Genomic DNA, 56205 nt, shown 5'->3' on the forward strand with positions numbered 1-56205 from the left:
GAAGCAACTAAAGTTGGATCATCAATTACCGGAAGCCCTGGTGTGCCTACAGTGTCTCCATTTTCTATAATGATCTTAATGAAGTCGGAACCTTCTTCTACTTGTTTGTCTACGAACTTGATTGCTTCTTCCGGAGTGGAAACGAATGGATAACGATAAAATGTTTTTAAGAACCAGTTACTACTCAGCTGCATATACTGTGTAGGATGTCCTCCAGGAGGAGTGATTCCCATACCTGCAGAACGTATATCGGCAAGATCGGTCCTATTTGCAATTTGCCAACGTTCCCAAAACATCCATTGGCCGGTCATTTCTAATTCCGTAGTCACTCCGAATAAGAGAGCATCATGTAAACCGTCTATATCCGTATGAACATGTGAGTCTATTAGACCCGGCATTAACATTCCGCCGTTTGCATCTACAATTCTGGCGCCTGCAGGAATATCTCCTCCGATAGAATGAATACGATTCCCCTTAATTACCAACGTGCGATCTTTAATCAGATTTTCTCCATCAAAGATATTCGCATTGATGATCGCGATCGTTTGGTCTTCCGAGGTGTCAGATTTTTTGCAGTCAATCAAAAAGAAGGCGGCGGTTATTGATAAGACAGTAATCGTCTTCAGCATATAGTAATGAGAAGTTTTAATTTGTATGTTTGGATTCATGTTCAGTATCACTTCAAGATCAATTCCACAATTTCTTCCGGAGACTTTTTATTTTGGATACTGATCTCTTCTAAAGATTTAGAAGGATCGTCTATGATTACATTATTCTTTTTTAGGATTTCCTCTGCTTGCTGATAGTTTCCATTCAACAGTTTTAAAGAATCTGAAACGGGAGATCTTAATACTTTTTCCAGAATATCCTGTTCCAGGTTTCCGTGCATCTTTCCGCCAACGATAAATGCGATTGAAATGATCAAAATTGCAATACTCGGAAGAAGAAGTTGTTTCTTCTTCGCATAATTTTTAATACTACTCCAATTCATTCGTATATGGAAAATCGCAAACAGTACAAAACTTACACCCAAGAATTCATGAACAACTTTTGTATAATCATCTAAGAGATGAAAGAACATCAAAACACCAGTGGCACCGACAATAAGGAAGATAAAAACTAAATAAGGTGTAACGAATTCTTTTTTGAGTTTCATGGGTGGCTCTCTTGTTCTTTATGAGACCTTGGTTGGTATTAAGGTTCCTTAAATTTATAATTTGGGCGACTCCTTCGCTTTGCTCGGATCGCGCTCTACTCTCCAATCAGCAAAGCACCATAAATGGTGCATTGCCGGATTTCCGCTGCGATCGCTGTCGCGTGTGGAAGATTCGCCGTTACATTTTTCCGCGCCCCATAGGAAGCGGAAAAACCCGTAGGGTTGCTGAACGAAGTGAAGCAAAATCTAAATCGGACACGAAAGACTAGAATAGGGCAGGACGGATTCGCCGTTACGCAGTCAGAATATTAATTGAAATTAGAAAATGCGGATTCGCCTCCCCTTCGCTCGGCACTCCTGCCTCGCTCGCGTAGGCTCGTCGCAATGCTTGCTCGACTTCCTGTCTCGCATCGCTTCCTATGGGGCGCGAACGCATTGCTCAATTCGAATCCTTCCGGATTTTTTAGTATATTAGGATTTTGTTTTAATGGGAAAGGGAGAAACTTTTGGGCAGGGAAGGATTCGAACCTTCGAAGGCTGGGCCAGCAGATTTACAGTCTGCCCTCGTTGACCGCTTGAGTACCTACCCGTTGTTGAGAGCCATTATTTTTGCTCAGGGTGGCTGGTCAATCTTATTCGGAAAATGAACGAGCTGCCTATAGGAATCGAACCCACAACCGTCTGATTACAAATCAGATGCTCTACCAATTGAGCTAAGGCAGCGTTCAAGAGACAGTTTTCGAAATCATTTTGTCGGGTCAATCGATTAAAAAGGATTTTCTCCAGCTTTCAAATATTGTCTTTTGGACAGATGTCTCTTTTTCTGATCAATACCGGAATGACTCTCTCTATCCTTTTTTTTTATACGGGGTATTGGTTTCGTTTTAGAAACAACCGATTGCATAGGATCTTTAATTTGGGAGGGATTCTTTTCAATTTAAGCACCGCGGTTTATCTGCTCGGCTTAAAATATTTAGGACCAGGGATAGAACAGTCAGGGCTTATCGCTACTGTTGATAAACTGTATATAGACATTCACAGAGCAGTCGCGGCTATTACACTTATTATGATGTTACTCATGGGTTGGTCCGGGCTGACGAGAAAAAAAGAATTCCATAGGAAGCTTCATTTTATTTTTCTACCATTATACACACTCGTTTATCTATCGGGACTGTTTTTGTTCCGCTCGAATTAATACCGGAGCTGCTTACGTGGAAGACACCAAAGAAATCAAAATATTCGCTAATAATATCCGCAAAAATGTGATCAAAATGGTCACAGCGGCTAAATCCGGTCACCCGGGTGGTCCTCTCGGACTTGCGGATATTTACGCAGTATTATACAAAAAGGTCCTAAATCATAAACCTACTGATCCGGATTGGGAAGATAGAGACAGACTCATCCTTTCCAACGGTCACGTATGCGCAGTACGTTATGCAGCCATGGCTCAGGCTGGATTTTTTCCCGAGTCCGAACTTCTTACCTTTAGGAACATAAACTCTAAATTACAGGGACATCCTTCTACCCGTTATTTAAAAGGGATCGAAAGTTCTTCCGGATCTCTTGGTCAAGGGCTTTCAGTTGCAGTTGGGATCGCTTTAGGTGCAAGACTTTCTAAAAAAGATTACAAAGTATATGCATGTATCTCTGACGGAGAATGTGGAGAAGGTATGACTTGGGAAGCGGCACAATCCGCTGCTCACTATAAAACCGATAACCTGATCGCGTTTATGGATAAAAACGGGATCCAGATCGACGGATTCACTAAAGACGTGATGAATCTGGAACCTCTAAACAAAAAGTTTGCTGCATTCGGTTGGAATGTATTAGAAGCAGATGGTCATAATATTGAATCCATTATCTCCGCTTTCGAAAAGGCAAAAACTCATAAAGGTTCTCCTACCATTATTCTTTTCGAAACCGTATTAGGAAAAGGTGTATCCTTCATGGAAAATAATCCTGGATGGCATGGAACTCCTCCGAATGCGGAACAAGAAAAGAAAGCATTGGAAGAATTAGAGCAAGTAACCGCTTAATCCTCTTGGGTTAGAGAAAGAAATTTTTCTAACCCGAACATTTCTATTAACATAACAAAAGTCTCATTTCATTTTTCTAATCACTTGAACAAGTGCGTTCGAAAAAGATGGAAGACATAGTTAATTTATACTGCTCATCCTTTTTTATACGATCATTTCAGATCCGAATTGACTTTCGTTTTTGAAATCCGATTTTATAGATATGCAATCCTCCGATTCTTTTTTCGGCACAGTTCCTTTTCCTCCGGACAAGATCGAGGACAAGTTTTATCAGTTAGAGTTTTCTTCTCTTCAAGATAAATCTAGGATCATAAAAGAGATCGCTAGCATGATCCCTTGGCAAGTTAGAGTCCAAGAAATTGCAGATGAACTAAAAGATCCGACTCTTAGAGTTTTTGCACGTTCCGTAAGTGCTGCAATTCATTCTGAAAGGATCAGTTATCGTTATTCTATCTTAGCGGAGAAGGGTCATCCGAATCATTACGACGATCTGGAAGAGGGTGTGTTCCTTCTTTCTTCCGTGATTGATTCGGATCTTTCTTATTTGGAGTTCAGAACATATCTGGATAAGATTGCGATTCGTGTCGAAGAGTTAGTGGATCTAAATGAAGATCTTGCTTCCGACGAAGTTAAGGTGCATTTTTTAACCAGAGTCCTCTCTCAGGAAGAAGGTTTCGGCGGAAATCACGATCAATACGAGGATCCGAACAATTCTTACCTTCATAAGGTATTCTCTTCTAAAAAGGGGATCCCGATCTCTCTTTCCGTTATTTATTTGTTAGTGGCTCATAGATTACAACTCCCCTTATACGGGGTAAATATGCCTCTTCATTTCCTTCTTCATTTCGAATCTTCCGAATTCCAAACCTATATAGATTCCTATCATGGTGGCGTAATGTTGGATCGTTCTACATGCATTCGTTTTCTAAAAGCGAACGGATTTCAGGCGCATGAAAGATATTTCACTCATGCGAGCAGTCTGACAATTCTCAAAAGAATGTTCCGCAACCTGATCCATATCTACCGCAAAAAAGAGGATAGGGATATGGAAAAGATCCTTTCCCGTCATCTTCTCGCCTTAGACAATAAATGGAAACCTTGACCAGAAATAGGTCTCGAACTTCCCTCCTCGTTTCCTTTACTGCTTGAGCCAAAAATTCGTTTCTAAATACTGTCGTAACAGGAAACCCGCGTGAAAGCAAAAGGATTGAAGGATCTCTTAGTCCGTAAGTTCGATAAGAAACTAAAAGATATCATAGACGAAGATCTGCGCATTCTAGCAGAGATCAAAGAATATACGATTCGGTCCGGCGGAAAGAGAATACGTCCTATTCTACATTATTGCCTTTGTAAGATCCTGGGCTATAAGGGAGATAAATACTCCGACGTAGGTGCGATCGCCGAGCTGATCCATGCCGCGAGCCTTCTTCATGACGATGTGGTGGACGAGGCCCAAACTAGAAGAGGAATGCCTAGTGTTCCTTCTAAATTCGGGAACAAAACATCTATTTTGGCCGGAGATTATCTTCTCGCGTGTGGGATTGATCACCTAAACAGTTTGGGTTCTCCCGATCTGATGGATCTATTCACTACAGTGATTAAAGATCTTTCCGTCAGTGAGCTCATTCAGATGGAATGGGAAAAAAATCCCAAAATCACATTAGATATATATAATAAAGTAGTCTATGGAAAAACAGCGTCCTTATTCGGGGCTGTCTCGGAAGCGGCGGGAATATTGGCAGAAGCCCATAAGAAGACCAGAAAAAAACTGCATGAATTCGGGATACGTTTAGGTTCTTTATTCCAGAAACAAGACGATGCGATCGATTATTTCCAAGCGGGAGACCAAACAGGAAAAATCCCCTTAAAGGATTTTCGGAATGGTCTATATACCTATCCGATTTTGAAATTATTGGAAATTGCAGACAAGAACGATAAGAAGTTGGCTCATTCTTTATTCGCTAAAGAAGAAAGAAACTCGGATGATGATCTTGTCATTCTATCCTTATTGAACCGATATAATATTCGTAAAAGTTTGAACGAAGAATTTGTGGCAGATGTAGAAGGTTTATTAAGCTTTTTGAAATCTTATCCTGAGTCTAACGAAGGTAATCTTGTTAAAGAACAATTCCGCAAACTGATGGAAGTCTGATTCCTTTGAATAGTCGAATAGAAGGCGAAAGAATTTCTCTCGCCTTCTCCGTCAAAAAACGATTATTTTTTGCCTGGTGCTTTTACTTGTACTTTAGAAACTTCTTCTAAGAACTTTTTGATATTCGCTCTTGCAGAGTTTTCATTCGCTAATCTCATTCTTTTTACGCCGATCAGCGCATCACCCATAGTAGCTTCACCGGATTCATCTACTAAAAGTTCGGAAATTACCTGAGTTCCTTTGGAAAGAGTGTATTTGATTTTAGTTTTTACAGTGAAAGTGGTTCCGAAAAGAGGGCGATCCACGTCTACAATCTCGATTTTAAGATGCCAGTTGTTTCCGAATTGTTCTTCGAGGGTCTCGAAAAGTCCTGCAGCCGCTACGGATTCTTTTACCGCAGCAGTAAATTCCTCATCGGATATTTTGGACATCCAGAACGGTAAAGTGATACTTCCGCCAACGGATTCGTTGATATAAATTTTATCTCCGACTTTTTTTGGAGCTTTAAAGTCTGTGACTCTCATTCCTTCTCTTGTAGAAGGGAAAGCACAATTGAACATTACTAACGCAGATGCGATTAGGAAAATGGTTTTACGATTCATTTTTATCCTTATTACGGGCAATTTAGAGTAGTATGATTTTCTAAAGCGCGTGACGGTCAAATATTTTAGATAATAAGGGACGAATATCCTTATGAGGATATAAGCAAATCGGATTATCCCATATGGGATAATCAAACAGGAAATGTACATAAAAAAGCCGCGAACAAATCCGCGGCTTTTCTTTTAGCTATTTATGCTAAACTTTGGTTATTGGCCGGTTGTTGAAGAACCGGAAGGAATTGCGTTACTTGTACAGTTAATATCACCTTTAATTGAAACTGTAGGACCGCTTGCGGTATTCGTATTATAACATTTTAAACCGTCTTGGGTATAACACATACTGGACGAAGTAGCGGAAGTACAGTTGATAAAGTCAGTAGTATAACATTGGGTCAAGGCAAGACCTGCGGATCCGGTTGTTACTTTGTTTCCTACTAAGTCCACAGTAACCGTTAAGTAGGAGAGGGCCTGGGTACTAGAAGTTCCCGTGTCCACAGGCACTCCACTTCCTCCCCAGAAAATTTTTCCGTAGTTTGCAACTACCGGAGAAATTCCTAATAAAGGTAGGCCTGAGAAGGAGAATCCTTGTTGGGCATCTACCGTTCCTTGGTTTTGAGTAGCATCATAAACGAATTTCAAGGTTACGAACGCGCCTGTAGTAAAATACATCCTGGAATTGATCGTAAATAAATTCGTAGTGGAACCAGTGCTTGTAGTAGTTCCAGTGGTTGTTCCGGTTCCGGAACTGGAATAAGGAGTTGCAGATCCGCAGTTGGAAGTCTTGTCCTTATCGATTTCTCCCTGGATAGGAAAGGTGGAACCGTCGGTTCCAGTGACAGTAAGATCTACTTTATTAGTATCACCAGTATTACAAGACACGAGCACCGCGACCGTGGCGATTAGGCCGACAAATGCAGGGAATAATTTGGAAATAAATGGTTTGGAGAAGGCCATAATTCTAATATCTATCTTCGGAAAATCATGGTCAAGAATGAAATCTTGGGAACGAAAACTCGACCAGCTGGGCCTTAGACCATGAAAACAGACGGAAAGGTTCCACCATTGAGTTGACTTGCCTCCGATTTTAGTTTCCGATCGTCCTTCTGATGGATGTAAGGGTAGAATCTTATTCAGATTATAAACCGGGTGTTTTGGAAAAATGGGGCATTAAAATTCTCCGGAATTATGTCAATGGAGACAAGGAAGAAGAGAAACTCCTGGGGCCAAGCCCGGACTTTTTCCCTAAAAGTACTAGGATCATACGCTGGGCTTCCTTCTTAGGATTGCAGATCGGATTTTGGACCACTTATTTTATAATCTTAGTCGAGAAACTTTTTCCTGAATCACCTGAAACATTCTCACCTGAGTTTATAGAAAAATGGAGTTATGCAGGAGCAGCATTAGCAATCGGGACCATCTTAGAATTTTATCTACTTTATAAATTAGGATTATGGGCCGCGTATAAACTCACAAAACTTTCAGGAATAGAATTAGAAGAAGATCCCGATCTTGTTACCGGAAATGCAAATCTACTTTCCAGAATGGCTTTGGAAATTCCTGATCCGGATCTAAAATTATTAGGGATAGATCCGTTACGACTCACGGACAAAAGAAGTTTACTCATACGAACATTCTTTTACAAGACCAAGGTTTTACTTTCTAACCTGATCGCTAAAATTGTACTCAGAAAAATTTTAGCAAGAAACTCATTAAGAGTATATGCAGACTATATTGCCGCTCCCATCACTGCGATCTGGGATGGGGTAGTGATGTATTTGATCTTAAAAGAACTTAGGATCAGATTACTTTCCAGGATCATCGCAAAAGAAGTCACGGACGAAATATTAAAAAATAAGGATAAACTCAGCAAAGAGGGGAAGATTGCATTCTTAGCTGCAGTTGGAAACTCAGTAGTATTCACCCAAATATTCCATCCCAATTTGGAATACATGCTAATCAAAATGCATAAAGGATTCGGTTCAAATTCTCAAAATGGATCTTTGGATGATCTGGATACATTCGGAAGTTTGGTCTCCCAATTATCTAAGGAAGAAAAAAAGGCCTGCTTGAGATTATTATGTGTCGCATGTTCCTTCGATGGAAAACTATCAGCGTTCGAAACAAAACATATTAAACGAATTTTGGGAGAAGAAGCGAAAGAGAATTTAGACTCAATTCGAATTCTCTCGGAGTATATCCGAAAAGGAAATTTAGAAGCTTGCAGAGAAAGGAGTCGCTTATTTTCCTAGAAGACGGACTAGGCAAATCGATTTAGCCAAGGGAGAATTCGAGTTTGAAAATATATCACTACGACTCAATTCCAGACGTAAAAGAAATCGGGGACGGAATTTTTAAAACGGAGATCCCTCAGCCGTTTTATGCACCCAATAATATTTATATTCTCCCAGATGGAGAGCCTGCGCTTATAGATTCGGGCTATCTTGCCAATTTAGGAATGCTCCAAAGAGCGCTGCGGAAAATCGGACTTAGCTTAAATAAGATCAAACATATTTTTTATACTCATAACCATTTGGATCATCTTAGTGCGGTTCTTACGATCCGTTATTATACCGATGCAAAATTATACGCAATGAAAGGAATGGCGTCGGGAATCGGAAACTATTTGGAACATGTGGAAATGTTCAATAGAGCTTCTAAACGATTGGTGTATAAGGGCCATAGAGTTCCGGAAGATCGTAAAAGAGAATTATCAAGGATAGAAGAAGGGAATCTAAACTTAAGAAATACATTAAGTAGAGGAACTCGTATCGATCCTATCTTAAAATTCGATATAGAATTGGTAGAAGGAGACGTGATCCACGCCGGTGGAAGAGATATCGGATTTTTACATACACCGGGCCATAATCTTTGGCATCTCACTCCTTATATCTTGGAAGAGAATATATTTTTCACGGGAGATCTTGTCCTACAAAACATTTCTTCTATTTATGCGGAGATCGACGGGAACTTAGAGGATTACTATCGTTCTTTAGAAAGGATTTCCAAGATGAGCATCCGCAGACTATTGCCTGCTCATGGACCGGAGCCTGAATCTCCTCAAAAGGCAATTAAACTTCTTCATAAAACATTACAGATCTTGGAAAGAGGCGTGATCCGCAGACTCAAGGAAAAAGAGTATGATCTTTCCGCTTTAACCTTAGAAGCAATGGGGGAGAAGGTCGCTAATTCAGGATATTATAATACTGCAATGGCGATCTTACATTCTATGGTTCGTAAGTTTATAGACAAAGGTTGGGTGGAAATTATAGAAACAGAACCACCTTACGAGACTTATCGCTGGATTGCGGAGACTTAAACCTCCGGGATAACCTCTCCAAAAAATCGTGTCGCTCTGATTTTCAAGTTATATGCTTTTATAAATAAAAGTTCTAGGTTGACCACGTCTTCTTTATTATATTTTAAAAGAAGATCCAATGCATCTTGGTCATCGTATTGAACATATTGCCACCACAATCGAACAGCGTCTGCGCCGTTCACTTCATAAGGAAGATCTCTTTTGATACCTAGGGCCTTCTCGCATCCTTTTAAACCCCCTTTGATCCCGAGGCTTCTAAGAATGTACATTAGATCCAAATGACGGTTCTTGAATTTTTTACCGAACTCCCTTTCTAAAAAAGGAACATCGAATGCAGCGCCGTTATAAGTCACAAAAACATGAGAAGAAGAAAGTTCCTCCGGAAAATCATCCATATTTCTTCCTCTCAGATATGTTTTGAAATCTTTACCATCGTAAGTTCCAACGACAGTCACAAAGTCACCACTCCCTAAACCGGAAGTTTCAATATCCAAGTAGAGAAGATTTTCTCTGATGATCGGGAATAATCTCCATTTTTGTTGGTTGGGTAGAGCGAAGAAAAAATAATCCCAGTTCTTTCTGTTCATTTCCTTTCTGGAAAAATCCAAAGAATCCAAAAGTAATCTGGAATGCATATCGGAAGGGGACTTTACTTTTTCTTTTAATACTTCTCTGAGTTCGTCCCAATGAAGAATTCCTTGGTCCCAGAGTTTCCCCTCTTCGATCACATCGATGCCGGGGAGATGGCAGAATGTATGTTCTAACAAAGATCCCCCTTGGTGTGTTAACCCTTAGTTTTGAAAAACGCTCTTTTTCCTACAAGGAAGAATAACGTGAATACCAGAATTGTATAAAGATAAAAAGGAAAATTTCCCCATTCGGAATAGAATGTATTTCCTCCTTCTTTCAATTTTGTGGCGGGAAGTAAGAAGGATCTGGTATCTTTTTCTCCATATCTGGTCGGATGACTGAGACTTCTGCCGTAAGGATCCACTGCGAGTGAAATTCCTGTGACCGCAGGGCGCACTAAAGTAAGTCCGAATTCTATCGCTCTAAATCGGACCGCTCCTGCATGTTGCCAAGCTTCTACTTCGGATGAGAACCAGGAATCATTGGTTGGGTTTACGAAAAAAGTGTACGTATCTTTGGAAGCGAATTTTACGGAGTCTCTAACAAGATAGGAGAACATTGCCTCATAACAGATCAAAGGTAGGATCTGATAGGAAACATTCTCTTCTTTGCCGGAGCTAGCTAAAATTGGACGGAAATGATCCGGATTTTGGATTAAAGGTGTTTCTTCTTCCGTAGGCAAAGAAGGAATTCTTTCTCTTCTTAAGGAACGATATCCGAGGAGAGGTTTAGGATCTCCTCCTGTGATATAAAATGAAGTTTCCTTAAATAATTTTCTCAAAAAAGGAAATGTAGACTCGAAAGGAATATATTCTCCGAAAGCAAGTAATCTTCTTTTATCATAACGTTCCACTTCTCCATTGGTAGAAGAAAGAAGTGTTACCTGATTTTTTAAACCTTCCGGAAAACGATTCAATTCATTGTATAAAATATCCGCTCCGGATTTATACGTTAGATACATTAGAGCACCATGGAATGTGGAAGAGTAAACTCCTTGTCCAGGATTTTCATTTGGGATGGTTCCATGAAATGGGACAGCAGACTCGGGCAAAAATAAAAGATCAGGAGGAGGAGAAGTTTCTAAAGAAGATCGAAGTCCTAATTCCAGGCTTGTGCTGATTGTTTGCCCTACAAATTCTGGATTTTCGGCCAGTTCTCTTTTGCCGGGAGACGTATTCGGCTGTATTAGGACTCCTGAAAGTTTTAAGATCCCATCTTCTATTGCCGGAGTAGAATTAGGAACGGTATAATCGGGAGCGGAATAAAGTCTAAAACTACCTAAGGTCCAAACAATCCCGAAAATGAGTATACCTACGATCCCGTGTCTCTTTAAAGAAGGATCCCTGATCAATACTAAAGAAGAACTTCCTAAGAGTAGAAAAAATCCTACTCCAAATATACCGGTCCAGGATGCGATCTGTGAAAAGGATAGATTTCCTTCCGCTAAATTTCCCCAGTACCAAGGGAAAAGTTGAGGCATGATCAGATCGGATAAAACTCCCCAAATAGGAAAAATTACCCAGCCGAATAGAGTAGATCTTTCCGGAGAGTTAATGTATTTATTATATAAGAATAAACTAAACTGCCATCCCAAATAAAAGATGATGAGTTTACAATGGGAGAATACCCCATAAACCAGGAATAATATCCAGGAAATGCCGGTTCCTGCTCCTGAGATCGCAGAAATAGAGGAGGGGATCCAGAAAAATACGATCAGATTAATGATCTGGGAAAGTCCTAAAAGCCAGAAAATCGCAGATCTAAGTTTCCATTCCTTTAATTCTAAAAATAGAATATAGGCGCATAACGCGGAGAGTCCCCCCGCAGGAAAAAACTCGAAGGGCTCCATTCCGAAAAGGATTCCGGACGCAATTCCGATCAGACATAAAAATGGACGGATCGGATTTCTGGAAAATCGGATCATTTGCCTTGCAGACGTCTTTGGTCTTCTTCTAAAGCTTTTCTTCTACCGTAAGCTTCTGCTTCTTCTTGTCCTAAAATTTTAACTCTGATCTCGTTCAGGGCCTTGTCTCTCTCTTCAGGTCTTGCAGTTGGATGAGCTTTGAGCCAATTCTGTTCTTCTTGGGAGGTTTGCTCTTCCTTCTTTTTTTCTGCGTCGATTTCTTTCAGGACTTTTTCTATCCTATCCGCTCCGTCTTTACCGAAATATTTTTCGCGGATCGCACGCACCTGAGGATCTTTTTCTGCGGCGGATAATTTGTTTAAATCCGTTTCTTTAAAATAAAGTTCAGTTTCATATTTATTGAACTTAGGCTCTCTTTTATTAATCGTATTATAATAGTTTCCGTAAACTCCCTTACGATATTCTTCATATCTCGCGAGCTTTTTATCTCCAGGGAGGTTTTTGACTTCGCTTAGGAATTGGTCGTATCCGAATTGGAACTCTTTCTCCGCTTCTTCTAATCCGAAGATCAATTTAGCATCTTGGTCTGAAAATAGTTCTCTTCTCTTTTTCTTTATGATTTCGTAAATTTCTTCCTGGCTTTTACCTTTAGGTTGTTCGAATTCTCTTAATACCATCTCATAAGAAAGATACTTTCTAAAAAGGCCGACGAGTCTTTCCCCATCTGCTCCAGGATATTGTTCTAAGATGAAAGCTTTTACTATTTCATTACACTGTTCCGGGGTATAATCTGCAGGACATTTCCTTCTTAATTCCCAGAGAGAAGATACCAGATCCAATTCTCCATTCGCGGCGTATTTCAGGATCTCATCGTAACTCAACCATTGGCCATCTTTATATAGTTCGCGAGAAGTAGCCATGATCTCCGGATTGATGATCCATTCTCCATTCTCATTTTGGGTCACAGTAAAGCCTGGAGAATCTCCTCCATCAAAACCGAACTCTTTGCCGGTTGAACCGGGTTCCCAAAGAAGGAATACAATCAACACTATAAGGACTAAAAAACCAGAGGCAAAAAGCCAGATTTTCGGGGGGATTTCTTTTAAACGTTCTAACATTTGAAATATTTACCGGTTGGAAAGCATTGAAGGTATTGATTGGGCGTGAGAAGGCAAGAGTTTTTACGGAAAATAAATTGGCGATTCAGGTCCTTTTTTAAATGATTCCTTCATGTCTCTTCCTATTCTTTTTTATCCGGAAGGAACCGTCGGAGCTTCGGAAATTTTTTCTTATTTTCGGAACTTAGATGTGAGATCTTATCCGGCAAAATCTCCGGAAGAGATCGAAAAGTATAAACCTAGTATATTGATCGCAAATACTAGACTCAAGGTGAACCGAGAGGCTTGTATTAAGTTTCCTAGTGTGAAAATTTTTGCGACAGTGAGTTCCGGAACGGACCATGTGAATTTTTCGGATCTAAAAAAAGAATCTAGAGTATTCATCAATTCCCCCGGAAGCAATGCGGGTTCTGTTGCAGAGTATTGTTGGGTTTCTCTACTTCATTTTTTTTCGGAAGAAAAACTGAGAAAGAAGAATGTTGGCATCATCGGTTTCGGAAATACGGGCAAGACGTTTGCCAAAATTTTAGAAGAGAAGAAGATCCCTTATATCTATAATGACCCCTTTATTAAGGATCGTTCTGTTTCTTTAGATGAGATATTAAAATGTTCCATAGTAAGTCTTCATGTTCCTCTTACTTCTGATGGTCCTTATCCTACTGTAAACTTACTCGACAAAGATAAAATTTCAAAATTGAAAGAAGATACACTTCTTCTGAACACAAGTAGAGGAGAAATTTGGTCGGAAGAAACTTTCCAGACGATCTTAGATAGAAAAGATCTATTCAAAGTGATGGATGTGTTTTATCCGGAACCTCCTAAGGGAAAGATCGCAGAACAAATGGCGAGTTTGGAAAATTCGATTTTTACTCCTCATATCGCCGGTTATAGCCAACTAGGAAGATTACTAGGTACTTACAGACTTGCGGAGAAGTTATGTATTTTATATAAAGAGAGTCCTCTTCCTCCACTTTCCCAATTTTTAAAATCGGATCAGCCGATTTCTACGGAAACTTTTTTAAAAGAAGAAGATCGGAATTTGAGAGACTCTTGGAAAAATCAAGACTGGGAGTATTTTGAAAGAAGAAGGAATTCTTACCCGGCTAGAAAGGACCTGGGGTTTGCAGATTTATAGTCGCAAAGCGGGCTTCGTAAACGAAACGATTATTTTACTAATGCTTTTTCACCGGGAAACAAAAGATATTTGGGTCTTGTCTTAGCGAGAATATCATCTATTACGAAAACTTCTCTAGTACCTCTTTTTCTTTCGAAAGGAGCTTCGTATAAAAATCCCAAGAATACAAGTTCGGAGTTTTGATGAGTTACCAAATCATCCTGTCTTACTTTGCGAGTGATATCTAAAGATAATACTTTCCAACCTGAAAAATTAAAATGTGTGAGTAATATTTTTTTTTGATCTAAGCTGGAATCTCTAACTAAAACAAAAAGAGAACCGCCTCCATCGTTTGCATACACATGGAACTTGAACTCTTTTACGAATTCTTTGGAAGACCAAGGTTTTTTGAATAAGATCTGAAAGGATTGGTTTTTTTCCGCGCTTAGTTCTACGTACAAAGATTTTTCGGATTCTCTTTCTGGAGTTCTAAAGACGGTAGAGATCCTGACTTCAGGACTAAAATCGGGACCTAATTTTGCTTTTACGTTTTCTTCTCCGAAAACTTCGGTTTCAAAATCTTGGACTACGTATTCTTTATAAATTCCGGAAAGATCTTTGGATAAGACGGAGCCAGATAAGATAAAAATCCCAATAAGTATAAGTAAGGAAAAAATCTGCCTCATGTTTTTTATTTCGGTCATATTCTCAAAAAAAACTAGCATCCGGTTTATTTTCCTAAGATCCGTTTCTCTAAAAACTTGATGGAGTATCTGTCTTTTTAAGAATCAGTACTATGGATCCTTCGGAAGATTCTAATTTCCAAACTAGGTTGGAATTCGGGGACGCATTCCGTTCTGCTTTTCATGAGTTTTTCGGAGATGAGAAAGATTTACAATACGAATTGTACGATCTAAAGCCCGAAGGCTCCGGGCCCAAAGCAAAATGGGCTACCTTCTCCATTCGAAATCCATTAGGTGGTCGATCCATCGTATTTAGATTTGATCCTGACTCTGGGACCTTCTACGCTATGTTAAAAGTGCAAGTAATCCCTGGGGAAGAAGATTGGAGCTTAGATTCTTTTTTTCAGAAAAACGGTTTTTCGGAGATTGGTTCTGTAGAAGTGCAAAATACCGCAGGAGAATGGCTTTTTCATTCTTTAGCCAGGCACTATTTAGGGGTTATTTTCAGCCATTGCCCCCGTATCTTAGAGCCTGATTATAAGTTGGAACCATAAACTAATCCGGGCAAAACAATACTATTCGACATAAATAAACGATCCGGCCCCAAAAAAGATGGGAAAGATTTCACGGAAATTTGTTATTAAGTAAAAGGCCCTGGCATGAAACGTATTGTTCTATTACTAAGTATCTTTCAGATCTTGTATTGTAACCAAGCTAAGGAAGTAAGTATAGATGCTTCCAAATCTTTGGTGGGTCTTGGATTGGATCTGACATTATCCAACCAACTCCAACCTACTGATAATGGGGTAGAGTTTGTAGCTGTAGGTGTAGCTTGCTCTTTATGGACGAGCAAAGATGGAATTGCATGGACTGCGAGTTCGGGTTCTTCCGTTTTTCCGGATTGTTCCGGGGGGAGCTTATACTCGGTCACATATGGGAACGGCTTGTTTGTCGCTATAGGAACTGTTACCGGTGATTTTACATCTAGAACGAATAATTGCGGGCTTTGGACAAGCTCCGATGCACTGACCTGGACTCGGATTTCCTGTCCGAATTCTACTACATATCCAAGCCAGGGAAATCTACCATTGCGCACCATCTCTTATGGCTCAGTTGGTGGAGTGAATAAATTCATCGCAACAGGTTCCAAATTTCTCTACGGTTCAGGCGAAAAATTATATATGATCCAAAGTTTGGACGGAGTTACCTGGACTGTGATTGAAACTATTGCAGGAGTAGATTACGGAACTGTTGATGCTTCTTGTATAACTGCTATTTATAATAATACTGTGTACTGCTCTATGGAAGTGGGATCCTATACCGCTATTTTAAGATATAACCCTGCTGCTACCATCAACGCCTTGGAATCATTTCCACCAAGTGGAAGTTCTATTGGTTCAATAGTGTGGAATCCTCCTACTGCATCTCCTTATGAGATGACTACATTTCAATTTTTCAGATCACGCTCGAATGATTTCTATTTGGTCGGGACTAGAGCAAGTGATTCCGTATCTGTGAGTTCCAAAATGAACTCGAACGGAACATGGCCTGCTTCCGTAGCCACAGGTTTTGGAGCGAATAATAGACCCAACGGTTTTGCAAGCGACTCGTCAGGAAATATTTATACGTTCGGATATAATTGCAGATGGGCTTATTCTTCTAACCAGGGAGCTTCTTGGACCGCTTTTAGTACTCTGGATACTTGCGGAGGCAGTAGCGGTTATAATGATTGGATGAGTGCTACTTATAGTACTAGACTAAATCGTATTGTGACTGTAGGAGATTCCGGTTCTATCGGGACTACAGGAATTTCTCCGACACTAAGTAGCGATTGGACATACTTGCAGGTTGCAGGTTTCAATCTTGAGATGACTTCAGTAACTAGCAAATCCAACTAAGGTCTTGCAAAACATAGATCAATAAGAAATCTGGGAAGAAGATGGACCCAATTCTAATCATAGTAATCGTATCCGGATTTTCCGTTGGGATTGTATACGGACTCTGGATCAGAAAAAGACATAAGAGCCTGTCCCAAAAGGTCCAGGCTCTTGAAGCCCGCACAGCGGACTATAAAGAATTAAAATAATCTAATCCTGTCGTATAGATCCCTCACTCAAGGGATCATAAAAAATTTTCTGAAAATGTAAGTCTTAGTTCGCTAGTTTGTTCTCTAATATATAGAGATGAAGAACAAAAGATTCGAATTAAAACTTTGGAAATTCTATCGGATTATCAGACCACTGATGGCGATCCTAATTTCTTTAGCATTCTTACTCGTGAGTATTTATCTTCCGATCAAGGTTTGAAAAACTCTCACTCAAGAATAATCATTCAAATTTCGCAGTTATCCTGAGGAAGGAATAACATAGATTTTAAAAACACTTTCAGGACTTCTCTTCCTACAGTCTGCAAAGCCCTTTTATTAGAAATATCCGACTGTATTTGCAAACCGTCAAAAAGTGCGAGTAGGGTTCTCGCGGAAAGTTCGGGAGAAAGATCCGCTTTGATCTTACCGTTTGCCTGGGATTCCTTGATCGTCTTAGCGAAAAGTTTTTCTAAAGAATCATAAAAACTTAATATTTCTTTTTCCATTGCACCGCAGGCGGTCGCTTCTGCAAACAAACGAGGGCTGCAATTTCCTTCGACTGCCAGGCGATTTGCAAGTCTTTCTAAATATTCTACCAAGCGTAGATGGGGAGGGAGTGCTTTTACTTCAGGTTCTTCGAACCCGAATCGTTCCCAGGATAAAAAGTTTTGAATGAGTGTATCTCTGATCTCTTCTTTACTTTCAAAATGGAAATAGATCCCACCTTTTGTGAGTCCAGCTGCATCCGCGATGTCTTGGACAGAAGTCCTTTCGAAACCTTTGCTAAAGAAACATTGCATGGCTGCCTGAAGGATGGATTCCTTTCGGACCTCCTCCGGCATTTTTTTCCAGCCAGGTTTTGCTTTGCTCAGTTTCATCCCTTGCCCTCTGTATCTATATTTTTCATTCGCCCGTCAAACGAATTCTCCTAAATTCCTAAAAATAAATACCAACCGGTAGGAATTTTTATTGACCGAGCCAGTCCAATAAATACCGAATGGTAGGAAATAACTTGAGTGAGAATTTTATGATCCAGGCATTATCAAAGGAAGGAATTTCATCCGAACTGAAACTTCCAAACGGCCAAATACTCAAAAACAGAATTGTTAAAGCATCTATGGAAGAAGGCCTTTCAGATAAGGAATTTCTTCCTAGCCAAAAATTATTCAAACTTTATGAAAGATGGTCCCAATCAGGTGCAGGACTTCTTCTTACCGGAAACGTAATGGTGGACGTAAACGGGCTCACCGGTCCTGGCAACGTGATCTTAAGAAAAGATATGAATCTTTCTTCCGTCCAAAAATGGGCGGAGATAGGACAATCGGGTGGTTCCAAAATTTGGATGCAGATCAATCATCCAGGAAGACAAACATTCGGTTTTATTACGGAAACACCTGTTGCTCCTTCGCCGGTAAAAGTGCATATACCTGGAAGAATGTTCGCAAAAGTTTTTGGAGAACCAAGAGAATTAAAGGGAGAAGAGATCAGAGTCCTTATCCAAAAGTTCATAGATGCAGCAGTCTTAGCTGAAAAAGCAGGATTTAACGGGGTAGAAGTTCATTCTGCTCACGGATATTTATTAAACCAATTTCTTTCTCCAATAACCAATATTAGAAAAGATGAATGGGGTGGTTCTTTAGAAAATCGGGCTAGATTTCTTTTAGAGGTTTTGAAAGGTATCAAAGCTTCCGTTCGATCCGATTTCGGAATTGGAGTTAAATTGAATTCTGCGGATTTCCAAGGAGGAGGTTTTCAAGAAGAAGATTCCATCCAAGTGATCAAAATGCTCGAGCCGATCGGTTTGGATCTTCTGGAAATTTCAGGAGGGAATTATGAATCTCCCGCAATGCAAGGAACAGGCACAAACAAAAGAGAAGCTTACTTTTTAGATTTCGCAAAAAAGGCAAAAGAGATCACTAAAATCCCTCTGTTAGTAACCGGAGGATTCAGAACTAGATCCGTAATGGAAGAAGCGATTCTTTCTAACGAAGCGGACCTAGTTGGGATCGCTGCACCTTTTGCATTTCATCCTACATTCGTAAATGGATTACTTTCCGGAAAGGTAGAAAAGGTCTCCGTAGAAATACCTAAACTTTCTAACCCTGCGATAAATTCACTTTCTAAGATGTCCGCGATCCGTCTTCAGTTCAGAAGAATGGGAGAAGGAAAAGAACCCAGGCTACCAGGCTCTTTGATTTGGAATATGATCAGAGACCAGATCCGAGGAAGACGTAATGCTAAAAATTACAAAAAATTTTTGGAACGAATTTCTTCAAAGCGGATCACATCCTGAAACGACTTAATCCATTGAATAGCAAACCTTAAACCGTCCGTCGGAGTAATTTCCGACGGACCTTTTTTTATTTATTTTCTGGAGAGAGAATTCTCTTGTACTTTTGCTCCTAACATCAAAGGAGATTCTTTCAGTAAGAAAGAAAGAGCTAAGTTCAGGACTCCAAGACCTATGAATATTTTTAAGAATAGATCTATTCCTAAAAAGTTCAGTCCCAAGATAAAGAATATCCCGGAGATCTGACCAATCCAAAGTAAAAGTCCTTGGGAAGAAGATTCAGGCGCAGGACTTGTGATCTCTGCACAATATTGGAATCCGATCGGAGCCCCGATTCCAAGTAAGAAAAATCCGATTAAGAATGCTCCGGTGAGCACCAATGTATAATCGTTCGCTAAGGAGAATAATAACATTCCTGGTAAAAATCCGGCCATAGCGATCACTAAGAAAGGTTGTCTTTTGCCAATTTTATCAGAGATCAATGGAACAAAGATACCTGCGATAATTCCGGACATTAACATCATACCTGCAATTTCTCCGGACTGGGTCATGTTCAGATGTTTTGTTTCGCAGATCTGATCGATACAAGTACTAACAGCATTAAATACTCCTAAACCGATCAGGAATAAGAGTAGGGATTTTCTCATGTCCTTTTGGCTTAAGATATGTTTTAAACCTTCGAATACTTTAAATTTAGAATCTTGCAGATTTGTATTATCCGGAGCGGTTGGAGGCTTCTCTTTGAAGAATGCCAAGAATACTACAGTTCCTACCATAGCTACTAATCCATAATTCAAAAGAATTCCAGGGATCTCTTGAGGATTCGGATTCAGTTCTCCTAACATTCGAGGAGTGATCGCCATTACTAAAATAATACCTATAAATTGTGCCAATGTTCCGATCGCAACTGCGGTGGCTCTTTCGGTGATTGGGAACCATTGTACACTTACTTTTGTAACTGCGTTTAATATGAAAGGTTGTGCGATTGCTAAGCCGATCTGGGAAGCGATCACTACGCTAAAATTATCCGCGTAAACTCCTTTGCTTAAGGAGAAAATCCCTGTAAGAGCTGCGCCCACTCCGACTCCTATCTTAATTCCGTAAGTATCGATGATATAAGAAGCAGGGATTGCCATTAATACGAATACTCCCATGAAGATAAGGGAGAGAAGATCTATTTGAAGGCTTGATACATCGTAAAATACTTTAGCCTCTCTGGCTATAGGCGCAAAAGTCAGCCATTGGATTTGGATAATCGCCGTAATTAGTGCGTATAGACCAAGAATCACCCATCTGTAGCCGTATACCTTTACTTGGTTTTCACGCATAGAAAGCCCCGTTTTTTATTTTAATAATGAAAGACAATAATTCGCATCACTTAGGTCCGAGGAAGTCATCACAATATGCTCGGAAGTAACAATGACAGTATAAGAGGTATATGTTCTAGTTCCAAGCAAATTATAATTTTGGAATGGGAAGTACCTGTGATTTTAGATTCTAATTATAACAATCTCAATATTATGCGAATAAGTGATTTTGTAGAATGTAAGACGCATATAAGTACGAGGTAATTCGGTCCTATAATCCCGTTCTTTTTCGTTTGAACGCAAGTTTACATCTCATGCTAGTACTTTAAGAAATAAGAAAGTTGTAAGTTTCGATTTTTTATGAAAGACCGACTTCTTAAATTCGGACGTTCGACTTAAACAATGCGGACGACCATTTTCTTTTTTGCCTTATGATATAAGTCAGTGGAGAAAATTTTATGTTAAAAAAATGGGCAATAGTCTTTGCATTGGTTTCTACCATTGCAAAATGCGAAACAGGAAATTTAGAAGATAGGACAACGTTACCAAAATACCCAAGTTCTTCTTTAGAAAAAGTGATCCAGTTGGATCGCCCTCCAGGCAATATAAGTGTATCCACATCCGGAAGGATCTTCTTCTCCTTCTTCCCCCAAGGTTCTCCTCCGATCAAAGTTGCAGAGTTAAAAAACGGCCAGGTCCTTCCTTTTCCAAACCAAAACTTTCAGAAAAATTTTAATACTGTTCTTTCCGTAAGAGTGGATGATAAGAATCGGCTATGGACCTTGGATTATGGTAATCTGGCGATCACAAGACCAAAGGTGTATGCTTTCGATATTGAAACAGGAGCCACCATCCACGAGTATGAATTCCCGGTCTCTATAGCTCCTAAAGATTCTTTATTCAACGATATGCAGATCGATACAGTAACAGAAACGATCTTTATCACGGATACAAGTCCGTTGATACCGGATCCAGGACTAGTCGTTTATGATATCACAAATAAAAAAGCAAGAAGACTATTAAAAGATCATGCCTCCGTGGTAGGAGAAAGAAATGAGATCGTAGTAAACGGTTCTCCTTTCCAAGTCGCCGGAGTTTCTATCATATTTAATGCGGATTCGATTGCTTTAGACCAAAATAGGGAATGGTTATATTTTGCTCCTTTTACTTCAGGCGAACTATATCGTGCTAAAACCAGTGTTTTAAGGGACTCTACGTTGACCGCAGCTCAACTCGCTGCACAGGTAGAACAATATTCCTTAAAATCGATGAGTGATGGGATCAGCATCGATAAGAGCGGAAATATTTATGTGACCGACGCGGAACATTCCGCAGTGAACTTGATCGATCCGGATAAAAAGATCACAACATTATTTAAAGATCCAAGTTTCCGTTGGCCTGACGGATTTAGTTATGCTCCTGATGGATATATGTATCTAACTTGTAGTGCGTTAAACGAAGTTTTTCTGCAATTGGATAGCGTAATCTTAAACAAAGGACCTTACTATATCTATAGATTCAAACCGGAAGCGGAAGGGATCCTAGGCAGATAATTTTTAGCCTGCGCATCGCTGTCGCGGGCTGGCTCCCGCGATTCTATTGACACGAAAAGACAATCGCATATAACCGCCTTCTCATTTAGGAAAAAATGATTGCCCTTTTTGGGGGTCTTTCCAATCTCCTGATGAGTGAGTGCTCACTCATCGAGTAAAATTCCCAACTGGGTTTCAGAGGATCTGCTGCATGAAATCAAAAGTCTATGTTTTGGCTTACGATATAGGAACTACCGGGACCAAAACTTGCCTATTTGAAATAGGTGATAGGCTTACTCTAGTTAATTCCGCGACCCAAGAATACGGACTCACACTTTTAGAAGGCGGAGGAGTGGAACAGGATCCCCAAGATTGGTGGAATTCTATGAAAGATACCACTGCTCAGGTCTTAAAAGAAACCAAATTAGATCCTGCAGAAATTCGCGGGATCTCCTTCTGTTCTCAAATGCAAGGTCTTGTATTAGTTGATAAGGATCTGAAACCGGTACGTCCAGCGATGAGTTATATGGACCAAAGAGCACGGGAACAAATGAAAAAAGGAATAGAGCATGGGATCAAGATAGAAGGTCTGAATGCTTATAAACTTCTTCGTTCCTTACAGATCACAGGCGCAGTTGCAGGAAGTGTAAAAGATCCATTATGGAAATATAAATGGGTCGAAGCAAAAGAAGCGGAAAAATTCGCAAGAGTCCATAAGTGGTTGGATGTGAAAGATTATCTGACTACTAGATGTACAGGCAGAGCTACCATGACCTTGGATTCTGCATTTGCTACTTTCTTATATGATTCTCGTCCAGGCAAAAGTCGCTGGCATAAAGGGCTTTGCAAAATGTTCGGGGTTCGTCCGGAACATCTTCCTGATCTAATACAGTCCACAGATCTGATCGGCGGTCTGACTGAAATATCCGCAAAGGAATTGGGATTAAAGGAAGGAACTGCAGTTTTCGGCGGAGGAGGGGACGCTACTCTGATAGGTATCGGAGCAGGCGCTGTAGAAGAGGGTGACACTCATATTTACGCGGGAACTTCCGGTTGGGTTTCTACAGTGACTAAAAAAAGAACTGTGGATATCAACGCGAGGATTGCATCTATCGTAGGTGCAAGAGCGGGTTTTTATAATTATTTCGGAGAACAGGAAACTTCCGGCAAATGTCTACAATGGGTCAAGGACCATCTTGCACTAGACGAGATAGATGTTTATTTAGAAAAAAAGAATGTAACGGAAGGAGAAGATGCGGTTCACGAAAGTCTTTTCGCATACTTATTCGAATCCATCAAGGACACTCCTGCAGGAAGTGATGGAGTTATCTTCACTCCTTGGTTACATGGAAACCGTTGTCCTTTTGAAGATCCTGCTGCAAGAGGAATGTTCTTCAATATCGGTCTGGACACAGGGAAAAGAAAACTTATCCGGTCTGTGATAGAAGGTATTTCTTTTCATAAACGTTGGATCTTAGAATTATCTCATGCTAAAGTTCCTGCTTCTTCTACAATTCGATTTGTGGGTGGAGTGGCTCGTTCTCCAATCATTTGCCAGATCTTAGCGGATATTACTGGTAGAACGATCGAAACGATAGATCATCCTCAAAATGCGGGGGCAACGGGTGCGGCCGCGATCGCTGCATTAGGATTAGGTAAAATTCATTCTTTCGAAGAGATCAAAAATTTAATACCGAGCAAGGAAAGATGGAACCCGAATCCTGCAAATAAATCGGTATACGACCGGAATTTTTCCGTATTCAAAAAATTGTACGAGGCTAATAAGGCGCATTACGCAATCTTAAATACATATAAATAGAAAGGACCGAGTATCCCATAAGGGACTCCTTATGGGAAATGCGTAGGCTCGGTTCTGGCAGGGTGTCAACAGATGAAGAGAATAGAACAGTCCAATCGAGTTCGGGCTAAAATTTTAGAAGTTTCCCGAAAACTTTTCGTAAGCGAAGGGTATGAGAAGGCAACCATACGTAGGATCATCGAGGAAGCAGAGATCACTACGGGTAGTCTTTATCATTTTTTCAAGAACAAGGAAGAGATACTTCTCGCAATAGCGGGAGAAGTATTCAACGAAGCGGGCGAGACCGCCGAACGTCTGGTAGGCGAAATGGATCCTCCTTTGGTTTTTGCCATGGAAGTAGGATTACAATTCTATCTTTGCCAGAAAAAACTTACCATAGCGGAAACATATTTGGCGGCATATAAGACCCAAGGTGTGACCGATATGATAGGAAATCGCGGCTCTCATAGAAGCAAGATCCTATTCGAAAAATATAATCCTGAGTTCGACGAACAAGAATATCTGATCCGTACTTTGGCCTTCCGAGGAGTATTCCAAAGCCTTTTGGAAGAAATGGTGCATTCCGGAAAAATAGATAGAGTCAGAATGATGACCACTGTCATCCAATTGGGGCTAACTACATTCGGAGTTCCTAAAGAAGAAATGGAAGTCGCATTACAAAAAACTTTCCGACTTCTGAAAGAAAGAGCCTCCGAGATAGAAGCATTGTCAGAAGGACTATTGGAAATTTTCGTAAACGGAAGATAAAGTTTCGGTGAGAAAAAAACGGCGAAAAGGAAGTTACTCCGCTCGCCGTTTGCCTCTAAGAGAGATATTCGGTTTTGATTATACTCTAGACAGTCTTTCTTCCATTCCTTCCGCAACTTTACGAACGTCTTTCTTATTGATGACCACTTCGTAAGCAGCGTACATGATCGGAACTTCGTTCGGATCTATTTTCATTAGGTTTGGCATTACTTTCAATCCATAGAATCCATTGGACATCTTTTCAGAAGGGTGACCGTTCGCTATATCATAACCTGTTTTTCTGTCTTTTGCATCCGTTCCGAAACAAGACAACATAAAGTCGGTGAGTCCGGATAGGCCTTGGAATGTTTCGGGTTTTCCTCCCATACGCACTCCCACATTTACCATCTCGTTGAAGAAACGATTGGAAAGATGGAATAGGGAATTGTCCACATTCCCACCGAGGGTCTGTTGGAAATAACCTTCTACAATTCCCATTACGAGGGCATAAATCGTTTTGAGAGCTCCACCTAACTGAACTCCTTTTACGTCTGTAGGAATGATCGCGGATCTTGGGAAAATATAACCTGTGGTTAATAATTTTTGAATACGAGGGATCAGGCTTTCGTTCACAGCCGCGATCTCGAATCCGGAAATTTTTCTTTCCATGATCTGGTCAGGATAACAAGCACCGGAGATCACTCCGATCCTATCGTCTTCAATTCCTAATCCATGTTGTAGATCGTCCAGGATCAAACCGGCACTAGTAAATCCTTTGATGATATTGAAGAACGGAGCCTTGTTCTTAGAAAGATACGGTTGTAGATCGGGATAGACCGTATGTAACTCCCAAGGATTGGTTCCCTGGATAAATAATGTCGCGGACTTTAATTCCTCAGGATCGGAAGTAAATGTAAGGTTCGGAGGAAGTTTATACAGAGAGTAAGTTCTAAGATCTCTTCTTTCCGTATTCGACTGAGAAGTGTATTCTTTATCCGGATGATATACAAAAACGTTGATATCTTTATTCGCAAGTACGGTCGCTATCGCAATTCCCATACTACTATTTCCGATCACTACAACCTTCTCTTTAGGTTCTTTAGGCACCTTGATCAGTTTGTTTTGATCTCTAGCGTCTGCACTGTACAAGTTTCTGTAAATACCATGTTGGTGTTTGTTCAGGTTTTGTCCTACAAGCAGAGCCAAATTATCGATCAGGAATTGTTTTTTGTCCCCATGTTCCGGGAATGGAAGATGTTCGATATCTTTAGGGAAATGAGCCATTTCCTTTTTAGATAATTCTCCGACTAATACGGGTTTACCGATCGTTAGTTTACCCGCTACTTGATTGAAGAGTAAGCTTGTGGTAGGAAGGATCTTGTCGGTCTTCTCCAAAGAAATTGGAAGAATGACCTTATTTGCAACATAATGATAGACTGTATCCACAAAAGGCATTAGTCTTCCGTCTCTGGATCTGGTTCCTTCCGGGAAGATTGCGGCGATCTTTCCTTCTTGTTGTAGTTTTTGAGAATGTCGGAACGCTCTCATATTAATTTTGGTCATCACGTCCGAAAGACTTGGGTTATCCGCCATGTCTCTCTTAGAGCAGACCAAAAGAGTTCCGAACATATACAGCCCGAGTCTGGTAAAGTCCGGCTCGTACGCCAAACGTCCTGCGATGAATACTAATTGTTCCGCTACTTCTCTACCTTCAGGAGAAGCATGGTATAGAAGTTGGAAGATTGCAGGGGCGTCCAAATGGCTCAGGTGATTGGAGATCAAGGTGACCGGGTATTTTCCGATCAGTGGTTTTACTGCGGCTAAGTTTTCGATACCTTCTACGGTAAAAAATTTCATGATAGGAGAAAGGAATTCGATCATGAATTCGCGGGCTTTCTTTTCAGGAGGGGTGTACACACCTATTCTTTCCAAAGAAGATGGATCTTTAAAAACATCCATGACCGGAGGCATTGGGGTTACTGAACAAAGATAAAGAAATTTCTGAAGTATCTTTTTAGCTTCTTCTTCGCTCATCCCTGATCTTTTGAATAGGTGAATGTTCTCGAAGAATTCCTTCTGCCATCTTCCGACGGATTGTTCTTTTTCTGCCATGCTACGTCTCTGTTTAAGGTCTTGCGGTTAATCTGGTTTCGGTGCTTAGAGCTCGAACTTTAAGGTTGGATACGCGATTTCCGGAGAATACTTTCTATCCTTGGAAGGCTTATTGTCATTCTATTTTTTGGGAAAAACGATTTGAATTCTACCCTAGCCAAAAGGAACTGTTCTTTGGGGCTTTTCGTACAGAACAGATGACACATAATCCTCCAGAGTTTAGCGAGAAAAAATGGATCCCGGACGGATTTCATTTTTTTGGACCGAACGAGAGTTCGGAAAGAAGGGAACTTCTAAATTCCCTCAGTTCCAAGCTCAAAGAATTCAAATACTCTGAGGTATTTTTACCTTCTTTTGATTATTCTTCTTCTTTTTTGCTTACCATGTCAGCAGAAGACTCCTCCGCTTTATATAGATTCAGGGATTCTGATGGAAATGAGATCTCTCCTAGCGCGGATTTGACTGTTCAGGCTGTAAAAGGTATGGCCGGTTTTGCGCACCGCAAAGAAAACCAACGTATCTTTTATCAGGGAAAAATTTTCAGAGACTACGGTAGAAAGAGCGGATCTAGAAAAGAGATCTTGCAAGTAGGTGCAGAGCATATAGGCGGCTCGGGTGCTCCAGCTATTTTAGGAATTTTGAAAGAGATTTCCGGATTATTCTCCGGAATTAAACTGCGTTCGCCATTGACCGTAGTGCTCGGCAACGTTGGAGTCTTTCATTCTGTTCTGGAGTCCTTGGAACTTTCCAGATCCGAAAAAAGGCAATTATCGTTTTTATTATATAGAAAGAATCTTCCGGAGATCCGACGTTTTCTGGAAAACAGAAACGCCTCCAGGATTTTCCCGGTATTAGAATCTTTATGTTTGGGATTTGTTTCTCATAAGGAAGATCTAGGTAAGAAGTTTGCCTCTTTAGGACTTTCTGATTCTTTCCAAAAGATCATTTCCGAAACGGGCGAAATTATAGGTTCACTCGGCAAAACTCCCGGTTTGGAATTTTGTTCGGATTATACTCTTATTCCGGATTTGGAATATTATACCGGGTTCGTTTTCCAAGGTTACGTATCCGGAAGTTCAGAACCAGTTCTAACCGGAGGAGCTTATGATCATCTGTATGAACTATTCTCCGGAACCCAAAAAGACGCCTGTGGATTTGCAATCAATGTAGATGCATTAGAAGCGGTATTGGGGAATGCAAATGACAAGCCAGAGAATATCAAAGCAGCAGTTGATTCATTACTCAATGTAATTAAAGAAAATATTAAATTTAAATCAGATACAAAAGAAACAGGAATTAAGGAATAATCCATGCCCGCAACATTAGTGGTCGGAACCCAATGGGGTGACGAAGGGAAAGCAAAAGTAATCGATTACCTTTCCAAAGATACGGATATCATAGTACGTTACCAAGGCGGAGCCAATGCTGGACATACAGTGGTGGTTCACGGTAAAAAATACGTTTTTCATTTGGTGCCGTCCGGTATCATCTACGACCAAACAGTTTGTGTGATTGGTAACGGAGTCGTTTTAGATCCAACATTCTTCATTGAAGAATGTGATAAACTACAGGCAGAAGGATTTCCAGTGTATGAAAAACTTCTGATCAGTGATGCCTGCCATCTTCTTTTCCCATTCCACGGATTGATCGATTCTGCTAGAGAAAGTTCCTGCACTCCGGATCGTAAGATCGGAACCACTAAAAAAGGGATCGGTATCTGTTACGCAGATAAAATGATGAGAATCGGACTTAGAGTCGGAGATCTTAGAGAAAGCGATTTCGAAACCAGACTACAACATCTAGTAGATGAGAAGAATAGAGAACTTGTAAAACTTTATGATGGAGAAGAACTCTCCGCCAAAGAGATTTTAGAGAATGTAAAAAAATTCTATTCTAAGATCCAAAAGAATATCATCAACACTCCTTATTACTTGGAGTCCCAATTAAAAGCAGGCAAAAAAATACTGTTAGAAGGTGCGCAAGGAACAGGGCTGGACGTTGATTTTGGTACTTATCCTTATGTAACTAGCTCCAATCCAACTACCGGCGGAGCATTCATTGGTTCTGGAATTGCATTCCATCATTTAAAAAGTGTGATCGGAATCACAAAAGCTTATACCACAAGAGTGGGAGAAGGTCCTTTCCCTACAGAACTTCACGGGGAAGAGGGAGAAAGACTCAGAACTTTAGGCGCGGAATATGGCGCAACCACAGGTAGACCAAGACGCTGCGGTTGGTTTGATACGGAAGTCCTAAGACATGCAGTTCGTATCAACGGACTTACATCCATTGCACTTACTAAGATAGATGTTCTTTCTGCTTATGATAAAATTCCTGTGGCAGTAGCTTACGAAAGGAACGGCAAAAAGCTGGATTGTTTCCCTTCTCAGGGACTAGACCAAGTAAAGGTGATCTACGAAGAATTCCCTGGTTGGAAAACGGACATCACCGGGATCGGAGAGTTCGACAAACTTCCTTCCGCTTGTAAGGATTATATCCGAGCTTTGGAAAAGCTGATAGGAGTTCGTATAGATTTGATCTCCACAGGACCGGACAGAAAGGATACAATCGCTTCCGGATTCTAGAACAAACGAAAGTTTTTCCTGAATTTTTTGCGTTTGGAAACTTCTCCAAACTAGTAAAAAACTATATGAAATTCGTTTGACCAGAGAGGGCCGAAAAATATCGTGTTCTTACGTTCGAGTCGTTAGCTCAGCTGGTAGAGCATCTCACTTTTAATGAGAGGGTCTTGGGTTCGAATCCCAAACGACTCAAGCTGAACTAATTAAAACGCCGCCATCGTCTAGTGGTTAGGACACCAGGTTTTCATCCTGGTAACCGGAGTTCAATTCTCCGTGGCGGTACCACTCACTTCTTTTTTTTCCCATAAATCTTACAAACCTCTTTCAGATCGCAAGACTCACATAGCTCTGCTATATAGGCGCTTTTACATTTACGCAAAATTCCAAGCCTACAAAGAGCAAAATCCATTCTCAACGGATCTTCCGGATAAAACTTTTGGAAATAATCTGTGACTTCTCTGGATTTTTTAAAATCGGAAGTCCTTCTTTCCGTAATTCCTAAAATATTAGAAAGACGATTGATATGAGTATCTAAAGGAAATAATAACTCTGAGGTTTTGATCTGTTTGTATAAACCAAGATCCGGTTCTTCTTTACGAACCATCCATCTTAAGAACATACAATAACGTTTATGTGCGGATTTAGGATTTCCAAGTCCGATCAAAAAACCTAACCCGTAGGACTTCCAACCAGGATCTAATTGGTTTAAAATTTCAGAGAGCCTGGATTGAAAACCTGAGATCCTTTTTTCTAAACCTGTATCTTTAGGATTGGTTGGACTAAACCAAGATTCTAAAAACTTCTCTCCCGATTTTTCAATTTCCAAATAAGCCAACCGGATCGCTTGTAAGAATAATAGAATGTCCTTTTCTTTTTGGAAACGATAAGGTCCTAATTTATTTTTCCAGATCTTGGTTCCATGATTGAGTAAATATTGTTTTGGATTTTTACCCATAGGCTCCAAAAGCCTTGCGAGAAATCCTCGGATTGCAGTTACATTTCCATACGCAAATAACGCGGATAGAAGTCCTACAAATTCTCTGTCTTCGGGAGAATCATATAGATAACATAAAAATAATGGATCAGAATCTAAGAATTCCGGTTTGGTATAGTTCTTATATAAAAGATCAAAACTTTTCTTAAGGTTTTTCTCTTTGGGTGGGGTAGAAGAAGGCATATTTCGCTCTTAGCGATATCTACTTAGGAAGCCGCTTTTGCTTTTAATGCGATATAGGAACGAGAAGCTAATTTTCTCTGCAAGATACCTTCCATAAATGCAGAAGCTTCCAATAATTTAGAAAGATCTATACCTGTTTGGATCCCGGACTTATGGAAGAAATAGACTAAGTCCTCTGTGGCCAGGTTTCCGGAAGCACCTTTTGCATAAGGACAACCTCCTAGTCCTCCCGAAGAAGAGTCGAAGGATCGAATTCCTAATTCATATGATTTTTGTACATTGGAGATCGCCATTCCGTATGTATCGTGAAAATGTCCTGCCAATTTATCTGTAGGTATTTCTTTTAAAAGAGTGTTAAGCAATTTATCTACTTCTGCAGGAACCGCAGTGCCAATTGTTTCTCCCAGGGAAATTTCGTAAGCGCCTTGGTCTAAAAGTATTTTAGAAACTTCTAAAACTTTTTTCGGATCAATTTTTCCTTCATAAGGGCAATCGATCACCGTAGAAACATAACCTCTAACTAGTACTCCATCTTTCTTTGCTTCCGCAAAAATTTCTTTAAATCCGTCTATGGACTCTTGGATGGTTCGATTGATGTTTTTTTTGGTGAATGATTCGGAGGCAGCGGTAAATACTGCTACTTCTTTAAATCCGGAAGAGATTGCAGCCTGGTATCCTTTTAAATTAGGAGTGAGTGCGCTAAAATGAACATCTCCTTTCAGATCCAAGGAGGCGGAGAGTTCTTTTGCATCTCCGAGTTGAGGAATGTTTTCTTTTCTTACGAAGGAAGTTGCTTCTATATGTTTTAGGCCTGCTGCGACGAGCTTTTGGATATAAGCTAATTTATCCTGTGTTGGGACTTCCGATTTTTCATTTTGGAGTCCATCTCTTGGTCCTACTTCCGTAATTTTCAAACTCATGTCTTTAAGGGATTAGTTGTCAGAATTCTAAGCAAGCACTAAACCGGTATCCGTGTCCGAGAAAAAAGAAACTATCATCGTTATGGAAGAAGTTTCCCTATCTTCTTCCGAAAGAACGTACTTATCCAGGGTGAATCTAAAAGTAGAAGCAGGAGAATTTCTCGGAATTTTGGGCCGTTCCGGTTCCGGAAAGTCCACACTCTTGCGACTATTATTAGACCTTCCTATTCCTTCTTCTTGGAAAAAAACAGGAAACATTCGACTTTTCGGAAAATCCAAAAAAGAAATCCCAGCCAGATGGATCCAACCTGTTTTCCAGGATCCTGTTTTAGGTTTTAATCCGATTTGGACCTTGGAAAAAAGTTTAAGAGAGCCTCTTCAATTATTCAAAGAAGAAAACTTATATGAGTCTTTATTAGAAAAATGGATCCCTATCTTGGGTTTAGAAGGTAAGGATAGAAATCGTCTTCCTTCTTTTTTTTCAGGAGGAGAACTTCAGAGATTTTCTCTTCTTCGCGCACTTCTATGCCGTCCTAAAATTTTATGTTTAGATGAAGCTACTTCCGCTTTAGATCCAATATTGAATCATCAGGTTTTGCAGGCTCTCTCGGACCTGAATAAGAAAGAAGGAGTTACAATTCTTTGGGTAACTCATAATATTAAATCTGCAAATAAGTTCTGTTCTCGTATTATTGAAATGGAATCTTTAAATTCTAATTCTGTTAGCGCATTGAGTTGATCCTGCTTGAACGGAACTTCTTCAAATAAAAAACCCCAAGGTATTCACCCCGGGGTTTCAACAAAACTAGATCGAAAGAGTTTTTTAGAACTCTATATGATACAAGTTTTTGCGGTCTTTTTTGTCCTTATACAAAGCTAATAGAATGTCTATCCTGTAAATGGAAGAACGAAGACTTGCTTCTAACAATCTGAGAGCTTTGATCTGGTTTTCGAGAGACATCTCGTTGAGTCTGGTCACTTCCGTTTTTTCGAAAACTTCGTGAGTAACCTCGCTCGATTTTAAATCTGTCGGTTTGAAGACTATTTTTTTATTCTCGAACATCACCTCATAGTAGATCCTTTTACTTTCGGATGCTAAAGTGATATCGGATACCTTTCCGCTATTGAACTGGAAGGTAATGTACTTGAACAAATTGCTCTCGTAACCGTCCTGAACTTGGAAAGGAATGTCTTCCGTGACAATGGTTTGGCGTTTCTCATACTTCGGCATCAGGACCACGAGGATATCGTGTTTGCGCTCCAAGTCTTTTAATCTTTCGTTGATCGTTGCTTCCAGACCTACGATGATTTTTTTAAGGGACTTGGTGTACTCGCTGGTTTCGTCCTGAAATACGTCCGCCTCGTTGACCTTTTGTTTTTGTTGGGCCAATAGTGGAACGAAGAAGAAGAGGGTCGCCAAAGCGAAAAGCCTGGTTTGGTTTTTCATTGGATCCTCCGTCCGTAAGATTGGACGAATTCTTTTGGTTTGCCAAGTCTTTTTCGGTTTTGGGTTATTGCCCTTCCTTCTCGGCTTCCTCGTCCGCGGCCTTGATCTCCGCGAATCTTTTTGCCAGGTCCCTTCTTCTTTCTATTATTTTTAGTGAGAATTCAGTAAAGAAAGGGTCATTGGGGTATTTTAACAACTCGTCATATTCCTTTGCAGCCGTGACATAATCGCCGATCTTACTAGCGGTTTCCGCGAAATAAAAATGAAATTTTTTATTATAAGGTCTCTTCTTCCCTTGGTCGTCGTAAAGGTCGGTGTTCCGGAATATCTTATAGGCGTAGTAATCCCTTCCGCCCATGATCTCTAAACGTGCGAGTCCTAGCTTGGCGTCGGGGCTATTCTGATCTATGGTTAATGCTTTTTTAATATAAATTTGGGCCCTATTTTTAAGATCCGTTCGGATATAATGTTCTGCTAGAAGTACAAGTGCCTCAGTTTGGAACTGATTCAACTCGACCGCTTTTTTATAATATATGACTGCTTGTATTTGTTCGTTCAGAAGTTCGTAAAGAACTCCTAAATGCATATAGGTTCTATAATATTTAGGGACTTCTGCGATTGCATATTCGTATTGAAAGATCGCTTTCTGGTATTTTTTTTCTATATGATAAGCTCTTCCTAAATTATATCTAAATGCGAAGAAGGAAGGATCGAATCTCATCCCTGCTTCTAACATCGAGATTGCCTTCTCCCTTTTTTTAGGATCTGCCGACTGTAATAATCCTACTGCTTCGTTATTGAAGATCCCGCTATTGGTGATTTGTTTTCCTTCGTATTCGAAACTTGCTTTGGACGGGGGAGGAGCGCCTTTCCAATGTCTGCCCGCTGCTACTATAAAGTCCTGCTCCGATCTTGCAAGGCTTCCGTCTTGGTAAAACTCAGGATCTAAAAAATCATTTTCTCCCCAGAGTATTCCTGCGTATTCAGAGTCCCCAATCTTGAATTGTGCAAATGTTATATTGGGAAAGATCAATAATAAGAATATGCAGAGTGACTTTGCAAAATTTATGCCTTGTAAATACTCTTTTAAAAGGGAAATTGTCCTCATTGGTCCCATTACAAACATCGATTCCAGTATTGGAATGTTCTAACCTATCGTACAGTATCGGACGAAAATCGGTTTTAAAGAACGTTTCCTTTTCCGTTTTTCCGAACGAGGTTTTATTTGTGAGAGGAATGAACGGCTCCGGAAAGACTACATTACTCAAGTCTATTCTGCAACACGATAAATTCAAGGACCAGATCAAATTCCCTTCTTCCAAATCCGCTAAACTTTCTTACCTGGGCCATGATTTGGGTTTATACACCACTCTTAGTTTAGAAGAAAATCTGGAATATTTCAGAGGTATCGCGGGTGATTGTCGCCCTGAAGATCAGATCGTCTCTTGGTTAAAAGATTTTCGTCTTTGGCAAAGAAGAAAGGACCCTGTTTCTTCTTTTTCTCGTGGAATGAAACAGAAAGCAGCGCTAGTGCGTGCTCTTTTGCCTAACGTAGATCTTTATCTTTTAGACGAACCTCTGACTGCTTTAGACAGCGAGGGAGAATCCAAAGCAAGATTAGTCTTGGAGAATGTATTAGATTCTTCTTCCATCATCATGGTAACCCACGATCCTAATTTTAGCTTAAATACAAAGTCCAGACTTTTGGAATTGGGAGAAAATTCCAAATGAAAGCGATCTTAGCTCTGGTCCGAAAAGAGTTCCGGCTATTAGGAAAAGCGAGTAATGGAATTTTGTCCTTACTCGTTTTAGTTTCCGCGATGGTGTTTTTATTCCATTATGCTTTAGAAAGAAACGGCAAAATAGATCTGGTCGCTCTCATCGGTTTAAAATGGGCCATTCTGTTTGTCGCTTCATTCGTATTAGTCGGCCAATTCACCTGGGAAGAAAGAGAAGCGGGTGGTGGAACTGCGAGTCGGCTTTTTATTTCTCCTTGGGTTTTATATTTTTCTAAATCGATTTTAGTATTTATAGCTTTGTCTGCGGCGGCAATTTATTTGATGGGACTTTTTGCTCTCATGTTTTCTGCATTTCCTGCAGACATAAACGAATTTGGGAGACAAATCGTATTTTTCTTTCCCGGTCTATTATGCCTTTCTTTTTTGGGAGTTTGTCTTTCCCATATTAGTTTATCTTCTCGCCTCAAAGAGATACTACTTCCGCTATTACTAGTGCCTCTTTCTATTCCGGTATTTTTGTATGGAATGGAAGCTGAGAGAAAATTTATCTCCCAACCTTTTTCCGCCTTGGTGGGTTCATTTGTTCTAATTTTGGCATTTGCTTTTTTTTACGGTTCCATGGGGGCACTTCTGGTAGAAATGACTTCCGACGAATAGGATTCTTGTTGATACAATTTGCGGATACCTGCACACTTCCAAGCGTATGAATATTCGCCTCCTGCATCCCGCCTGGGACTGGATACTCTCTCTTTTGTTTTTATCGATTTTTCCGTTTGCAGTGCTTCTGGGTTTATACTACCCGAATGTGATCTTAGAGCAGGGGATCTCTCACAGAATTTTTTATTTCCATGTGCCTGTTGCCTGGGTGGCTTTGTATGGTCCCGGAATTTCTTCCGTTTGTGCGGTTGCTTACTTGGTAACTAAGAATAAGACCTGGGACACACTTTCACTTTCTGCAAATAAGATCTCGCTTTTGTTTGCGATCGGTGTTCTGTTTTCAGGACCGATCTGGGCTTACCTTGCTTGGGGAACTCCTTGGGACAGTACGGATGCTCGCTTAAATTCTTTTTTTGTTTTAGTTCTAAGTCTTGTGGCTTATTTCTTATTGCGGTTTTTGGTTCTGGACCAAACTAAAAAGTATATCTTCTCCGCTTTTTTAAGTTTGTTCTGCAGTGTGAATGCTATCTTAACCTGGGGAGCAATTCGCTGGATGGACAATCCTGGAAATCACCCTTCTTCCGTATTGGGAAAAAAGGGAATGGATCCCGATATGAGGATCTCTTTTTGGCTGGGGATTTTGGCATACCATATACTTTTTTTGATCTTATACAGAATAGTTTATCGTTTGGATAAGATCAAAGCGGTGAGAGAAGAATTGTTGGATTGAAAAATTCACTCAATTTTATAAAATACGAATTTTGTAATGATAGGGACGGATCGTGGATAGAGAGAAGCAAGAGAGCCAATTGAATTATTCCGACTATTCTATCCTTGCGGTCGATGATTCGGATATCAATCTCAAACTTTTAGTTCATACTTTAAAACCTCTGGGCTTCCAAGTTTTAACTGCGATGAATACGGAAGAGGCGCGCACACTTCTCGCGACCAATCAGGTGGATGTACTTCTTTTAGATGTGAGTATGCCCGGTCAGGACGGATTTTCTTTCTGTAAAGAACTAAGAGAGATAGATAGATTCAACCTTCTTCCTATTTTATTCATCACAGCTTATAATAGAGAGTTGGGATTCGACGAAGCGATCACTCATGGTGGAGACGACTTTCTTCATAAACCTTTCCAACCTAAAGAATTAGTCGCAAAGATCAGAGCTTTTATCCGGATCAAAAATCTTCAGGACGAACTTTTACACCAAAAGAAAAAGTACGAAAAAGAATTGGTGATGGCAAGAAGGGTACAACAGGAACTTGTACCTGAAAAACAATTGGAGTGGAACGGCTACAGAGTGAATTCGGTCTTCCATCCTTTGATGCAGATTGGCGGAGATTTTATAGACGCATGGATAGAAGAAGATAAACTTCATGTGTTTATCGCGGATTGTTCCGGTCATGGACCTTCTGCGGCGCTTCTTTCCGCGATGGTAAAGATGCAGGTTTCCAATTTAGGAAGAAGTAATACTCTTATCGAAAAAGTAAAAACTCTCCGCCAACAATTGGAGAAGATCTTACCGGAAGATTTTTCTATCACATTCTTCTACGGTATTCTGGATAAAAAAGGCAAATTTGAATATGCGAATGGAGGTCATCCTCCTCCGCTATTGTACAATAAAGGTAACGTCGAAGAGTTGCCTGGTATGGGACCTCTAATCATTCCGATAGAACTTGGGACAGAAGACGAATTTAGATCTGTAGTCTTGGAAAAAGGTGTTTCTCTATTACTTTACACGGATGGTGCCACTGAAATAACGGATGAGAACTATAATATTTTGGGCGAAGAAAGTCTGAAGAAGATCCTAAAAGAAGCCGTTGAATCCAAGGAAGATATACTGAATTTCTCGTTGGAAAGAATATTGGCACATTCAGGGAACATGACCCACGACGATGATATCGCTCTCATGGTTATCCAAGGATGAGTGAACTCCCAAAACCTTCATATATTGGCAAAGTCAGAGACGTATACGATTTAGGAAATTCCCTGATATTATCTTCCACAGATCGAGTTTCCGCATTCGATGTTGTGTTCCGCCAGATCGTTCCTGGTAAAGGAAAAGTTTTAAATAAGATCTCCGCAGAATGGTTCTCCTACTTTAAGGACATTCCGAATCATATCATAGAGACTGATGTTTCTAAGTTCCCTTCTCCATTTAAAGATCATCCTGATTTAAAGGATCGTTCTGTTCTTGTTAAAAAATGCAAACGGATCGACTTCGAATGTGTGGTCCGCGGTTATCTTTCCGGATCCGGTTGGAAGGAATACAAACAAGATGGCACTCTTGCTTTTAAAAAACTTCCTCCAGGTTTGAAAGAATCCGAAAAACTGCCTGAGCCTGCTTTTACTCCTGCGATCAAAAACGATACAGGCCATGACGAGAACATCTCCGAAGATAGAATGAAAAACGAGATCGGATCCGAACTCTTCTCTATTTTAAAGGAAAAATCGATTTCCCTCTATACCAGGGCCGCTGAACTGGTAGCAGGGGCCGGGATTTTGCTCTGCGATACCAAATTCGAATTCGGGATTTCGGAAGATAAGGTCATCTTGATCGACGAAATTTTGACTCCGGATTCTTCCAGGTATTGGGCTCAGGAGTCCTATGTTATCGGGACCACTCCGCCCAGCATGGACAAACAGATCTTAAGGAATTATCTGGAAAAATCCGGTTGGAATAAAGTTCCTCCGGCACCGGATCTACCGGGAAGCCTGATTGTGGAATTGCAAGCGGCATATAAGGAAATACAGGACCGACTATTAAAATGTTTATCGCAAGAATCAATGTAACTCTAAAAGAATCAGTTCTCGATCCTCAAGGGAACACAGTAAAATCCACTCTACATGAATTGGGCGAAAAGGCTGTCCAAGATGTTCGGGTTGGAAAATACATCGAGGTCAAATTGGATTCTCCAGATCTCGAAACTGCAAAGAAGACAGTTGCAAATCTTTGCGAAAAACTTTTAGTAAATCATGTGATTGAAACTTATCGTTCGGAGATCGTAACGGAATGAAAGCAGCGGTAGTCACTTTTCCAGGTTCTAATTGTGATAATGATATCGTAAGAGTCCTTTCAGAATTCTATTCTGCGAAAGTAGACAAGGTCTGGCATAAAGACCAATTCTCCGAAAAATACGATCTGGTTATTCTTCCGGGAGGATTTTCCTACGGAGATTATCTTAGATCAGGAGCAATGGCTCCTTTTTCCCCGGTAATGAAATCGGTAAAAGAACATACTGATCGTGGTGGAAAACTATTCGGAATTTGTAATGGATTCCAGATTTTAGCGGAAGCCGGTTATCTTCCAGGCGCATTAATACGTAATAGAAACCTAAAGTATGTTTGTAGGACCATCGGTCTTAAAAAAGCTTCTAACTCGAATAAGATCAGCGGCAGTTTAGCTGATGATAAGATCTTAAGAGTTCCGGTTGCTCATGGAGACGGATGTTATTTCGCTTCTGCCGAGATCCGCAAACAATTAAAGGAAGAGGGTCGCATTCTATTCCTTTACGCAGGAGATAATCCTAACGGAAGTTTGGATGATATCGCCGGGATCTGTTCTCCGGATTTCAGAGTGGCAGGTATGATGCCTCACCCGGAAAGAGCCATGAATCCGATCACTGGAGAGATGGACGGCAAAACCGTTTTAGATCTTCTAATCGCTTCTTAATTTATTTTTAGAAATTTTTTCACACTAAGACGCAAAGTAGAGAAGGTATTATAGTTTTTATAAGCGAATTTTTCTTATGATACTTTAAAAACCTTTTAAACTTAGCGCCTTCGCGTGAAATTCCTACTGCCTCTCTAAAAGAGCAATTCCGTTTGTTATCTTTTCCTTCTTCGTCTTGGTTTTTATCCAGCCTGAAACGGTATATAATGTTTTTATAAATTTCTCTTTTCCTAAATTTTTTGGACGAGGGAAGCTTGCCTCTACCTCAGGTTCTAATTCTAACTCCAATTTGGAATTTTGATCTTTTAGGATTTTCTTCTTTCCTTGGTTTGTCCAGACCGGTTCACCTAAGTTCAGTACTTCTCCATTGGTCCAAATTAGGATCTCATCTTCCAGATAAAGATGGACTTTCTTCTTTGCAGAAATATTCAGATAGATCCGATTTTCTAAAGGGTAAGCTTCGGAGCTATATCCCTTAAAAACCGTATAAGACAAAAGTCCATTTTCTAAGGAAACGGATAGATCATTCCAGGAAAGTTGTCCTTCTACCCTTAAGTCGGGAGAATGGTTCTTAAAAATCCAATCCTTGCCGGAAGGTGAAATTTGAGTGAACCACGTCTTATTTTTTTCTCCGGTGTAGGTGAGAGCGTCCAATTGGAAGTTCAGATTTTTTTCCCAAATCGCAGAATGTGTATAACCTTGGCGGATATTATCATCCAATCTGAAATTAAATCTTTTATCCGATTTGGTAAAACTCCAATAACCGTTCTTAAAACTTCCTTGGTGGATAAAAGAAGAAGTTCCATTCTCTATAAGAGAGACCTCTTGCAGATTCCCGGTCTCTCTATTCCAGAGCAAAAGATTTGCCCCCGATTTGAATTTGGTCGAGTAGATCCTAAGTTCTAAAAAGATTTTTTCTCCCAAAATATCTACGAGCACTGAGTCTACGGATCTAAATTTGGAAAAAAATCCTGCATTGTATTCTTTGGAATTATCGATTTGCACAGGACCGAAATATTTTCCAAACAAAGGTTCTAGTGTGGAAGGATGAAGAATGGAGCCTAAATGTTCTTTCATGAGATATTCATCTAATGGCGATTAGTCGCCTTTTTTTCCTGAACAAAAACCCGTTTGGGACGGGGCTTTGTAACAAAAGAAAACAAATAATTTGCCATAATGTAGAAAAAGAATAAGAAAAAAAGGGGAATTTTCCAAGCTTTCGTCTTCATTCCTAAGGCCGTTTCAGGGAAATATGCTTGTGTGTATACTTCAACCGGATTCTAGTAGTGAAGGAATCTGCATGCTCGCCGAATACGAGTCTCAACAAATTCTATCTCTGGGAGAAGGTTATTATACCCCTCATTACCAGCCGATCTTAGACGTCGGTAATCGTAATATTATAGGTTACGAGGTTTTGGGCAGAGTATTTTCTCCCGAATCAAATCAATATCATTCTCTAGGTTATCATTTTCATAATCCGGATACGGATACCGTCCGTTTAGTTCATATTGACCGTATCATTCGTGAAAAAGCGATCAAACATGTAAAGGAAACAGGTCTTAAGACTAAAATTTTCCTGAACATGATGCCGAACTTTCTCTCCATGGTCTACACGGGAGAAGTGTTGGATATCAAACGTCTTCATATTCTTCATCTTATAGACAAATACGATATTAACCCTAACGATCTAGTTTTAGAGATCACGGAAGATAAGTTCGAAGGGAATATTGAAAAACTTTTATATATAGTAAGCCTTTTTAGAGAAAGAGGGATCAAGATCGCAGTGGATGATCTTGGGGTCGGTTTTTCCAATTTGGAAAGGATCGGTTATATCCATCCGGATATTATGAAAGTGGACATAAAAATTATGAGAGAGAGTTTGAATAGACGCTCTTTCAAAAATGTACTCTCTGCAATTTCTGAAATGTCCCAAAGGCTCGGTTCTCAACTTCTATTCGAAGGTGTAGAAAACGAAGAAGAATTATATCTTGCTCTATCCATGGGTGCGAATCTTCTGCAAGGTTTTTATTTCTCTCGTCCTGCATTGGATTTTCAGGACAAAAAACGTTTTAATAAAACTCTAAAAACTTCTCTCGAAAAATTTTCAGGACTTAGGTTCTTGGAAATTCTGGAAAATCTCAGAAAAGAACAATCCTTCTTGGATCAGTTCGTGGATTTATTCAAAGATCTGGAAACTTCTTCCGAAGAAAAGATGACGGATGCATTGAATGGAATTCTGGATAGACTTCCTTTGGAGACAACTTCCGTTTTAGTCACTGATATGCACGGTTATCAGGTGACTCCTACTTTCAAAAGAGAAGCTTACGATCTTCCTTGGACAAGATTGCTGACCGAAGTAGGGAATAACTATGCTTGGAAACCTTTCTTTATCCGTCATAAGGCAGAAACCTACCATTCCAGCAGAGTTTCCGGGTTTACTGAACCTTTCCATGATATAGAAACCAAACGTCAATATGTCTTATTCACCCTGAATCTGGGAGAGAATCACGTTCTCATTCTCCGCCTGGACTGGGAATCCTACTGAAGTCCCGGCTTCCAAACATCTTTCCTATTGATCTCCGCCTCAGGCATAAAAACATAGTCCTAGGCAGGGGTCCTATACGTGGCGGAACTACTCAAAATTTTAAATCTTCGCGCCGGAGTGGAAACCGAATCCGGTGAAGTTCAGGAAATCCTGAAAGGAGTCGACCTCACTATCAACGAGGGAGAAGTCCATGCCATCATGGGTCCTAACGGATCCGGAAAAAGTACCTTATCAAATGTCATTATGGGTCACCCTAAATATAAGGTGATCTCAGGGGATATACTTTTCAGGGGAGAATCCCTTCTTGAAAAACCTACGGACGAAAGAGCAAGAGCCGGCATCTTTCTTTGCTTCCAATATCCGACCAGTATCCCCGGTGTAACGATCGGAAATTTTTTACGTACCATCTTAAAATCGGTCCGAGGCAAGGATCTGCCCGTAAAAGAATTCCGAAAAGAGCTAAAAGAAGCCACTGCTTTATTAGAAGTTCCTGATACTTGGATCGGAAGATACGTGAATGACGGTTTTTCCGGTGGAGAGAAAAAAAGGAACGAGATCCTTCAAATGACTCTTCTCAAACCTAAACTTTCAGTTCTAGACGAAACTGATTCCGGTTTGGATATAGACGCACTTAGAATTATTAGCGAAGGTATCACTAAAAACAAATCCGCGGAAAGATCCATTCTTCTGATCACACATTATCAAAGAATGTTGAATTACGTGACTCCTGATTTTGTTCACGTGTTTGCACAAGGTAAGATCTTGAAAACCGGCGGAAGGGAACTCGCTCTTGAGTTGGAAGAAAAAGGATATGATTGGATCCTAAACGGAGCGAATTAAAGGGATGCTTTTGGCGGAATCAATTTCGGAATATATCAAGGAGAAGAAGGAGCCATCCATTCTTACCGAATTCCGTACTAACGCCGAGAAACTTCTGAACTCCGCGATATTTCCGGATTCTTCCTTAGAATCTTGGAGAAAGATCAGTCTTTCTAATTTTAAAATTTCAGAATATACAAAAGTTTGTCCTGACTCTTCCGTAACTGTTTCTGGAAACGCAAAGGTTACTAGATTACAAGATCTTCCCCCTGAAAAACTTTCAGAAGTCCTGAAAAAAGTCGAACCGGCGGTTTCATTCTATTCTAAAGAATGGTTCCCACTTTTTGTATTTTCCAGATTCACTCATGCATATTACGTGCAACTTGGTTCTGATCCTTCTTCTTATCCCGAGATCAAGATAGAATGTAAAGATGGGAATATCATTCTCCCACTTCTGATCGTGGATGCTTTTCCGGGAGCAAAATCCAATTTTCTAGAAAGATGGGAATCTCCCGATCAGAAAGATTTGGTATTAATGAGTGGAGTTACTATTCTTCTTACTCCTCCTAATGGGGATTTTCAATATTCTAGTTTGGAAAATTTGGGAGATTCAACTTTTCATTTCAGAGCGACCTACGGAATACAAGAGAAGGATTCCAAATTCCATGCGAGCCTTGCTTCTTGGGGCGGATACAAAGGCAAAACATTCTATGATACGAATGTTGTCGGAAAAGGATGTTGGACACGTTATGTGGGACTTTCTCCTTTAAAGGCCAGGGAATTCCAAGACACTGAAGTCCGAATTCTTCATTCAGAAAGTCATGCCCAAAGTTCTATTTTGTATCGTACGGTTGTAAGAGAAAAGGCCCATCATGTTTTTACGGGTAATCTTCATATTCCTTCTCATTGCAAAGATGTGGGTGCGATCCAGATCAATAATAACCTTCTACTAGACAGGACTGCAAGAGCGGAATCCATTCCTAAGTTAGAAGTATTCGCTGACAGTGTTAAATGTGAACACGGAGCCACGGTCGGAGAAATAGACGAAGAGCAATTATTCTATTTAGCTTCCAGGGGTATCTCTGAAGAAGAAGCCCGCAAAATGATCGTAGAAGGATTTTTAAACGAAGTAGTTCGAGAGTTTCCGTCCGAAACTGTTCGCGAAGAATTATCCTCTATGATAGAATCTAGGATGTTGGGCGAGTAATGGGTGAATTTCAGAAACTAGCTAAACTTTCCGATTTGAAAGAAGGCGAGGTATTCGTTGCAGAAACCCGTTACCATAGGGTAGGGTTGACTAGACTGGGGGACGAAGTTTGTGCATTCGCAGATCTTTGTACCCATGACGGTGAGGATATTTCGACGGGAGATTTGGAAGGGGACGTAATCGTTTGTCCAAGACATTCCGCAAAGTTTAATATCCGTACCGGAAAGGTACTTTGTATGCCTGCAGTGGAAGATTTGCCAGTCTATAAGACTAGAATCGTGGGTGACGAAGTCGAAGTAGAGTTGGAGGATTGACATGGGGAACCGAGGAGAGCAAAAGTTTTGAGTTTTGATCTCGAAAAGATACGCAGAGATTTTCCGATTCTATCTACACAGATGAACGGCAAGCCCTTGGTGTTTCTGGACAGTGCTGCCAGTTCTCAAAAGCCTAAGTCTGTTATAGATACTATCCGTAAATATTATGAAGCGGAGAATGCAAACATTCACCGTGGAGTGTATTATCTTTCCCAAAAGGCCACTGAAAAATATGAGATGGCTCGTATCAGAACATCCAGATTTATCGGAGCTGCCTGCGCCAAGGTAGTCATATTTACTCGCAATACCACTGAATCCATCAACCTAGTCGCTCAATCTTGGGGACGCACTAATATCCATGAAGGTGATGAGATCGTTCTCACAGAATTAGAACACCATTCTAATTTGGTTCCTTGGCAGATGTTAGCCCAGGAAAAACAAGCAGTCTTAAAATTTATTCCTCTTAACCAAGATTCCACTTTGGATCTTAGTAATTTGGATGAGATCATCACTGAAAGAGTAAAGTTAGTCGCTCTTGCTCAGATGTCCAATGTCACCGGCACAATTCACGATCTTTCCGCTATTATCCGTAGAGCAAGGGAAGTCGGAGCGAAAGTGTTGATAGACGGAGCCCAAGGCATCTGCCATCTTCCGACAAACGTTCAGAAAGAAGATTTTGATTTTTATGCATTCTCCGCTCATAAGATGCTCGGGCCTACTGGTGTGGGAATTCTCTACGCTAAGGAAGAGATCTTAGACACAATGCCTCCTTGGATGGGAGGAGGGGATATGATCTCCAAGGTTTGGAAGGATAAATCCACTTATGCGGATCTTCCTGCAAGATTAGAAGCGGGAACTCCTAATATTTCCGGAGTTATCGGATTTGGAGCAGCTTTAGAATATCTTGAATCTGTTGGAATGCAAGAGATCAGAAATCATGAGTTGGAACTCCTACAATATGCTTTAGATCGATTGGAAGACTTCGGCGGTTTAGAACTGTACGGAACAAACGATCTAAACAAAAGAGGTGGAGTGATCTCCTTCAATTTCCCTGGAGTACACCCTCATGATGTAGGTTCCATTCTGGACGAAGAGGGAATTGCTATCCGTGTGGGGCATCATTGCGCTCAACCGTTTATGGACTTCAAAGGAATCGCAGGCACCTGCCGTGCTTCTTTCTATCTTTATAATACCAAAGAAGACGTAGATTCTCTTTTGGTAGGTCTAAAGAAAGTGAAGGAGATTTTCGGCCGTGTCCTTAAGCGATAGTCTTTACCAAGAAGTACTACTCGATCATTACCAAAATCCGAGACATCATGGAAAGATGGAACACTCCGATCTTCATCAAGAAGGAGTGAATCCTCTCTGTGGTGACGAAGTAGAATTATTCCTGAAACTGAACGGAGATATAATCTCTGAGATCAGTTTTGTGGGGAAGGGCTGCTCTATTTCTCAAGCATCCGCTTCTATGCTCACAGATTGTCTTTACGGTAAAACTATCTCGGAAGCAAAATTATTGATCCAAGAATTTAAAGGAATGCTTTTAGAAGATAAGGTCCCGAATTTTCCGGAAGAATATGAAGATCTAGAATCCATGGAAGCGGTAAAGAAGATTCCGGCGCGTATTAAATGTGCAACGCTTGCCTGGAACACTTTAGAAAAGGCGATCGGGAAGTAGTAAATTTGGCCAAAAGGACTTGACAGAGGTGGCCCCGGTAGCTACAATTTTGGTATGAGAGCAGTAGGGATCAAAGATCTTAAAAATAATCTGAGCAGTTTTCTGGATTTTGTAAGAGGTGGGGAAACTGTTCTCATTTTGGATAGAAATCAGCCTATTGCAGAGATCAAAAAAGTAGATCCAAAATCTGATCGCACACAACTCTATCTCAAAGAAGCAGCTAACGCGAACTCTATCATCCCTGCAAAAGCTCCAAAAGGAATCAATATTCCGAAATCCATTCTATTAAACGCTGAAGTCAAAACCAGAGTCTCTACAGCTTGGAGGGAGGCTTACCAAGCAGACAGGGATTAAATGGTCTTATATATAGATACGAGTCTTCTATTAAATATTCTTTATGCAGAAGTCGGATATGAAGACCATTTAGATTATTTCAACAGATCGGATCTCAAGTTCGGTTCTATCCTGCTTGAGATAGAAAGTTTCAGAAGTTTACATTTTACTTATTCTAAAGAAGCCAAACATTTACCTAAAAATTGGTTCAAAGATGCAGAAGGGTTCCTGGGCGAATTTATTTCTCAAATCAATTTAAAAAATCTGGATGATGATATTCGAACGGAGATCAAGAAGAATAAAGAAGTTCTGGAACTTAAATCCTTGGATGCAGCTCATTTGGCCACTGCATTACATATCAGAAAGTCCATTTCGGACGAATTGATCCTATGTTCTATGGATGAAAAATTTAGATCGGTGGCTAAAAAGTTGGGTTTTAAATTATATCCCAAAAAATAAAAAAATTTTCAGATCGCAAGAACTATCAAGCAAGAGTAAAAGATAAAGTTTAGGATACTGGAAACAGTACCAAGGACTGTAATGGATTTCGTTCAAAAGGCTCTCTGGTTTATCGAAGGTCATTCTAAAGAAAATATTTCTCTAGAAGATGTAGCAAAGAATGCAGGGGTTTCTCCCTTTCATCTAACACGAACCTTCTCTCTGACTATGGGAGTTTCTTTGATGAGATATCTAAGAGGACGACGTCTGAGCGAGGCTGCAAAGATATTGGCGGAAAAAGGATCCAATATTTTAGATCTTGCTTTGGATATTGGTTACGGATCTCACGAAGCATTTACTAGAGCTTTTAGAGATCAGTTTTCGATCACTCCTGAACAACTCAAGTCCCAGGGTCATCTTGGTAATGTGAACTTAGTGGAGGCTATCACCTTGAACGCAGAACCAATTCCTAAAATCGATCCACCCAGATTCGAAACTATCCCGCCTAGACTTTTTGCGGGCACTGTACAACATTACGATTGTCAAATGCCGGCAGGAATTCCAAATCAATGGCAAAGTTTCGGAGTATATTTGGGAAATATTCCTTCTCAGGTCGGAGACGCTGCTTACGGAGTTTGTTATAATTTCGATGCAGAAGGTAACTTCGATTATATGTGCGGAGTAGAAGTTTCAAATTCTTCCGGGTTACCTAAAGAGTTCCAGGTATTAAAAATCCCTGCTCAGAAGTATGCCGTGTTTACTCATAAGGGTCATATTGCCGGGATCAGAGCTACATTTGCTGCAGCAGGCAAATGGTTTCCTGATTCCGGAGTAAAACCTTTCGAAGGTGCAAACTTAGAAAGGTATGGTAAAGAATTCAATCCAGTCACAGGAATGGGTGGATTAGAAATTTGGATCCCCGTAGAGGATTAAATTTTCCGAAAGGTCTTGCGGAGTCGACACGCAGGGCTTAAATAGTGTTTTCGGATGAAAGAAGTATTTTTTACTTTTTTAAAATTAGGTCTGATCTCTTTCGGCGGCCCTACTGCGCATTTAGCTTATTTCTATCAAGAATTCGTAATTCGCAAAAAATGGATCTCGGAAGAAGTTTATAAGGAATTATTGGCGGTTTGCCAATTTCTTCCTGGTCCTGCGAGCAGCCAATTGGGGATCTGTATTGGAACTCTTCGTTCTGGTTGGAAAGCAGGATGTATTGCTTGGTTCGGATTTACACTTCCTTCCATTCTATTGATGGTCGGTTTTGGAATTTTATTAAAATCGAATATAGTTCCGGATCTAAAATGGGTACACGGTTTAAAATTGGTAGCTGCTGCAGTTGTGGCTCATGCGATCTTGACCATGTGGAAAAATTCCAAAGACCATACATATAAGATCTATATGGTCATCGGCTCCGCACTGATTACCTTAGTATTTTCAGGTGCATTTACCCAATTGATCGTGATTTTGATAGGGGCCGGGATCGGATTTTTTCTATTTAAAGAAGAAACTGATCTTCCTTATGTTTCAGTTTCCTTCTCCGTTCCGAAAAAGATCGCATTCTGGTCTTTAGGTTTTTTCTTCCTTCTTCTTTTTTTATTACCCTTATTAAAATCATTCTCCGGTTTGCTGTCCTTTGCGATCTCTGATTCATTTTATAGATCAGGTGCTTTGGTTTTTGGAGGAGGGCATGTGGTCCTTCCTTTATTGGAGAACGAAGTAGTAAGACAAGGTTGGCTCGGAAAAGAAGAATTTTTAGCAGGGTATGGGGCAGCTCAAGCGATGCCTGGTCCTTTGTTTACATTTGCTTCTTACCTAGGTTATATGATCTCAGGTTACGGTGGAGCTATTCTTTCTACTGCTTTCGTATTTCTTCCTTCTTTTCTTTTGGTGTTTGGATTTTTTCCTCTTTGGGAAAAAATAAGAAATTATCCGAAGATGAGGACCGTGATAGATGCGATCCAGTTTTGTGCATTAGGAATTTTATTGTCCGCATTCTGTACCCCTGTATTCACTTCTTCCGTTTACTCCGCTTATGATCTTTTTATATTCTGCTCGTTGTTCTCTTTGATGGTTTTCTTAAAGGTCCCGAACTGGTTGATCTTGATCATTGGTTTAATTTCTCCATTCTTAAATCCGTTCTGAAGGAAAATAAAAGAGTTCTTAAAATTCTTTACACAGAGTCGTTGTTTAGATAGACTAATAGTTAGATGCAATTATTAGAACAACCAACTCAAGAGATCGAAAAAAGGGTCTATGCTGAGATCCATAGGGTAGAAGATCCAGAGATAGGTATCTCCGTGGCGGAGTTAGGTCTGATCTATAAGATCCAGGTAGAAGGTGATAAAGCCAAAATAGAAATGACTTATACTTCTATGGCTTGTCCTGCCGGCCCTCAAATGAAAAAGGATATCGAAGATAACGCTCTTAGAGTGGAAGGTATCAACTCAGTGGATGTTGAGGTAGTTTGGACTCCTAAATGGGACCCAAGAGCAATGGCTTCCGAAGAAGCTAAAATGGATCTTGGGATTTTCGATTACTAAGAACGGTTACTAATTATCCTACCGTCTTCCATATAAAGGGCACTAGTCCCGAAATATTCCAGATCCTTGGGGTCATGTGAGATCAGAAGAATTGGCATTCTGATCTTATGCCTTAAACTTTTTAATTCTTCTCTCATCTTTTGTCTTAGATCCGTATGAAGTGCCGCAAACGGTTCATCTAAAAGTAAAATTTTAGGATCTCTTGCAAGTGCTCTTGCGATCGCCACTCTTTGTTTTTGCCCACCTGAAAGATGTTTAGGATAACTTTCGGAAGTTTCTTCTATCTCGAATAAATTCATCAGATAAGAAACTGTTTCCTTGTCTTTTTTTTTCGTGGTTTGAAAGATTTTGTTTAATCCGAATTCTATATTCTTTCTGACAGTTAGATGAGGAAACAGTCCATAACTTTGGGGAACATAGCCTAGATTTCTTTTTTGGGGCGGGATATATTTTTTGGAAGAAGAATCAAAATAGACAGCGTCTGCAAAAGATATATGCCCGGAATCAGGCTTTAAAAGACCGGCTAATGCTCGTAAGGTGAGACTTTTTCCTGCTCCGGAAGGACCGTATAATACCTGAAATTCTCCCGAAAATTCAAACTGGACATCCAATTCGAATTTTCGATTTCCGTCGGAGAGTTTTTTTCGGATGTCTACCGTTAAAGACATTAAGGAAGTATAAACTTATATTTTATAAATGTTTCTTTTGCTTCTGGAGATTTTTTTAAGAATTCCAAGAAAGATTTTGCTTCTTCTGAATTTTTGGTCCCGGTTACTAAAATTCCCGGGTATAAGATCGGTTTGTGTCCACTTAATGTAAGTGCTATCTTAACTTTGGATTCTGCGATTGCTGCATCTGTGATGTATACAAATCCAACTTCTACTTCTTCTCTTCCTACATAGTCTAAAACTTGCCTTACGTTTTCTGCCGGGATAAATTTTTCTTTTAAGGAAATGTTTAAGTTATTCTTGGTAAGAACTTCTTCCGCATATTTCCCTGCCGGAACAGAACTTGGATTTCCAATCGCGATTCTTTTGATCTCGGGCAATTGTAGATCTTCCAATTTTTTGATCTTGAGTTCGCTTGCCTTGGGTTGGATTAGAACTAAAGTATTTTTGAGTAAGATCGTTTTTGTAGAGGATTCTAAAACTTCCGCTTTAATCCCTTTATCTACTATGTCCTGATCTGCTGAGATAAAAACATCTACCGGAGCACCTTTTTCTATTTGTTGGTATAAACTTCCGGAAGATCCGAAATTGAATACTGCCTTGATCCCTGTTTTTTGTTTGAATGTGGTTCCGAGTTCTTTCAAAACATCGGTCAAGCTGGATGCTGCAGAGATTGTGATCTCTTTTTCCTTCTCTTGTGTGTAAGAAGGGGATTGGATGAGTAGAAGTAAAACAGGGAGTAAAATATATAATCTTTTGATCATTCGTTTAATAATTCCTTACCAATGAGATTTTTTAAGTAAGATCCCGGAAACTGTCAATACCAATACACAAGTAATGGATGCTACGAATACAAGAACCAAAGAAAATTCGTCTTTTCCGGATTGAACAGAATCATAAATTGCAAGCGCAATGGTTTGTGTTTTTTCAGGAATATTTCCTGCGATCATTAATGTGGCGCCAAATTCTCCCATTCCTCTTGCGTAAGCCATCATGGAACCTGCTAAAATTCCTCTCCAGGAAAGTGGAAGTATCACGGTTAAAAAAGTTTCCCATTTAGATTTTCCTAGGGTGAGGGCGATCTCTTCATATTCAGGATCTAGATCTTCAAAAGTTGCTTTTGCGGATCTATAAACTAAGGGGAAGGAAACAATTGTAGAAGCTAAAACTGCTCCATGCAAATTGAATAATATAGAATAATGGAATTGTTCTATAAGAAAATGCCCGAGCAGTCCTTTTTTACCGAATATTACCAATAGATAATACCCGAGAACAGTAGGGGGAAGAACCATTGGCAGAGTTAGAATTGCATCTGCAAATGCCCTTCCGAAAAATCTAAGTTTGGACATCCAGTATGCGAAAAATATCCCGAGTAAAGCAGCGAAGAATGTAGAAAAAAATGTTACCTTTAATGTGAGAAATAAAGGATATCTGATGGAGTCCCAATCAAAAGTATCCATCAGATCAACTTAAAGTTTAGAATTCCATAATGTTAGGGAAGAAGCCGTTGTGAATGCCCATAAAGAACAGAATGCATAAAAGTTAAAATTATAATAATAGTCCTGGTCCCTTATAAAACTTACAAAGAATACATCCGGCAATAAGATCCCAAGGAGTAATAGTGTCCCTGAAAATCCTTGGAGGATAACGATTGTTTTGCCCACCCACTCACTTCTCCAGAAACCGCCGAAAAAAAACGTTAAAAAACAAGGGATGATGAAAAATATATTGGCTGCGGTTCTTACATTCACTTCTTCCAAACCGTTACGATTAGGTTCTATTCCGAAAAAGCTACCCAGTTTGGAAATCAGATCCTGCCCCGATTCTACACCTAAATTGATGGAGTAATTGATCCAACTTCCTAAGCTGAAAAATAACTGCAGCAATGCTAAAACGAAGATTAACTTTTCTTTTCCACTTTTTTCGGAATAGAATTCTATAAATCTTCCTAAAAGTTGGGAAAGAAATCTTTTCCATCCGTTTAAAACTACGGATGTGGCAGGCAACGCGAGACTTAGATCTCTAAGAAGGTTTTTGATCATCCTAAAGAAACCGTCATTTCCACTTCTACCGGAGCTCCTAATGGAAGAGCAGAATTTCCCACTGCAAAGCGTGCATGACGTCCTGCTTCTCCAAAAATACTTAAGAGTAGATTGGATGCATGATTCGCGACCAGATGTTGTTCCGTAAAATCAGGGTTGGAAGCCACAAATACTCCGATTTTTACGATACTCTTTATTTTATCCAAATCTCCGATCACTCCTGCGATCGCTGCGAGTCCGTTCAACGCAGCTTGTTCTGTGGCAGCCTTTACATCATCTATAGAAAGTCCGGCCCCAAGGGTTCCAGTAAGCATAAGTTTGCCGTCTTTCAAGGGTAATTGGCCGGAAGTGAATACCAGATTTCCTGTTTGTATGGCAGGTATATAAGCTGCAATCGCCTTAGGCGCAGGTGGGAGTTCCAACCCAAGGGATTTGATTTTTTCGAGTATGCTCATTCTATGAGGGCTTCCTTTTCCCGTTTCTCTTCTATTCCTGGATGGTTTCTCGTTTTTTCAAGCACGTATTTCGTTCCAGGCCCGGGGATTTTCCTTTACGTATGGAAGACTTTATGACAAGCTTCTTGTAGGCAAGCATGTCCTCAATACTCGAATTGGAACCTCATCCAGAATATCCGGAAGCCTATATGGTATGCCGTCGCACGGGGGTCCATTTCTATAAATTGGCAAAGGAAAGGGATTACGAAGATTCCTACTTTCAGGAAGAATACAAGAATCAGTACAAAAAGACCTACTATGAGGACGAACCTCAGCTTAGAAATTTAGCCAAGGCACGTTTAGAAATGATGAGCGCATTCCAAGATCCGAAAGGTAAAACTCTTTTCGAAATAGGATCTGCCGCTGGCTTCTTCTTATCCGAAGCGGAGAAGAAAGGATACAAAGTTAAAGGTCTGGAACTTTCTTCCACAGAAGCGGAATACTCCAAAAACAAATTAGGTTTGGATGTTGTCTCCGGTTCGTTCTTGGATGATTCTATTTTTCCCAAAGAAACTTTCGATGCGGTCTGTGCGTTTTTTGTAATAGAACATTTTCCGAATGCGGAACTTGTTTTAGAAAGGATCAATAAATTGTTAAAGCCGGGTGGGCTATTATTCTTAGGTCTTCCTTCATTGAATGGACCTTCTTTTCAAACCAATCCTGAAGAATGGTTTCGTACTCATCCGTCGGACCATTTTTGGGATTACTCACCCGATTCTCTTAAAAAAATGTTGAAAATGTACGGTCTCGTCACGGTATATAGGAAACCAATGTCATACCACCCTAATAGAGATAAGGGATGGAAAGGCAAATACCTGACACATCGGCTCTTTGTTCGCTTCGCAAACCTCTCCTGCTACGCCGACACATTCCACTCAATCGCGATTAAAAAAATATGAAATTCGAAGAATTAAATCTAGAGCCTAACCTGCAAAAAGCAATCCAAGAAGCAGGATTTACCGAGCTCACTCCTATACAAGAAAAAGCAATCCCTCCCGGAATGGAAGGAAGGGATGTTACCGGTTTAGCACAAACAGGAACCGGAAAGACAGTGGCATTCTTGGTGCCTACAATTCACTCCATCTTGACGAGAGGAATACAAGGAGTCAGTACTTTGATCCTTGCTCCTACAAGAGAGTTAGTGATCCAAATTTCGGAAGAAGCCGAAAAGTTACTGAAACATACGGACTATAGAGTTGTGCCGATCATCGGTGGTACTGATTATAAAGTCCAGAACAGAGATCTAAACGGACTTAACGGTCTTATCGTTGCAACTCCAGGAAGATTGATAGACCTCGCAAGAAGCGGAAGCGCTGATCTAGAAAAGGTTGAGTTCTTCATTTTGGATGAAGCGGATCGTATGTTGGACATGGGTTTCATCTACGATATACGTTGGCTTCTTCATAAATGTAAGAATAGAAAGCAAACTTTACTTTTTTCTGCAACTCTCTCCGTCGAAGTTATGCGTCTTGCATATCGTTTTATGAACGAGCCGGTTGAGATACAGATCAACCCTGATAAACTCATCACTGAAAGAATTGATCAGAAGCTGGTTCATTTGGGAAGAGAGGAGAAATTACCATATATGGTGAACTCCATTCTCGCAGAAGAACTGGAAGGACAAGGAATTATATTCACAAATTTTAAAGCGAATATTCCTAAAATAGTTTATTCTCTTAGAAAGTACGGAATTCCGATCACTGGAATTTCTTCCGACCTAGATCAGAAAAAAAGACTTAGACTGATGAGGGATTTTAAATCCGGAAAGTTCAAGTTTATGGTGGCGACCGATGTTGCAAGCCGAGGTATCGACGTAGAGAATATCGAAGTAGTTTTCAATTTCGATCTTCCCCAGGACACTGAGAACTATGTGCATAGGATCGGAAGAACTGCAAGAGCAGGAAGAGTGGGTAAATCCATTAGCTTCTGCTCCGAATCCGATTATGTTGAATTGGAGAAGATAGAAAAATATCTGAAACAAAAGATAGACGTTCTACCGGTTCACGAAGAAGCACTTACATTCCCTTCCGGTGAGTTCCAAGTTTTTGTAGGTGGGGATGCATTTGATAATGCTCCTGTCGAAAGAAACGGGAACAGAAACCAAGGAAGAGGCGACAGAGGTCCTAAAAAACAAAGAGGCGATTTCCAACGTAACGGTAGCGGTGGGAATCAAAGAGGGGAAAAAACCTGGAACAAAGAATCTGGAGATCGCAAAAAAGATTTCAACAGAGATTCAAAACCAGGCGGCAAGCAGCAACACGGCGGTCATAAAAAAAGACCGGAAGCTGCTATCCAAGAAGCCCAAGAGTTTTTACAAAAAGCGGACAGCGTATTCGGTTCCAATGGTGCTCGTAAAGATAGAGGCCCGAAAAACCAGAACCAGAAGAAAGGAAAACAACGTTCCGATTTCCAAAAACAACATTCTCCAAATCATCAAAACCACGAGAATAAAAAACAAAAATCGAATTACGATAAGAGCAAACGTAACTTATTCGATATAAACGATTCTAAAAGATCTTCAGACAAGAAGAAGGGATCAATTTGGACAAGGATCAAATCCTTCTTTGGGGGTTAGGATTCTTTCTACTCTTTAGCGCGCCTGTTTTTGCCGAGTCCAGGATACAAACTATCGGCAAGAACGGATACGTTTCCTTCGAAGAGATCCATAAAAAGATCCCGGGTTTACAATCCAAATTCGAGTCTGCTACATTAGTAGGCTCGATTTCCCATGCCTCCGGTGAGATCCGATTTAGGATCGGAGCCTCCTTTTATGCAATCAATGGTAGTTTAGAAAAAACGAATTTACCAGTCGTCTATAAAGATAAGGATTTCTTACTGCCTCCCGATTTGGTAGAAGCGATCTTTGTTCGTTTATTACCTGGAGATGTAAGTTACGAATTTAAAGAAGACGAGCTTATATTCGATCTATTGCCTAAAGCGGAAAGATTAAAACTTTCCGCCATCATAGTGGATGCGGGACATGGAGGAAAAGATCCGGGGACTTCTTCCGATAAAGGGATGCAAGAAAAATTAGTCTCTCTCCAGGTAGCTCGCTTCCTGAAAAAATTCCTGAATAAGGTATATCCCGAAGTTCGGGTCATTCTGACCAGGTCCAATGATTCATTTATAGAATTAGAAAGAAGGTCGGAGATCGCAAATAAAGAGATCCAAAAAGGCGGATCCGTTTTATTCGTAAGTTTACATTGTAATGCTTCTATTTCTTCGGATGTGAACGGTTTCGAAGTGTATTATTTATCCCAGACCCCGAGCACGGAAACAGCAAGAGAAGTCTCATTATTCGAAAATGGGATTTCGGGCAAAAAAGCTGGGACCTCCTACGGGAAGATCCAGGCCGGGATGATGTCCTCCATGATCCAAAGAAGAAGCCGTCTTCTCGCCAGAAGTGTCGAATCCGAGATGAAAAAAAACCTTGGTCCAAAGATATTGTCTAGAGGAGTGAAGAAAGCGGACTTTTCCGTGCTAAGGGGAAGTTTGATGCCTGCCATTCTGGTCGAAATGGGTTACCTCACCCATAATAAAGAATCGGAGGTATTGGCTGATAAAACTCATCAAGTGAAATTGGCCAAAAGTATATTAGAAGGTATGAGAGCGTATGAACTTGCAAAAGATTAAGGAAATTTGGAATCGCTTCCTCACTCATTTGGATACCTTCTATACTTGGGTTTTCGAATTGGCGACCAGAGCCGCAGATTCCAAAGAATCCAAACGAATATTATTCTTAACTTATTCTTGGATCATCGTATTATTATTCCTAACCGGTTTCATTCTCGCAGGAAAAAATCCGTTAAAGTTACTCGTCCCATTTACATTATATGATCTGCCTAATCTCGATCCTAGAAAAGAAATCGTAATATACGGTTCCGATGGAGAAGGCCAGGTATTCCCGGTAAAAAGAAAAGTCCTCTTAACTGGAGAGGATTTCAGACATGATGTTTTGACATTAGTGGGAGAAGCTGGAGAATCCAGTTATTTCGATCCTACTGTTCCGAATGCTTCTGCTCAGTATAGAAATCTGAAAAAACTTCCTAACTTACAAGACTCGGTAATCTCTATTTGGAAAAGAGGAGATCTACTCATCTTGGATTTGAGAAAGTCCACATTGGAAAATTTACTTTCAGACATGAAGTTCCGTATCGACTATACTTACGCAAGTCAAATGACGGAAGAACAAAAGTCTGCAGAGATAGAGCGTAAAAAATTAGGCCTATTGTCTTCTGCATTTTTAGCTACTGAAAAAACCTTATTCGAAAATTATCCGGATCTGAATCGGATCGAATATAAGTTAGGTGGAGAAGTGGGAGATCTGCCCGGTTTAAGTTATTTGCTCTCTTCTATCCATACAAGATAGTCCTAAGATTTCTTCC

General features: G+C 40.2%; 61 protein-coding genes and 4 tRNA genes (1 of these 65 running past the window's edge). 42 read left to right on the top strand and 23 right to left on the bottom strand.

Annotated features, from left to right (window positions below; all coding sequences use genetic code 11):
• The 4 genes from EHO58_RS05075 to EHO58_RS05090 form a co-directional block, all read right to left on the bottom strand.
• Positions 1–668 carry the 5' portion of an amidohydrolase family protein gene (locus EHO58_RS05075; RefSeq protein WP_135678993.1) on the bottom strand. The gene continues 649 nt to the left of window position 1, outside the view, so the window shows 668 of its 1317 coding nt (coding positions 1–668); the start codon lies at positions 666–668; its stop codon lies beyond the left edge, outside the window.
• An 8-nt stretch (positions 669–676) separates the two neighbouring features.
• Positions 677–1156, bottom strand: a complete 480-nt coding sequence (locus EHO58_RS05080; protein ID WP_135678995.1) for a DUF4405 domain-containing protein — start codon at positions 1154–1156, stop codon at positions 677–679.
• A 507-nt stretch (positions 1157–1663) separates the two neighbouring features.
• A tRNA-Tyr gene (locus tag EHO58_RS05085) sits at positions 1664–1745 on the bottom strand.
• A gap of 61 nt (positions 1746–1806) precedes the next feature.
• Positions 1807–1879, bottom strand: a tRNA-Thr gene (locus EHO58_RS05090).
• A gap of 88 nt (positions 1880–1967) precedes the next feature.
• Between EHO58_RS05090 and EHO58_RS05095 the strand changes: the two genes are divergently transcribed.
• The 4 genes from EHO58_RS05095 to EHO58_RS05110 all read left to right on the top strand — a co-directional run bounded on the left by EHO58_RS05095 (position 1968) and on the right by EHO58_RS05110 (position 5344).
• Positions 1968–2351 carry a hypothetical protein gene (locus EHO58_RS05095; protein ID WP_135678997.1) on the top strand — a complete coding sequence of 128 codons (384 nt, stop codon included), beginning with the start codon at positions 1968–1970 and terminating at the stop codon, positions 2349–2351.
• A gap of 16 nt (positions 2352–2367) precedes the next feature.
• Entirely contained in the window at positions 2368–3192 is an 825-nt protein-coding gene (locus EHO58_RS05100; RefSeq protein ID WP_135678999.1) for a transketolase, read from the top strand.
• A gap of 202 nt (positions 3193–3394) precedes the next feature.
• Entirely contained in the window at positions 3395–4294 is a 900-nt protein-coding gene (locus EHO58_RS05105) for a transglutaminase-like domain-containing protein (RefSeq protein WP_165780485.1), read from the top strand.
• Positions 4295–4384: 90 nt separating this feature from the next.
• Entirely contained in the window at positions 4385–5344 is a 960-nt protein-coding gene (locus tag EHO58_RS05110; protein ID WP_135625727.1) for a polyprenyl synthetase family protein, read from the top strand.
• A gap of 62 nt (positions 5345–5406) precedes the next feature.
• Here the strand turns inward: EHO58_RS05110 and EHO58_RS05115 are convergent, their stop codons facing one another.
• A complete protein-coding gene (locus tag EHO58_RS05115; protein ID WP_135625726.1) occupies positions 5407–5946 on the bottom strand; it encodes a hypothetical protein in 540 nt (179 codons plus the stop codon).
• A gap of 207 nt (positions 5947–6153) precedes the next feature.
• A complete protein-coding gene (locus tag EHO58_RS05120; RefSeq protein WP_135625725.1) occupies positions 6154–6900 on the bottom strand; it encodes an LIC10920 family plasminogen-binding lipoprotein in 747 nt (248 codons plus the stop codon).
• Positions 6901–7052: 152 nt separating this feature from the next.
• Here EHO58_RS05120 and EHO58_RS05125 point away from each other — a divergent pair, with 152 nt between their 5' ends.
• Positions 7053–8195 (top strand): LBF_2804 family protein, encoded by a 1143-nt coding sequence (locus EHO58_RS05125; protein ID WP_135679001.1) that lies wholly within the window; start codon positions 7053–7055, stop codon positions 8193–8195.
• A 44-nt stretch (positions 8196–8239) separates the two neighbouring features.
• On the top strand, positions 8240–9262 hold the full coding sequence (locus tag EHO58_RS05130) for an MBL fold metallo-hydrolase (protein ID WP_135679003.1): 1023 nt from the start codon (positions 8240–8242) through the stop codon (positions 9260–9262).
• On the opposite strand, the gene EHO58_RS05135 is transcribed toward EHO58_RS05130, so the two are convergent.
• Genes EHO58_RS05135 through EHO58_RS05145 form a run of 3 tightly spaced genes read right to left on the bottom strand, consistent with a single transcriptional unit; the run spans position 9259 to position 12805 of the window.
• Entirely contained in the window at positions 9259–10029 is a 771-nt protein-coding gene (locus EHO58_RS05135; RefSeq protein WP_135625722.1) for a ribonuclease H-like domain-containing protein, read from the bottom strand. The two genes, EHO58_RS05130 and EHO58_RS05135, sit on opposite strands and share 4 nt — an antisense overlap.
• A 17-nt stretch (positions 10030–10046) precedes the next feature.
• A complete protein-coding gene (locus EHO58_RS05140; protein WP_135679005.1) occupies positions 10047–11816 on the bottom strand; it encodes an apolipoprotein N-acyltransferase in 1770 nt (589 codons plus the stop codon).
• Complete coding sequence (locus tag EHO58_RS05145) at positions 11813–12805, bottom strand: lipase chaperone (RefSeq protein ID WP_244241062.1); 993 nt, start codon at positions 12803–12805, stop codon at positions 11813–11815. The genes EHO58_RS05140 and EHO58_RS05145 overlap by 4 nt, the downstream gene beginning before the upstream one ends.
• Positions 12806–12986: 181 nt before the next feature.
• On the opposite strand from EHO58_RS05145, the gene EHO58_RS05150 reads away from it, so the two are divergent.
• Positions 12987–14009, top strand: coding sequence for an NAD(P)-dependent oxidoreductase (locus EHO58_RS05150; RefSeq protein WP_135679009.1), 1023 nt, complete (start codon positions 12987–12989; stop codon positions 14007–14009).
• A 29-nt stretch (positions 14010–14038) separates the two neighbouring features.
• Here EHO58_RS05150 and EHO58_RS05155 read toward each other — a convergent pair whose 3' ends face one another.
• On the bottom strand, positions 14039–14674 hold the full coding sequence (locus EHO58_RS05155; RefSeq protein WP_244241063.1) for a flagellar assembly protein FlaA: 636 nt from the start codon (positions 14672–14674) through the stop codon (positions 14039–14041).
• A 110-nt stretch (positions 14675–14784) separates the two neighbouring features.
• Here EHO58_RS05155 and EHO58_RS05160 point away from each other — a divergent pair, with 110 nt between their 5' ends.
• The 4 genes from EHO58_RS05160 (at position 14785) to EHO58_RS19785 (ending at position 16977) form a co-directional block, all read left to right on the top strand.
• Positions 14785–15225 carry a hypothetical protein gene (locus EHO58_RS05160; protein ID WP_135625717.1) on the top strand — a complete coding sequence of 147 codons (441 nt, stop codon included), beginning with the start codon at positions 14785–14787 and terminating at the stop codon, positions 15223–15225.
• A 105-nt stretch (positions 15226–15330) separates the two neighbouring features.
• Complete coding sequence (locus EHO58_RS05165) at positions 15331–16569, top strand: hypothetical protein (protein WP_135679011.1); 1239 nt, start codon at positions 15331–15333, stop codon at positions 16567–16569.
• 41 nt (positions 16570–16610) lie between these two features.
• Positions 16611–16757: a hypothetical protein gene (locus EHO58_RS19515; protein WP_167483184.1), complete on the top strand. Its 147-nt coding sequence runs from the start codon at positions 16611–16613 to the stop codon at positions 16755–16757.
• Between the two features lie 97 nt (positions 16758–16854).
• A complete protein-coding gene (locus EHO58_RS19785; protein WP_280101461.1) occupies positions 16855–16977 on the top strand; it encodes a hypothetical protein in 123 nt (40 codons plus the stop codon).
• Between the two features lie 25 nt (positions 16978–17002).
• Here the strand turns inward: EHO58_RS19785 and EHO58_RS05170 are convergent, their stop codons facing one another.
• The gene (locus EHO58_RS05170; protein WP_135625715.1) at positions 17003–17635 is read right to left on the bottom strand and encodes a TetR/AcrR family transcriptional regulator; all 633 of its coding nucleotides are present in this window, start codon (positions 17633–17635) and stop codon (positions 17003–17005) included.
• 134 nt (positions 17636–17769) lie between these two features.
• Here EHO58_RS05170 and EHO58_RS05175 point away from each other — a divergent pair, with 134 nt between their 5' ends.
• Positions 17770–19050: an NADH:flavin oxidoreductase/NADH oxidase family protein gene (locus EHO58_RS05175; protein WP_135679013.1), complete on the top strand. Its 1281-nt coding sequence runs from the start codon at positions 17770–17772 to the stop codon at positions 19048–19050.
• Between the two features lie 71 nt (positions 19051–19121).
• Here EHO58_RS05175 and EHO58_RS05180 read toward each other — a convergent pair whose 3' ends face one another.
• On the bottom strand, positions 19122–20375 hold the full coding sequence (locus EHO58_RS05180) for an MFS transporter (RefSeq protein ID WP_135679015.1): 1254 nt from the start codon (positions 20373–20375) through the stop codon (positions 19122–19124).
• A 437-nt stretch (positions 20376–20812) separates the two neighbouring features.
• On the opposite strand from EHO58_RS05180, the gene EHO58_RS05185 reads away from it, so the two are divergent.
• The 3 genes from EHO58_RS05185 (at position 20813) to EHO58_RS05195 (ending at position 24452) form a co-directional block, all read left to right on the top strand.
• Positions 20813–21907: an L-dopachrome tautomerase-related protein gene (locus tag EHO58_RS05185; protein WP_135679017.1), complete on the top strand. Its 1095-nt coding sequence runs from the start codon at positions 20813–20815 to the stop codon at positions 21905–21907.
• Between the two features lie 190 nt (positions 21908–22097).
• A complete protein-coding gene (locus EHO58_RS05190) occupies positions 22098–23705 on the top strand; it encodes a xylulokinase (protein WP_135625711.1) in 1608 nt (535 codons plus the stop codon).
• A gap of 72 nt (positions 23706–23777) precedes the next feature.
• A complete protein-coding gene (locus EHO58_RS05195) occupies positions 23778–24452 on the top strand; it encodes a TetR/AcrR family transcriptional regulator (RefSeq protein ID WP_135679019.1) in 675 nt (224 codons plus the stop codon).
• A gap of 78 nt (positions 24453–24530) precedes the next feature.
• On the opposite strand, the gene EHO58_RS05200 is transcribed toward EHO58_RS05195, so the two are convergent.
• On the bottom strand, positions 24531–26543 hold the full coding sequence (locus EHO58_RS05200) for a 1-acyl-sn-glycerol-3-phosphate acyltransferase (RefSeq protein ID WP_135625709.1): 2013 nt from the start codon (positions 26541–26543) through the stop codon (positions 24531–24533).
• Positions 26544–26740: 197 nt separating this feature from the next.
• On the opposite strand from EHO58_RS05200, the gene EHO58_RS05205 reads away from it, so the two are divergent.
• The 4 genes from EHO58_RS05205 to EHO58_RS05220 all read left to right on the top strand — a co-directional run bounded on the left by EHO58_RS05205 (position 26741) and on the right by EHO58_RS05220 (position 29410).
• Positions 26741–27850 carry an ATP phosphoribosyltransferase regulatory subunit gene (locus tag EHO58_RS05205; RefSeq protein WP_244241064.1) on the top strand — a complete coding sequence of 370 codons (1110 nt, stop codon included), beginning with the start codon at positions 26741–26743 and terminating at the stop codon, positions 27848–27850.
• Positions 27851–27853: 3 nt separating this feature from the next.
• Positions 27854–29128: an adenylosuccinate synthase gene (locus tag EHO58_RS05210; protein WP_135679021.1), complete on the top strand. Its 1275-nt coding sequence runs from the start codon at positions 27854–27856 to the stop codon at positions 29126–29128.
• A 116-nt stretch (positions 29129–29244) separates the two neighbouring features.
• Positions 29245–29317: transfer RNA gene (locus EHO58_RS05215), tRNA-Lys, on the top strand.
• Between the two features lie 18 nt (positions 29318–29335).
• A tRNA-Glu gene (locus tag EHO58_RS05220) sits at positions 29336–29410 on the top strand.
• Position 29411: 1 nt separating this feature from the next.
• Here the strand turns inward: EHO58_RS05220 and EHO58_RS05225 are convergent.
• Together EHO58_RS05225 and EHO58_RS05230 are read right to left on the bottom strand one after the other, a co-directional pair.
• The gene (locus EHO58_RS05225; protein WP_135625707.1) at positions 29412–30302 is read right to left on the bottom strand and encodes a TIGR02757 family protein; all 891 of its coding nucleotides are present in this window, start codon (positions 30300–30302) and stop codon (positions 29412–29414) included.
• 23 nt (positions 30303–30325) lie between these two features.
• Positions 30326–31222 (bottom strand): hydroxymethylglutaryl-CoA lyase, encoded by an 897-nt coding sequence (locus EHO58_RS05230; RefSeq protein ID WP_208728695.1) that lies wholly within the window; start codon positions 31220–31222, stop codon positions 30326–30328.
• Positions 31223–31274: 52 nt separating this feature from the next.
• Here EHO58_RS05230 and EHO58_RS05235 point away from each other — a divergent pair, with 52 nt between their 5' ends.
• On the top strand, positions 31275–31961 hold the full coding sequence (locus tag EHO58_RS05235; RefSeq protein ID WP_135679026.1) for an ATP-binding cassette domain-containing protein: 687 nt from the start codon (positions 31275–31277) through the stop codon (positions 31959–31961).
• 84 nt (positions 31962–32045) lie between these two features.
• On the opposite strand, the gene EHO58_RS05240 is transcribed toward EHO58_RS05235, so the two are convergent.
• Both EHO58_RS05240 and EHO58_RS05245 read right to left on the bottom strand, forming a co-directional pair.
• Positions 32046–32669 (bottom strand): hypothetical protein, encoded by a 624-nt coding sequence (locus tag EHO58_RS05240; protein ID WP_135625705.1) that lies wholly within the window; start codon positions 32667–32669, stop codon positions 32046–32048.
• A gap of 64 nt (positions 32670–32733) precedes the next feature.
• On the bottom strand, positions 32734–33777 hold the full coding sequence (locus tag EHO58_RS05245) for a tetratricopeptide repeat protein (protein ID WP_135679028.1): 1044 nt from the start codon (positions 33775–33777) through the stop codon (positions 32734–32736).
• On the opposite strand from EHO58_RS05245, the gene EHO58_RS05250 reads away from it, so the two are divergent.
• From EHO58_RS05250 to purQ, 7 genes are read left to right on the top strand one after another with little or no spacing between them, the layout of a single operon-like run.
• On the top strand, positions 33726–34400 hold the full coding sequence (locus tag EHO58_RS05250) for an ABC transporter ATP-binding protein (protein ID WP_425269427.1): 675 nt from the start codon (positions 33726–33728) through the stop codon (positions 34398–34400). The two genes, EHO58_RS05245 and EHO58_RS05250, sit on opposite strands and share 52 nt — an antisense overlap.
• Positions 34397–35065, top strand: a complete 669-nt coding sequence (locus EHO58_RS05255) for a heme exporter protein CcmB (protein ID WP_135625703.1) — start codon at positions 34397–34399, stop codon at positions 35063–35065. The genes EHO58_RS05250 and EHO58_RS05255 overlap by 4 nt, the downstream gene beginning before the upstream one ends.
• Before the next feature lie 46 nt (positions 35066–35111).
• Positions 35112–35795, top strand: a complete 684-nt coding sequence (gene ccsA / locus EHO58_RS05260; RefSeq protein WP_135625702.1) for a cytochrome c biogenesis protein CcsA — start codon at positions 35112–35114, stop codon at positions 35793–35795.
• 52 nt (positions 35796–35847) lie between these two features.
• The gene (locus EHO58_RS05265; RefSeq protein ID WP_135625701.1) at positions 35848–36996 is read left to right on the top strand and encodes a PP2C family protein-serine/threonine phosphatase; all 1149 of its coding nucleotides are present in this window, start codon (positions 35848–35850) and stop codon (positions 36994–36996) included.
• A complete protein-coding gene (locus tag EHO58_RS05270; protein WP_135679030.1) occupies positions 36993–37862 on the top strand; it encodes a phosphoribosylaminoimidazolesuccinocarboxamide synthase in 870 nt (289 codons plus the stop codon). The genes EHO58_RS05265 and EHO58_RS05270 overlap by 4 nt, the downstream gene beginning before the upstream one ends.
• A complete protein-coding gene (gene purS, locus EHO58_RS05275; RefSeq protein ID WP_135625699.1) occupies positions 37838–38086 on the top strand; it encodes a phosphoribosylformylglycinamidine synthase subunit PurS in 249 nt (82 codons plus the stop codon). The genes EHO58_RS05270 and purS overlap by 25 nt, the downstream gene beginning before the upstream one ends.
• On the top strand, positions 38083–38742 hold the full coding sequence (purQ, locus tag EHO58_RS05280; protein ID WP_135625698.1) for a phosphoribosylformylglycinamidine synthase subunit PurQ: 660 nt from the start codon (positions 38083–38085) through the stop codon (positions 38740–38742). The genes purS and purQ overlap by 4 nt, the downstream gene beginning before the upstream one ends.
• 123 nt (positions 38743–38865) lie before the next feature.
• Here purQ and EHO58_RS05285 read toward each other — a convergent pair whose 3' ends face one another.
• Positions 38866–39819 carry a DUF2804 domain-containing protein gene (locus tag EHO58_RS05285; RefSeq protein WP_135679032.1) on the bottom strand — a complete coding sequence of 318 codons (954 nt, stop codon included), beginning with the start codon at positions 39817–39819 and terminating at the stop codon, positions 38866–38868.
• Between the two features lie 223 nt (positions 39820–40042).
• On the opposite strand from EHO58_RS05285, the gene EHO58_RS05290 reads away from it, so the two are divergent.
• From EHO58_RS05290 to EHO58_RS05340, 11 genes are all read left to right on the top strand, one after another.
• Positions 40043–41287, top strand: coding sequence for an EAL domain-containing protein (locus tag EHO58_RS05290; protein WP_135625696.1), 1245 nt, complete (start codon positions 40043–40045; stop codon positions 41285–41287).
• Positions 41288–41365: 78 nt separating this feature from the next.
• Positions 41366–42127: a Fe-S cluster assembly ATPase SufC gene (gene sufC / locus EHO58_RS05295; protein ID WP_135625695.1), complete on the top strand. Its 762-nt coding sequence runs from the start codon at positions 41366–41368 to the stop codon at positions 42125–42127.
• A gap of 4 nt (positions 42128–42131) precedes the next feature.
• The gene (locus EHO58_RS05300) at positions 42132–43313 is read left to right on the top strand and encodes a SufB/SufD family protein (RefSeq protein ID WP_135679034.1); all 1182 of its coding nucleotides are present in this window, start codon (positions 42132–42134) and stop codon (positions 43311–43313) included.
• Complete coding sequence (locus EHO58_RS05305; RefSeq protein ID WP_135625693.1) at positions 43313–43627, top strand: non-heme iron oxygenase ferredoxin subunit; 315 nt, start codon at positions 43313–43315, stop codon at positions 43625–43627. Before EHO58_RS05300 ends, EHO58_RS05305 begins: the two co-directional genes overlap by 1 nt.
• Before the next feature lie 27 nt (positions 43628–43654).
• The gene (locus EHO58_RS05310) at positions 43655–44896 is read left to right on the top strand and encodes a cysteine desulfurase (protein ID WP_135679036.1); all 1242 of its coding nucleotides are present in this window, start codon (positions 43655–43657) and stop codon (positions 44894–44896) included.
• Positions 44880–45305 carry a Fe-S cluster assembly sulfur transfer protein SufU gene (gene sufU / locus EHO58_RS05315; RefSeq protein ID WP_135679038.1) on the top strand — a complete coding sequence of 142 codons (426 nt, stop codon included), beginning with the start codon at positions 44880–44882 and terminating at the stop codon, positions 45303–45305. Before EHO58_RS05310 ends, sufU begins: the two co-directional genes overlap by 17 nt.
• A gap of 54 nt (positions 45306–45359) precedes the next feature.
• A complete protein-coding gene (locus EHO58_RS05320) occupies positions 45360–45659 on the top strand; it encodes a type II toxin-antitoxin system Phd/YefM family antitoxin (RefSeq protein ID WP_135679040.1) in 300 nt (99 codons plus the stop codon).
• Positions 45660–46097, top strand: coding sequence for a PIN domain-containing protein (locus EHO58_RS05325; RefSeq protein WP_135679042.1), 438 nt, complete (start codon positions 45660–45662; stop codon positions 46095–46097).
• Positions 46098–46178: 81 nt separating this feature from the next.
• Entirely contained in the window at positions 46179–47009 is an 831-nt protein-coding gene (locus tag EHO58_RS05330; protein WP_135679044.1) for an AraC family transcriptional regulator, read from the top strand.
• A gap of 54 nt (positions 47010–47063) precedes the next feature.
• The gene (gene chrA, locus EHO58_RS05335; RefSeq protein WP_135679046.1) at positions 47064–48218 is read left to right on the top strand and encodes a chromate efflux transporter; all 1155 of its coding nucleotides are present in this window, start codon (positions 47064–47066) and stop codon (positions 48216–48218) included.
• A gap of 65 nt (positions 48219–48283) precedes the next feature.
• Entirely contained in the window at positions 48284–48616 is a 333-nt protein-coding gene (locus tag EHO58_RS05340; RefSeq protein ID WP_135650548.1) for a metal-sulfur cluster assembly factor, read from the top strand.
• Here the strand turns inward: EHO58_RS05340 and EHO58_RS05345 are convergent.
• From EHO58_RS05345 to EHO58_RS05365, 5 genes are read right to left on the bottom strand one after another with little or no spacing between them, the layout of a single operon-like run.
• Entirely contained in the window at positions 48613–49284 is a 672-nt protein-coding gene (locus tag EHO58_RS05345; RefSeq protein WP_135679048.1) for an ATP-binding cassette domain-containing protein, read from the bottom strand. The genes EHO58_RS05340 and EHO58_RS05345 overlap by 4 nt on opposite strands.
• Complete coding sequence (modA, locus tag EHO58_RS05350) at positions 49284–50048, bottom strand: molybdate ABC transporter substrate-binding protein (protein ID WP_135679050.1); 765 nt, start codon at positions 50046–50048, stop codon at positions 49284–49286. The genes EHO58_RS05345 and modA overlap by 1 nt, the downstream gene beginning before the upstream one ends.
• Before the next feature lie 15 nt (positions 50049–50063).
• Positions 50064–50744 (bottom strand): molybdate ABC transporter permease subunit, encoded by a 681-nt coding sequence (gene modB / locus EHO58_RS05355; RefSeq protein WP_135625684.1) that lies wholly within the window; start codon positions 50742–50744, stop codon positions 50064–50066.
• Positions 50745–50753: 9 nt separating this feature from the next.
• Positions 50754–51326, bottom strand: coding sequence for a hypothetical protein (locus EHO58_RS05360; RefSeq protein ID WP_135625683.1), 573 nt, complete (start codon positions 51324–51326; stop codon positions 50754–50756).
• Entirely contained in the window at positions 51323–51781 is a 459-nt protein-coding gene (locus tag EHO58_RS05365) for a RidA family protein (protein WP_135625682.1), read from the bottom strand. Before EHO58_RS05365 ends, EHO58_RS05360 begins: the two co-directional genes overlap by 4 nt.
• Positions 51782–51918: 137 nt before the next feature.
• Here EHO58_RS05365 and EHO58_RS05370 point away from each other — a divergent pair, with 137 nt between their 5' ends.
• Genes EHO58_RS05370 through EHO58_RS05385 form a run of 4 tightly spaced genes read left to right on the top strand, consistent with a single transcriptional unit; the run spans position 51919 to position 56189 of the window.
• Positions 51919–52719 carry a class I SAM-dependent methyltransferase gene (locus tag EHO58_RS05370; RefSeq protein ID WP_135679052.1) on the top strand — a complete coding sequence of 267 codons (801 nt, stop codon included), beginning with the start codon at positions 51919–51921 and terminating at the stop codon, positions 52717–52719.
• Positions 52716–54395, top strand: a complete 1680-nt coding sequence (locus EHO58_RS05375) for a DEAD/DEAH box helicase (protein ID WP_135679054.1) — start codon at positions 52716–52718, stop codon at positions 54393–54395. Before EHO58_RS05370 ends, EHO58_RS05375 begins: the two co-directional genes overlap by 4 nt.
• Positions 54362–55453, top strand: coding sequence for an N-acetylmuramoyl-L-alanine amidase family protein (locus tag EHO58_RS05380; RefSeq protein WP_135625679.1), 1092 nt, complete (start codon positions 54362–54364; stop codon positions 55451–55453). Before EHO58_RS05375 ends, EHO58_RS05380 begins: the two co-directional genes overlap by 34 nt.
• Entirely contained in the window at positions 55434–56189 is a 756-nt protein-coding gene (locus EHO58_RS05385; RefSeq protein WP_135679057.1) for an LIC_10740 family protein, read from the top strand. Before EHO58_RS05380 ends, EHO58_RS05385 begins: the two co-directional genes overlap by 20 nt.
• The last annotated feature ends 16 nt before the right edge of the window (positions 56190–56205 follow it).

Origin of the sequence: Leptospira selangorensis (assembly GCF_004769405.1) — a bacterium.
Lineage (GTDB): Bacteria > Spirochaetota > Leptospiria > Leptospirales > Leptospiraceae > Leptospira_B > Leptospira_B selangorensis.

Excerpts from the sequence above, each read along its gene's own strand:
- EHO58_RS05080 (WP_135678995.1), bottom strand. The coding sequence starts at position 1,156 with ATGAAACTCAAAAAAGAATTCGTTACACCTTATTTAGTTTTTATCTTC.
- EHO58_RS05095 (WP_135678997.1), top strand. The coding sequence starts at position 1,968 with ATGTCTCTTTTTCTGATCAATACCGGAATGACTCTCTCTATCCTTTTT.
- EHO58_RS05105 (WP_165780485.1), top strand. The coding sequence starts at position 3,395 with ATGCAATCCTCCGATTCTTTTTTCGGCACAGTTCCTTTTCCTCCGGAC.
- EHO58_RS05115 (WP_135625726.1), bottom strand. The coding sequence starts at position 5,946 with ATGAATCGTAAAACCATTTTCCTAATCGCATCTGCGTTAGTAATGTTC.
- EHO58_RS05120 (WP_135625725.1), bottom strand. The coding sequence starts at position 6,900 with ATGGCCTTCTCCAAACCATTTATTTCCAAATTATTCCCTGCATTTGTC.
- EHO58_RS05125 (WP_135679001.1), top strand. The coding sequence starts at position 7,053 with ATGGATGTAAGGGTAGAATCTTATTCAGATTATAAACCGGGTGTTTTG.
- EHO58_RS05140 (WP_135679005.1), bottom strand. The coding sequence starts at position 11,816 with ATGATCCGATTTTCCAGAAATCCGATCCGTCCATTTTTATGTCTGATC.
- EHO58_RS05150 (WP_135679009.1), top strand. The coding sequence starts at position 12,987 with ATGTCTCTTCCTATTCTTTTTTATCCGGAAGGAACCGTCGGAGCTTCG.
- EHO58_RS05155 (WP_244241063.1), bottom strand. The coding sequence starts at position 14,674 with ATGAGGCAGATTTTTTCCTTACTTATACTTATTGGGATTTTTATCTTA.
- EHO58_RS05160 (WP_135625717.1), top strand. The coding sequence starts at position 14,785 with ATGGATCCTTCGGAAGATTCTAATTTCCAAACTAGGTTGGAATTCGGG.
- EHO58_RS05165 (WP_135679011.1), top strand. The coding sequence starts at position 15,331 with ATGAAACGTATTGTTCTATTACTAAGTATCTTTCAGATCTTGTATTGT.
- EHO58_RS19515 (WP_167483184.1), top strand. The coding sequence starts at position 16,611 with ATGGACCCAATTCTAATCATAGTAATCGTATCCGGATTTTCCGTTGGG.
- EHO58_RS19785 (WP_280101461.1), top strand. The coding sequence starts at position 16,855 with ATGAAGAACAAAAGATTCGAATTAAAACTTTGGAAATTCTATCGGATT.
- EHO58_RS05170 (WP_135625715.1), bottom strand. The coding sequence starts at position 17,635 with ATGAAACTGAGCAAAGCAAAACCTGGCTGGAAAAAAATGCCGGAGGAG.
- EHO58_RS05180 (WP_135679015.1), bottom strand. The coding sequence starts at position 20,375 with ATGCGTGAAAACCAAGTAAAGGTATACGGCTACAGATGGGTGATTCTT.
- EHO58_RS05185 (WP_135679017.1), top strand. The coding sequence starts at position 20,813 with ATGTTAAAAAAATGGGCAATAGTCTTTGCATTGGTTTCTACCATTGCA.
- EHO58_RS05190 (WP_135625711.1), top strand. The coding sequence starts at position 22,098 with ATGAAATCAAAAGTCTATGTTTTGGCTTACGATATAGGAACTACCGGG.
- EHO58_RS05195 (WP_135679019.1), top strand. The coding sequence starts at position 23,778 with ATGAAGAGAATAGAACAGTCCAATCGAGTTCGGGCTAAAATTTTAGAA.
- EHO58_RS05200 (WP_135625709.1), bottom strand. The coding sequence starts at position 26,543 with ATGGCAGAAAAAGAACAATCCGTCGGAAGATGGCAGAAGGAATTCTTC.
- EHO58_RS05205 (WP_244241064.1), top strand. The coding sequence starts at position 26,741 with ATGACACATAATCCTCCAGAGTTTAGCGAGAAAAAATGGATCCCGGAC.
- EHO58_RS05210 (WP_135679021.1), top strand. The coding sequence starts at position 27,854 with ATGCCCGCAACATTAGTGGTCGGAACCCAATGGGGTGACGAAGGGAAA.
- EHO58_RS05225 (WP_135625707.1), bottom strand. The coding sequence starts at position 30,302 with ATGCCTTCTTCTACCCCACCCAAAGAGAAAAACCTTAAGAAAAGTTTT.
- EHO58_RS05230 (WP_208728695.1), bottom strand. The coding sequence starts at position 31,222 with ATGAGTTTGAAAATTACGGAAGTAGGACCAAGAGATGGACTCCAAAAT.
- EHO58_RS05240 (WP_135625705.1), bottom strand. The coding sequence starts at position 32,669 with ATGAAAAACCAAACCAGGCTTTTCGCTTTGGCGACCCTCTTCTTCTTC.
- EHO58_RS05245 (WP_135679028.1), bottom strand. The coding sequence starts at position 33,777 with ATGAGGACAATTTCCCTTTTAAAAGAGTATTTACAAGGCATAAATTTT.
- EHO58_RS05255 (WP_135625703.1), top strand. The coding sequence starts at position 34,397 with ATGAAAGCGATCTTAGCTCTGGTCCGAAAAGAGTTCCGGCTATTAGGA.
- ccsA (WP_135625702.1), top strand. The coding sequence starts at position 35,112 with ATGAATATTCGCCTCCTGCATCCCGCCTGGGACTGGATACTCTCTCTT.
- EHO58_RS05270 (WP_135679030.1), top strand. The coding sequence starts at position 36,993 with ATGAGTGAACTCCCAAAACCTTCATATATTGGCAAAGTCAGAGACGTA.
- purS (WP_135625699.1), top strand. The coding sequence starts at position 37,838 with ATGTTTATCGCAAGAATCAATGTAACTCTAAAAGAATCAGTTCTCGAT.
- purQ (WP_135625698.1), top strand. The coding sequence starts at position 38,083 with ATGAAAGCAGCGGTAGTCACTTTTCCAGGTTCTAATTGTGATAATGAT.
- EHO58_RS05285 (WP_135679032.1), bottom strand. The coding sequence starts at position 39,819 with ATGAAAGAACATTTAGGCTCCATTCTTCATCCTTCCACACTAGAACCT.
- EHO58_RS05290 (WP_135625696.1), top strand. The coding sequence starts at position 40,043 with ATGCTCGCCGAATACGAGTCTCAACAAATTCTATCTCTGGGAGAAGGT.
- EHO58_RS05300 (WP_135679034.1), top strand. The coding sequence starts at position 42,132 with ATGCTTTTGGCGGAATCAATTTCGGAATATATCAAGGAGAAGAAGGAG.
- EHO58_RS05305 (WP_135625693.1), top strand. The coding sequence starts at position 43,313 with ATGGGTGAATTTCAGAAACTAGCTAAACTTTCCGATTTGAAAGAAGGC.
- EHO58_RS05320 (WP_135679040.1), top strand. The coding sequence starts at position 45,360 with ATGAGAGCAGTAGGGATCAAAGATCTTAAAAATAATCTGAGCAGTTTT.
- EHO58_RS05325 (WP_135679042.1), top strand. The coding sequence starts at position 45,660 with ATGGTCTTATATATAGATACGAGTCTTCTATTAAATATTCTTTATGCA.
- EHO58_RS05330 (WP_135679044.1), top strand. The coding sequence starts at position 46,179 with ATGGATTTCGTTCAAAAGGCTCTCTGGTTTATCGAAGGTCATTCTAAA.
- chrA (WP_135679046.1), top strand. The coding sequence starts at position 47,064 with ATGAAAGAAGTATTTTTTACTTTTTTAAAATTAGGTCTGATCTCTTTC.
- EHO58_RS05340 (WP_135650548.1), top strand. The coding sequence starts at position 48,284 with ATGCAATTATTAGAACAACCAACTCAAGAGATCGAAAAAAGGGTCTAT.
- EHO58_RS05345 (WP_135679048.1), bottom strand. The coding sequence starts at position 49,284 with ATGTCTTTAACGGTAGACATCCGAAAAAAACTCTCCGACGGAAATCGA.
- modA (WP_135679050.1), bottom strand. The coding sequence starts at position 50,048 with ATGATCAAAAGATTATATATTTTACTCCCTGTTTTACTTCTACTCATC.
- modB (WP_135625684.1), bottom strand. The coding sequence starts at position 50,744 with ATGGATACTTTTGATTGGGACTCCATCAGATATCCTTTATTTCTCACA.
- EHO58_RS05360 (WP_135625683.1), bottom strand. The coding sequence starts at position 51,326 with ATGATCAAAAACCTTCTTAGAGATCTAAGTCTCGCGTTGCCTGCCACA.
- EHO58_RS05365 (WP_135625682.1), bottom strand. The coding sequence starts at position 51,781 with ATGAGCATACTCGAAAAAATCAAATCCCTTGGGTTGGAACTCCCACCT.
- EHO58_RS05370 (WP_135679052.1), top strand. The coding sequence starts at position 51,919 with ATGTCCTCAATACTCGAATTGGAACCTCATCCAGAATATCCGGAAGCC.
- EHO58_RS05375 (WP_135679054.1), top strand. The coding sequence starts at position 52,716 with ATGAAATTCGAAGAATTAAATCTAGAGCCTAACCTGCAAAAAGCAATC.
- EHO58_RS05385 (WP_135679057.1), top strand. The coding sequence starts at position 55,434 with ATGAACTTGCAAAAGATTAAGGAAATTTGGAATCGCTTCCTCACTCAT.